This window comes from Rhodovulum euryhalinum (genome assembly GCF_004342445.1).
Lineage (GTDB): Bacteria > Pseudomonadota > Alphaproteobacteria > Rhodobacterales > Rhodobacteraceae > Rhodovulum > Rhodovulum euryhalinum.
This window is the reverse complement of the sequence record NZ_SLWW01000010.1, coordinates 1-54734: the sequence shown is the minus strand read 5'-3', so window position 1 is coordinate 54734 and position 54734 is coordinate 1. Positions and strand designations below refer to the sequence as shown.

Genomic DNA, 54734 nt, shown 5'->3' with positions numbered 1-54734 from the left:
TCAAGATCGTACAGGAGATGATCTCGGGGCTCGGCGACTGGATGGACCGCAAGGGGTTCTCAACCCTGTCGGACTTTACCGGGCGGGCGGTTCCGAACGTAACCGACTGGCAATATCTCAACCTTAACTACGTGACCAAGGCGCAGATCGACCAGGAGGCCTGTATCAAATGCGGACGCTGCTATGCGGCCTGCGAGGATACCAGCCACCAGGCGATCGGGATGACGCCGGACCGGCGGTTCGTGGTGAAGGACGAGGAATGTGTGGCCTGCAACCTGTGCGTGGATGTCTGCCCGGTCGAGGGCTGCATCACGATGCGCCGCCTTGCCCCGGGCGAGGTGGATGCACGCACGGGAAAACCCGTTCCCGCGGAATACGGGAACTGGACGATGCATCCCAACAATCCCGGTACCTGCGCCGCGGAGTGACTCCGCGGCGGGCCTACACTTCGATGTCGAGCTGCCGCGCGGGCGGCTCGGCGCTGGCCGTACCGCTGCGCCACAGCACCGCCGCATCGGTTACGCGGCGTTCCGCCTCGAGTTCGAGCGGCGTGGTGTCAAAGGTCGGCGGCGGGCCTGCGGGTCGGTCGGGATCGGGCGCGGGAAAGGACTGGCGCTGCGTTTGCTGGCCGCGTTCGCCGGTTTCGCTGCGCGTCTGGCCCGCGGAACTCCCTTGCCCGGCAGCCGCGACAATGGCCACCGGTGCGGCGGGACTGACGGCAGTCACCCCGTGATCCTGATATCCGGCCACGGAAAGGGGGCCGATAATCTGCATTGGTCCCAAGCTCCTGCTCAGGCCCCCACCGACTTGGTATTATGCGCCTTTTCCCCGCATGCGAGAAGAGGGTGGCGAGGAAAAACTTGACTCTTGGTTAACCGGCTGAAGGCGCGGTCAGGGCCTGAGCATCCGGGTGAACAGCGTCACCAGATAGCGATCCGCGCCCTCGAACGGATCGCCCCGCCCCGTGCCGAGGACGGCGCGCACCTGTACGTCGAAATCGGCATAATGCTGGGTCAGCGCCCAGATCGAGAAGATCAGGTGATAGGGGTCGATATCGGCGATGCGGCCGGCGGCGGCCCAGCCCGCGATCACCTCGGCCTTCTCGTCCACCAGCGATTTCAGCTCGCCCTCCAGCGCGGGCATGATGCGCGGCGCGCCCTGCAGGATCTCGTTGGCGAACAGCCTGCTTTCGCAGGGAAAATCCCGGCTCATCGCCAGCTTGCGCCGGACATAGCCAAGCAGTTCCTCGACCGGCTCTCCCTCGGCGTCCAGCGCGCGCAGCGGGGCGAGCCATGTCTCGAGAAGCCCCGCCAGAAGGGTTTCGTGGATCGCCTCCTTGGAGGGAAAGTAGTAAAGCAGGTTGGGCTTGGACAGTCCCGCCTCGGCCGCGATCTGGTCAAGCGTCGCGCCGCGGAACCCATGCTGCGAGAATACCGCGAGCGCGGCGTCGAGGATCGCGCGGCGGTTGCGGCGCTGGATGCGGGTGGGTTCGGGGCTCATCGGCAATCGTCGGGTCGAAAAACAAAGGTCATTCAAGGCAATTCGAAAGCCGGTCGCCCATGCGGACGGCGCGGCGTGGCGGCGGTCGGCTTGACTGCCCCGGGCCCTCTGCTAGCGTGATCCCGACCACATGGTCAAACATTTTGGCCGCCTGCCGCCCGGGCGGCCCTGCCGCATGGAGATCAGTCATGGCGCTCGACCGCAACCCCGGACCCAACGACCTGTCCGCCTTCTGGATGCCGTTCACGGCAAACCGCCAGTTCAAGAAGGCGCCGCGGATGTTCGTCGGGGCCAGCGGCATGTATTACAAGACGGCGGACGGGCGCGACGTGCTGGACGGCACCGCGGGGCTGTGGTGCTGCAACGCGGGCCATTGCCGGCCGAAGATCACCGAGGCGATCCAGAAACAGGCGGCGGAACTGGACTATGCGCCGGCCTTCCAGATGGGCCACCCCAAGGCGTTCGAACTGGCCAGCGCGCTGCGGGACATGGCGCCCGAGGGGATGGACCACGTGTTCTTCACCAATTCCGGCTCCGAAGCGGTCGAGACCGCGCTGAAGATTGCGATCGCCTATCACCGCGCCCGGGGCGAGGGCGCGCGGACCCGCCTGATCGGGCGCGAGCGGGGCTATCACGGGGTCAATTTCGGCGGCATTTCGGTTGGCGGCATCGTCAACAACCGCAAGATGTTCGGCACCCTGCTGGCCGGTGTCGATCACCTGCCGCACACCCATCTGCCCGACCAGAACGCCTTTACCCGCGGCCAGCCGGAACATGGCGCGTATCTGGCCGATGACCTGGAACGGATCGTGGCGCTGCACGGCGCGGAAACCATCGCGGCGGTGATCGTCGAACCCATGGCGGGCTCCACCGGCGTTCTGATGCCGCCGAAGGGGTATCTGGAAAAGCTGCGCGCGATCTGCACGAAACACGGCATCCTGCTGATCTTCGACGAGGTCATCACCGGCTTCGGGCGGCTGGGCAGCGCCTTTGCCGCCGATCATTTCGGCGTGCAACCCGACATGATGACCGTGGCCAAGGGCCTGACCAACGGTGTGATTCCGATGGGCGCGGTGCTGGCGGCCGGGGCGATCCACGACGCCTTCATGCAAGGCCCCGAACATGTGATCGAACTGTTCCATGGCTACACCTATTCGGGCAACCCGATCGCGTCCGCGGCCGGCATCGCCACGTTGCAGACCTATCGCGAGGAGGGATTGTTCGAGAATGCCGCGGCGCTGGCGCCCTATTGGGAGGACGCGCTCCATTCGCTGAAGGGCCTGCCCCATGTCATCGACATCCGCAACATGGGTCTGATCGGCGCGGTGGAACTGGAACCGATCGCGGGCGAGCCGACCAAGCGCGCCTTCACGGCCTTCCTGAATGCCTATGAAAAGGGTCTCCTGATCCGCACCACCGGCGACATCATCGCGATGAGCCCGCCGCTGATGATCGACAAGGCGCAGATCGACGAAGTGTTCGGCAAGCTCTCTGCGGTGCTCAAGTCGCTGGCTTGAGGCATGGGGCGCCCGCCCCGGTCCGGGCGGGCGCCTCTGGTTCAGCTTCCGCAGGTGTAGCCGAGACTTGCCTGATTGCCCTCGATCCCGCCAAGCGTGACGGTGCAGCCATCGCCCGCCTCGACGGACTCGCCGACGGCGAGGGTGGTCGTGGCGATCCCGTTCACGGCAATGCGTGCAGCATCCGCCTCGGCATCGACGCGCGACAGGAACACCCGCACCGAGCCATCGCCGAACACGGCCGTTTGTCCGATCGCCAAAAGCGTGCCTGCGTCGCTGGCCGCCGCGGGGGCCGCCTCCGGCTCGGCTGCCGCGGCGGCGGTTTCGGCGGCAGGCGCGGCCGCGTCCTGACCGGCGGCGTCGCCCATCGCGCCCAGCCCCTGCACCGTCTCGGCCAGGCGGCTGCCCAGCGTCGCGCCTTCGGCGATCGCGGCGGCCTGGGCATCGGCGCGTTCGGTGACCTCGGCCAGCGCGGTTTCCAGGTCGCTGATCCGGTCGGTCAGCGTGGCCACCTGGCCTTCCAGCGCGGTCTCTTGCGACCCCGACTTGTTCTGCGACACAAGGAACCCGAAGGCCGCGACCACCACGACGCCCCCGATCAGTACCGTTTTCCCGTCCATATCTGCTTGTCCTCCCTTATCTTCGGTCCGAAACGCCTGCCTGCCCCCTCGTCTCGTTGATCCCGGCACGCCGGAACGGCGCCACTTTAACCGCAAGCGGCGGCGAATCGGGAAATTTTCTCGGCGGCGGCGGCGCGCCGCTTGAACTCGGCCCGGGGCGGCGCAAGACTGGCACCGGAAGGCGCCCGGCAAGCGGCGCCCGGGCCGCGAAACACGACAGGACAGGTAAGGACGACAGGACCATGACAGCCCCCGCAGAGAATCTGAAGATCAACGGCGAACGGCTGTGGGACAGCTTGATGGAGATGGCGCAGATCGGCCCCGGCATCGCGGGCGGCAACAACCGCCAGACGCTCACCGACGCCGATGCCGAGGGCCGCGCGCTGTTCCGCCGCTGGTGTCAGGAGGCGGGTTGCACCCTGGGCGTGGACGAGATGGGCACCATGTTCGCGATGCGACCGGGCACGGACCCGGATGCGCTGCCGGTCTATGTGGGCTCGCATCTCGACACCCAGCCGACGGGCGGCAAGTATGACGGGGTGCTGGGGGTGCTGGGGGGCCTTGAGATCATCCGCACGCTGAACGATCTGGGCATCCGCACGAAGCACCCGATCGTCGTCACCAACTGGACCAACGAGGAGGGCACGCGCTTTGCCCCCGCCATGCTGGCCTCGGGCGTCTTCGCCGGCGTGCTGGAGCGGGACTGGGCCTATGACCGGCGCGATGCCAGGGGGCTGCGCTTCGGCGACGAGCTGGAGCGGATCGGCTGGAAGGGTGACGAACCCGTGGGTGCGCGCAAGATGCATGCCTTCTTCGAGTTGCATATCGAGCAGGGCCCGATCCTCGAGGCCGAGGGCAAGGAGATCGGCGTCGTCACCCACGGCCAGGGCCTGCGCTGGATCGAATGTACCGTGACCGGCAAGGGCCAGCATACGGGCTCGACGCCGATGTACCTGCGCCGGAACGCGGGCCGCGGGATGGCGCGGGTGATCGAACTGGTCCACGAGATCGCCATCGCCCGCCAGCCGAATGCGGTGGGGGCGGTGGGGCATGTCGACGTCTACCCCAACAGCCGCAACATCATCCCCGAGAAGGTCGTCTTCACCGTCGATTTCCGCAGCCACATCCTGGACACGCTGGAGGGGATGGTGGCCGAGTTCCTCGCCCGCGCGCCGGGGCTCTGCGCCGATATCGGGGTCAAGTTCTCGTCCGATCTGGTGGGCTTCTTCGACCCGCCCGCCTTCGATCCGGTGCTGGTGGGCCGCGTGCGCGACGCCGCCGAACGGCTGGGCTATTCCCACATGGACATCGTCTCGGGCGCGGGCCACGACGCCTGCTGGATCAACCGCGTGGCGCCCACGACGATGGTGATGTGCCCCTGCGTGGACGGGCTGAGCCACAACGAGGCCGAGGAGATCACCCCCGACTGGGCCGAGAAGGGCGCGAACGTCCTGTTCCACGCGGTGGTCGAGACGGCGGAGATCGTGGGGTGAAATGTTTAAGGGAATAAAGAATACCTATCAGAAGAGCCTAGGGGCGGTTGTAGCTCAGAACCTGCTAGAAATGCATGCGCGTAGGTTCTACCTACAGATTGACGCGCAAATGGTCGCTAATCGACTAGTCGAAGCAGCATGGTCTGAGAATGAACATCTCTTTGATGGACGTTATGGGCAACGCCCGTTCAAATCGTCTATCGCTGCTGCCGCATTTGGAAAAGCCCTGCGGGACAGGTCAGAAGATTTCGAGCAATTGTGCCTCTACGGTATGTGCTTGGGAACAATACTTCAGGAGATCGAAGTCAACGGGCATAGATATCCGTTGAACGGGATAGATTTGGAAATCCTCGAAAAGAACGCAGAAGTTCTCCGTTTCTTTTCCGAGGATCTCGAAAATTCTCAATTTGGCCAAGAGATTGGCAGAATTCTGAATGCGCCGGATAAGGGGGAACACCAATGACCACCATCATCAAGAACGGCACCATCGTCACCGCCGACCTGACCTACAAGGCTGATGTGGCCGTCGAGAACGGCCGGATCTCCGCGATCGGGCCGGACCTGAAGGGCGACGAGACGCTGGATGCGACCGGCTGCTACGTCATGCCTGGGGGCATCGACCCGCATACGCATCTGGAGATGCCCTTCATGGGCACCTATTCGGCGGACGATTTCGAATCCGGCACCCGCGCGGCGCTGTCGGGCGGCACGACCATGGTGGTGGATTTCGCGCTGCCGAGCCCCGGACAGGGGCTGCTCGACGCGCTTCAGATGTGGGACAACAAGTCGACGCGGGCGCATTGTGATTATTCCTTCCACATGGCGGTCACCTGGTGGTCGGAGCAGGTCTTCAACGAGATGGAGGCCGTCGTCCGCCAGAAGGGCATCACCACCTTCAAGCATTTCATGGCCTACAAGGGCGCCTTGATGGTGAACGACGACGAGATGTATGCCTCGTTCCGCCGCTGCGCCGAACTGGGGGCCATCCCGCTTGTCCATGCCGAGAACGGCGACGTGGTTGCCGAATTGCAGCGCCGCCTGCTGGACGAGGGCAACAACGGCCCCGAGGCGCATGCCTATTCCCGCCCCCCCGAGGTCGAGGGCGAGGCCACCAACCGCGCGATCATGATCGCCGACATGGCGGGCGTGCCCTTGTATGTCGTCCACGTCTCCTGCGAGGACGCGCACGAGGCGATAAGGCGCGCGCGGATGCTGGGCAAGCGGGTCTGGGGCGAGCCGCTGATCCAGCACCTGACGCTGGACGAGAGCGAATACGCCCATCCCGACTGGGACCATGCCGCGCGGCGCGTGATGTCGCCGCCCTTCCGCGACAAGCGCCACCAGGACAGCCTGTGGGCGGGGCTGGCCTCGGGCTCGCTGTCGGTCGTGGCGACCGACCACTGCGCCTTTACCACCGCGCAGAAACGCTTTGGCGTGGGGGATTTCACCAAGATCCCGAACGGCACGGGGGGGCTCGAGGACCGGCTGCCGATGCTCTGGACCCACGGGGTCGCGACCGGGCGGCTGACGCCGAACGAGTTCGTGGCGGTGACGTCCACCAACATCGCCAAGATCCTGAACTGCTATCCGAAGAAGGGTGCGGTGCTGGTGGGCGCGGATGCCGACCTGATCGTCTGGGACCCCGAGAAGGAAAAGACGATTCAAGCGGCCAACCAGCAATCCTCCATCGACTACAACGTGTTCGAGGGCCACAAGGTCAAGGGGCTGCCGCGCTTCACCCTGACCCGGGGGCGGGTGGCCGTGAACGACGGGGACTTCGTCGGGCAGGAAGGGCATGGGCAATTCGTCCGGCGCGAGCCGAACGGGGCGGTGAACAAGGCGCTGTCGTCCTGGAAGGACCTGACCGCGCCGCGCAAGGTGGAACGGACGGGCATCCCGGCAAGCGGGGTCTGAGGCGAACGTGACGGCGCGTGTCCCGCGGGCGCGCGGCCGGGAAGGGTGACAGTGTGAAGACCCCCGTGATCAAGGCGGATCACCTCGATCTGGTGTTCCAGACAAACGACGGCCCCGTCCATGCCCTCAGCGACGTGTCGCTGGGCATCGGCAAGGGCGAGTTCGTCAGCTTCATCGGCCCCTCGGGCTGCGGCAAGACCACCTTCCTGCGCTGCGTGGCGGCGCTGGAACATCCCACGGGCGGCAGCCTGACGGTGAACGGCATGACGCCCGACGCCGCCCGGCAGGCGCGCAGCTATGGCTATGTGTTCCAGGCGGCGGGGCTGTATCCATGGCGGACGATCGCGGGGAACATCCGCCTGCCGCTGGAGATCATGGGGTTTCCGAAGGCCGAGCAGGAGGAACGTGTCGCGCGTGTGCTGGACCTTGTCGACCTCAAGGGCTTCGGCCGGAAATACCCCTGGCAGTTGTCGGGGGGGATGCAGCAGCGGGCCAGCATCGCGCGGGCGCTGGCCTTCGATGCCGACATCCTGCTGATGGACGAACCCTTCGGCGCGCTGGACGAGATCGTGCGCGACCACCTGAACGAACAGTTGCTGGCGCTGTGGGCGCGGACGGGCAAGACCTGCCTGTTCGTCACCCACTCGATCCCCGAGGCGGTGTATCTGTCCACCCGGATCGTGGTGATGAGCCCGCGGCCCGGCCGGATCACCGACGTGATCGACAGCCCGCTGCCGCGCGACCGTCCGCTCGACATCCGCGATACGGCCGCGTTTCTGGAAATCGCCCACCGCGTGCGCGAGGGGCTGAGGGCGGGGCATGCCTATGACGACTAGACGCTGGGTCCAGGTCGGGCTGACCGTGGTCTGGCTGGCGGTGGTGCTGGCCTGGGTGTTCGATCTCTGGGTCAGAACGCATCCGCTGATCGGCTGGATCGCCTTTCTGGTCACCGTCGCGCCGGCTGTTCTGCTGTTGCATCTGGCGGGCAAGCGGTTCGGCGCCAAGCGCAGTCCGCGGAGGCGGGACGATGCGTAGCCTGCTGCCGGTCCTGACGGTGGTGATGGCGATCCTTGCGCTGTGGTATGGGGCGGCGGTGATGCTGAACCGGCAATGGACGCTGGATCAGGCCACGCGCGCCGGGCAGGACCTGACGCTGGCCCAGATCGTCGCCGACACGATGGCGCAGGACCGCCCCAAACTGCCCGCGCCGCACCAGGTGGGCGCGGAGCTGTGGAACACAACCGGTGCGATGGTGCTGGAGGGCCGCGCGCTTTCGAAACGCAGCCTGATCTGGCACGGCTGGGTCACGCTGTCGGCCACGCTTCTGGGTTTTGCCATCGGCACCGGGGCAGGGATCCTGCTGGCCATCGGCATCCTGCACAACCGCGCGATGGACATGAGCGTGATGCCCTGGGCGATTGCGTCGCAGACCATCCCGATCCTCGCCATCGCGCCGATGATCATCGTGGTGCTGAACTCGGTCGGGGTCAGCGGGCTGGTGCCCAAGGCGATCATCTCGGCCTATCTGTCGTTCTTCCCGGTGGTCGTCGGCATGGTGGCGGGCTTCCGCAGCCCCGACCGGATGCAGCTCGACCTGATGAACACCTGGTCGGCGAGCCCCGCGCAGGTGTTCTGGAAACTGCGCTGGCCCGCCTCGATGCCCTATCTCTTCACCTCGCTCAAGGTCGCGATGGCGGCGAGCCTCGTCGGCGCCATCGTGGGCGAGTTGCCCACGGGCGCGGTGCGCGGCCTTGGCGCGCGGTTGCTCGCGGGCAGCTATTACGGCCAGACCGTTCAGATCTGGGCCGCGCTCTTCGCCGCGGCGATCCTGGCCGCCTCGCTGGTGGGGCTGATCGGGCTGGTCCAGCGGATCACGCTGAAACGCATGGGGATGGCGCGATGACTTGGGCGCTGGGCACGGGCCTGTTCTGGGCGGCTGCGGTTGCGCTGAACGTCTGGCTGTCCAACTCGCCCTGGCGGCGGACATGGGCCGTGCGGCTGGCGGTGCCCGCGATCTTCGGCCTCACGATCCTTGTGGTGTGGGAGGGGCTGGTGCGCGGGCTGGGGGTGCCGGGCGTGATCCTGCCGCCCCCCACGGCGATTGCCGCGCGGATCGCCTCCAGCACCGATATCCTCTGGGTCGATTTCGTGCAGACCTTCGTCAAGGGCGCGCTGTCGGGCTATGTGATGGGCTGCGGTGCGGCGGTGCTGACGGCGATCCTGATCGACCGCTCGCCCTTCCTGCAACGGGGCCTGTTACCGGTGGGCAATTTCATCGCGGCGCTGCCGATCATCGGCACCGCGCCGATCCTTGTGATGTGGTTCGGATTCGACTGGCAGTCGAAGGCGGCGGTCGTGGTGGCCATGGTGTTCTTCCCCGTGCTGGTGAACACGGTGCAGGGGCTGGCGGCCAGCGAGGCGATGCAACGCGACCTGATGCGGACCTGGTCGGCCAGCTACGGCCAGACGCTGATGAAGCTGCGCCTGCCCGCGGCAATGCCGTTCATCTTCAACGGTCTCAAGATCGCGACGACGCTTGCGCTGATCGGGGCGATCGTGGCCGAGTTCTTTGGCAGCCCCATCCGGGGCATGGGATTTCGCATCTCGACCGAGGTTGGGCGGCTTGCGCTCGACATGGTCTGGGCGGAAATTGCCGTGGCGGCGCTGGCCGGCTCGGTATTCTACGGCCTCGTTGCACTGGCCGAACGGGCGGTGACCTTCTGGCACCCCTCGCAACGGGGCAGATAACACGGGCAACTTGGAGGTTGAGATGAGACTGAAGATGACGACGGCGGCGATGGCGCTGGCCTTCGGAACCGGCGCGGCGCAGGCGGCGGACGACCTGACGCTGCAACTGAAATGGGTGACGCAGGCTCAGTTTGCGGGCTATTACGTCGCCCTCGACCAGGGCTTCTACGAGGAAGAGGGGCTGGAGGTCACGATCAAGCCGGGCGGTCCCGACATCGCGCCGGTACAGGTGCTGCTGGGGGGCGGGGCCGACGTGATGGTCGACTGGATGCCCTCGGCGCTGGCCGCGCGCGAGGCCGGCGCGCCCATCGTCAACATCGCCCAGCCGTTCAAGTCCTCGGGCATGATGCTGACCTGCCTCAAGGAGACCGGGGTCGCGGCGCCCGCCGATTTCCCCGGCCGCACGCTGGGTGTCTGGTTCTTCGGCAACGAATACCCCTTCCTCAGCTGGATGAGCCAGCTTGGCATCCCGACCGATGGCTCAGCGGGTGGCGTAACGGTGCTGAAGCAGGGCTTCAACGTCGATCCGCTGTTGCAGAAGCAGGCCGACTGCATCTCGACCATGACCTATAACGAATACTGGCAGGTGATCGATGCGGGGATTTCCGCCGACGAACTGGTGACCTTCAAGTACGAGGACCAGGGTGTCGCCACGCTGGAAGACGGCCTGTACGTGATGGAGGACAAGCTGGCCGATCCCGCCGAGGTGGACAAGCTGGTGCGCTTCGTCCGGGCGTCGATGAAGGGCTGGAAATGGGCCGAGCAGAACCCCGACGCGGCGGCGATGATCGTTCTGGACAATGACGAGACCGGCGCCCAGACCGAGACCCACCAGAAGCGGATGATGGGCGAGGTGGCCAAGCTGACCGCCGGATCGAACGGCGCGCTGGACCCGGCGGATTACGACCGCACGGTGGCCTCGCTGATGTCGGGCGGGTCGGATCCGGTCATCACCAAGGAGCCCGAGGGCGCCTGGACCCACGCGATCACCGATCAGGCGCTGCAATAATGCGCCCCGGCCCGGTCTCCGCCAAGGGGGCCGGGTCTAGCGGGTCAGGACGGTCGCCAGACCGTCCAGCATCGTGAGGCATTGGCCAAGCTGGTCCAGCGTGACGAATTCGTCGGGTTTGTGCGCCTGGGCGATCGCGCCCGGCCCGCAGACGGCCGCCGCGCAGCCGATCGACTGGAACAGCCCCGCCTCGGTCGAGAACGGCACGGTTTCAGCGCGGGCCTCGCCGGTCAGTTCCATCAGCAGGCGGCGGGCGGCGCTGTCCTCCATCGGCTCCAGCCCGGCGACCTCGCCCACGGTCCGGGTAAGGATGGCGGCGGCGGGCTCGACCGCGCGCATGCCTGGCAGCAGCACCTCGTCCACATGGCGGGCCATCGCACCCTTGACGAACGCCATGTCGGAGGATTGGACGGGGCGCATTTCCCAATCGACCTCGGCGCGGCCGGGGATCACGTTGTGCGCATGCCCCCCCGCGATCCGGCCTATGTTGATCGTGGTCCAGGGCGGGGTGAACGGGCTGTTATGCGGGGCGCGCGCCTTCAGCACCTCGGCCAGGTCCATCAGGCGGGCGACATAGCGCACCGCGGCCTCGGCCGCGTTCACGCCCGCGTCGGGGTTGGAGCCGTGGCCTTCCAGCCCGTGAAACGCCACGCTGTATTCGCAACAGCCCTTGTGCGCCTCGACGATGCGCATTTCGGTCGGTTCGCCGATGATCGCGACCTCGGGGCGGAGACCGCGGGCGGACAGTTCGGCCACCAGCGCCTGCCCGCCGAGGCAGCCCACCTCCTCGTCATGGGTAAAGGCGAAATGCAGCGGGCGTTTCAGGTCCAGCGCCGCCCAGACCGGCGCCATGGCCAGTGTCGCCGCGATGAAGCCCTTCATGTCGCAGGTGCCGCGCCCGTAGAGCCGCCCGTCGGCCTCGTGCAGCGTGAAGGGGTCGGTGGACCAGTCCTGGTCGGTCACCGGCACCACGTCGGTATGGCCCGACAGCACGATGCCGCCGCCCGCCGCGCGGGGCCCGAGCGTGGCAAACAGGTTCGCCTTGTGCCCGGTCGCGTCGTGGAACAGGTCGACATGCGCGCCAAGCTCGCCCAGCATCGCGGCGATATGGACGATCATCTCAAGGTTCGAGTCCGACGACACGGTGGGAAACGCCACCAGGTCGGCGAGGATTGCGCGGGTATCGGCCAGCCGGTCGGTCATGGCTTGACGAACAACTGGCGCGGGCGGTTGCAGAAGGTCTCGGCCGGGCCGGTCTCGCGGATCAGGATGGATTCGGTGATCTCCAGCCCCCAGGTCTCCATCCAGAGGCCGGGCATGAAATGGAAGGTCATGCCGGGTTCCAGCACGGTCTCGTCCTCTGGCCGAAGGGAAATCGTCCGCTCGCCCCAATCGGGCGGGTAGCTGAGGCCGATCGGATAGCCGCAGCGCGCCCCCCGGTCGATGCCCGCCCGCGCCAGCGCCGCGTTCAGCGCGTTGGCGATGTCGCAGGCGCGGTTGCCGGCGCGCGCGGCGTCGAGCCCGGCCTCAATCCCCTCGACCAGCGCGGCCTCGGCCTCGCGCATGTAGTCGGGCGGCGCGCCCAGGAACACCGTCCGGCAGAACGGCGCATGATAGCGCCGGTAGCAGCCCGAGATCTCGAAGAACGTGGCCTCGCCCTCGGCAAAGGGCCGCCCGTCCCAGGTCAGGTGCGAGGCCGAGGCGTCCATCCCCGAGGGCAGCAGCGGCACGATGGCCGGGTAATCCCCCCAGTCGCCATCGAGCCCGGTCAGCGCATCGCGGTAGATCTCGGCCACCAGTTCGTTCTTGGGCAGGCCGGGTTCGATCCGCTCGACCACGCCGTCGATGATCTTTTCCGAGATCCGCGCGGCGCGGCGCATGAAGGCCAGTTCCTCGTCGGACTTGACCGTGCGCTGGCGGTTGACCAGCGCGGTCGCGTCCACCAGGTCGGCGTCGGGCAGGGACTCGCGCAGCGTCAGATAGGCCTTGGCCGAGAAGTAATAGTTCTCCATCTCGACCCCGATCCGCTTGGCGCCATAGCCGAGGTCGTGGATGATGCTGGCCAGTTGCTGCATCGGGTGGCGCGTCGTCGACTGCACGTAATCGTCGGAATAATGCGTGATGTGGACGCCCGCCATCCAGACGGTCCTGACCGCCCCGTTTGCGTCCATCTGCCGGCCCCACCACATCGGGTCGGCATCGTGGAACACCAGCACCCCTTGGTGGACGTAGAAGGACCAGCCGTCATAGCCCGTCAGCCAGGCCATGTTCGACGGATCCTCGACGAACAGAAGGTCGAGCCCCTGCGCCTCCATCGCGCGGCGGACAAGGCCGAGGCGGCGTTCATACTCGCCCAGGCTGAACGGCGCGCGGCCCTCGGTGGCATAGCCGAACTGGACGATTTCCTCGTTCATGGCGAACATGGCTCCTGCTGGCACGCGTCGGGCGTGCTTGACTTCGGGCGGACCCGCGTGGTGGGTTGGGGGGCGCGGACGGGCGTGGGCCCGGGCGTCACGGTCATCTGACGGTATGGCGCGGGCGCGCGTCAAGGTCTGTCCCGGGGCGACGCGTATGTGCCGGTTAGCGACAGGGGGAAGGCGATGCGCCGGGGTCCGGCCGAGATCATGCCAGCCAGCGCCCGGGCGCCGGAGGGCGGCCGATGATCCGGCTCGACGACCGCGACCTTGAAATCCTGCGCATCCTGTCCGCCGAGGCCCGTATCACCAAGGCCGATCTGGCGCGGCGGATCAACCTGTCCGCCACCCCCGCCTGGGAACGGCTGAAGCGGCTGGAAAAGGCCGGGCTGATCGCGGGCTACCGCGCCGAGATCTCGCTCAAGGCGCTGGGGCCCCATGTCACCGTCTTTGTTGCGGTGGAACTGGCGGGCCACATGGTCGAGGACTTCACCCGCTTCGAGGGGGCGCTGGCGGACTATCCCGAGGTGACGGCCTGCTGGGCGCTGGGCGGCGGGTTCGACTACCTGATGCAGGTGGTGACGCGCGACATCGACAGCTATCAGCGGCTGGTCGACCGGATGCTGGAGGCCCGGATCGGGCTCGCGCGCTATTACACCTACGTGGTGACGAAGCCCGTCAAGGGGCCGGGGCTGCCACCGCTGGGTCTGCTGGCGGGTTTGCAGAAGGATTGACTGGCCAGGGCGGGGGTTGCCAGGCGGATCGTCTGCCGGGCGGCCGGGCTTTGGTCCCCCTCTCTGCGTGGAAAGTGGCATCGTCTGCCCGGACCGCGCCGCGAACCCGGCGCGAGGCCCGAGCATGGAGGAAACGCCCATGAGCCTGCACCAGAGCCACCAGACCGCGCCGCTGGCCGACCTTGCGGATCCGCGCCTTGTGCGCAGCTTCGCCTATGTGAACGGCAAGTGGACCGGCGGGACCGGCGGCGCGGGCTTCGCCGTGACCGACCCCGCGACCGGCGACTGGCTGGGCGAGGTGGCCGCGCTGACCGCCGCCGACAGCGCCGCCGCGGCGGAGGCCGCCCACGCGGCCTTTCCGGTCTGGGCGGGGCTGTTGCCGCAGGACCGGTCGGCCCTGCTGCGCCGCTGGTTCCGGCTGATGCAGGACAACCGCGAGGATCTGGCCCGGCTGATGGTTCTGGAACAGGGCAAGCCGATTTCGGAGGCGCGCGGCGAGATCGACTATGCCGCCTCGTTCCTGGAATTCTACGCCGAAGAGGCCAAGCGCCCGAACATCGAGGGCGTCACCAGCCACCTGGCAGACGCCGAGATGGAGCTGTGGCGCGAACCGGTCGGCGTTGCGGCCTGCATCACGCCGTGGAACTTCCCCTCGGCGATGCTGACCCGCAAGGCGGGCGCGGCGCTGGCGGCGGGCTGCACGGTGCTGGCCCATCCTTCGCACGAGACGCCGTTTTCGGCGCTGGCGCTGGCGGAACTGGCCGAACGCGCGGGGCTGCCGCCGGGGGTGTTCAACGTGGTCACGGGCGACGCGGCCACCGTGGTCGCCCCCTGGACCGAGGATCCGCGGGTGCGCGCGCTGTCCTTCACCGGCTCGACCGAGGTCGGGCGGCTCTTGTACCGGCAGTCGGCTCAGACCGTGAAGCGGCTGGTCCTCGAACTGGGCGGCCATGCGCCCTTCATCGTCTTCGCCGATGCGGATCTGGACGAGGCGGTGGCTGAGGCGGTCAAGGCCAAGTTCGCCACCTCCGGGCAGGACTGTCTGGGCGCCAACCGGTTCTACGTGGAAACCCCCGTCTACGACGCCTTCTGCGCCCGCTTTGCCGAGGCGACGGCGCGGCTGTCCGTGGGCCGGGGGCTGGACGACGCCGATATCGGCCCGCTGATCAACGAAAGGGCCGTCGCCAAGCAGGAAGACCATGTGGCCGACGCGCTGGCGGCAGGCGCGCGGCTTCTGACCGGGGGCACGCGGCACGAGGCGGGGCCGCTGTTCTACCGCCCGACCGTGCTGGCCGATGTGCCGGACGGTGCGCGGATCATGGCCGAGGAAACCTTTGGCCCCGTCGCCGCGATCACCCGCTTCGAGACCGAGGCCGAGGTGGTCGGCCGCGCGAACGCCACCGAATTCGGGCTGGTCGCCTATCTGCACACCCGCGCGCCGCGGCGCATCTATCGCGTGGCCCGCGCCCTGCAATTCGGCATGGTGGCGGTCAACCGCACCAAGGTGACCGGCGCGCCGATCCCGTTCGGCGGCTACAAGCAGTCGGGGCTGGGCCGCGAAGGCGCAAGACTGGGCATGGAGGCCTTTACCGAGGTCAAGTATGTCTGCCGCGACTGGGCGTGAGCGGGGCCGGCGCCTGCGGCGCCGGTGCCTTCGGCGAGGATATTTAGGGCCAGAAGAAGGGTGGGCTGCGGCCCTGCCCTGTGTGAAAGGACGGGTTCGATGCTGAGAAACGACATGCTGGAACAGTGGGACCGCGAGAACCTGTTCCATCCCTCGACCCATCTGGGCCAGTTCGCCCGCGGCGAGGCTCCGGAACGGGTAATGCGGGGCGGGGCGGGCTGCTTTGTCGAGGATCGCGACGGCAACCGTTTCCTCGACGCCTTTGCCGGGCTTTACTGCGTGAACGTGGGCTATGGCCGGGCCGAGATCGCCGAGGCGATTGCCGCGCAGGCAAGGGAACTGGCCTATTACCATGCCTATGTGGGGCATGGCACCGAGGCCGCGATCACCCTGGCGAAGATGGTGATGGACCGCGCGCCCGGGCACATGTCGAAGGTCTATTTCGGGTTGTCGGGGTCGGACGCGAACGAGACCAACGTGAAGCTGGTCTGGTATTACAACAACATCCTCGGCCGCCCCGAAAAGAAGAAGATCATCAGCCGCTGGCGCGGGTATCACGGCTCGGGGCTGGTGACGGGCTCGATGACCGGGCTGACGGTCTTCCACAACAAGTTCGACCTGCCGCTGGACCGCATCCTGCATACCGAGCCCGCCTATTACTATCGCCGCCCCGATCTGGACATGAGCGAGGCGGATTTCGTGGCCTTCTGCGCGGCCGAGCTGGAGGCGCTGATCGAACGCGAGGGCGCGGAGACCATCGCCGCCTTCATCGGCGAGCCGGTGATGGGCACGGGCGGCATTGTGCCCCCGCCCGAGGGCTATTGGGCGGCGATCACGCCGATCCTTGAAAAGCATGACATCCTGCTGATCGCCGACGAGGTGGTGACGGGGTTCGGCCGGCTGGGGACGATGTTCGGGTCGGATCATTACGGGCTGAAACCCGACCTGATCACGGTGGCCAAGGGCCTGACCTCGGCCTATGCGCCGCTGTCGGGGTCGATCCTGTCCGAGCGGATGTGGAAGGTGCTGGAGCAGGGGACCGATCAGTTCGGCCCGATCGGCCATGGCTGGACCTATTCGGCGCATCCGATCGGCGCGGCGGCCGGCGTTGCGAACCTCAAGCTGATCGACGATCTGGGGCTGGTGGCGAACGCCGCCGAGGTGGGCGGCTATTTCGTGTCGGCCATGCGCGCGGCGCTGATCGAGCATGCGCATGTCGGCGAGGTGCGCGGCGAGGGGATGCTGTGCGCCGTGGAACTGGTCGAGGACAAGGGTGCGCGGACCTTCTACGACCCGGCGGGCAAGGTAGCGGGCGCCGTGGTGGCCGAGATGGCGAAACAGGGCGTCATCGCCCGGGCCATGCCCCAGGGCGATATCCTGGGCTTTGCGCCGCCGCTCTGCCTGACACGGGAAGAGGCCGACCAGGTGGTGGCGGCGACAGCCAAGGCGGTGAATTCGGTGCTGGGGTAGGGCGTGCACCCGGCAGGCTGCGCGAGATGGATGGCTTGATGACGGGGCCATGATCGCGGGATCGGGCGAAGGCCATGATTTCGTGCCCTGTGGTGGAGCCGCTCCATTTTCGCGAGAGCGCCCGGCGCAGGTCGTTCGACGGCCGCGCTGACCTCGAACGGGACGGGGTGGCCCGTCTTGCCCTGGATGACCGAGGCCTGCTGTTTCAGTCGGTCCGCCGCACGGGTTCCGACCACCTTGAGGCGAGCGAACGCGCAACTGCGCAGGGGCGGAATTCACGGTGATTTCACGATCGGCACCCGCGCGCTTCGCACCGCGTTCCGGGATCATCTGGCCTACTCCTCCTGCGGCACCCGAACGGGGTCGCATCCGACCAGGGAAACCAAGAAGGGGAGAAGATTGCCATGAAACGCATTTTCACAGCAACGGCCGCGATGGTCGCGCTTGTTGCAGGTGCCGTGCAGGCACAATCGGTGACTGGCGGGGCCTACCAGCTCGCCAAGAGCCTCGGCGTCGCGCCCGGGGACCATTCGGTGGCGCAACTGACGCAGATGCGAAGCGCGTTGGAGGATGGCGACATGACCACGTTCCGCTACATCCGTGACAATCTCAGGATCGGCGGCTTCAGCACGAAGGCGCAACCGAGCGCAGGGCGGATCGCGTTCGCCGAGAAGATCGAGGTCGATCCGACCTCGATGAGCTTTGCCGACATGTATCGCCTGAGCCTTGCCACGAGCACGGCACAGCCCGGTCCGGTCGCGGCGTTCTGGAAGAACCGCGATCCGTCGAACCCGTCGCGCCGCGCAAGCTACGTGTCGCAGGGCGAGGCGCAGATTGCCGCCGGTCTCGGCGTCGATCCGGCCGATTACACCTTGGCCGAGCTGACCCGGATGAAGGCGGCGGCCGACTCGGACTGAGCCGTGAAAAATCCGGCGACCGGCAGGGCAGCGTGCCGTGTCCCTGCCGGTTCCGGCACCGAGTTTCCTTTTGGAACAACGATATCGGCCCCGGCCATCGGTCTTCGGCGTGCCTTGAAGGTGGATGGTTTGCGCGTGAACGGGGCGTGAATTGCATGCCCCGTTCACGCAGCGTCGTTGATTTGATGGCCGAAACATGGAACATTTCCAGATTAATTTCGGAAACGCGGGGGGCGAAAGATGCAATTTCGCCTGTCACTTCTCGGGGCACTGACGCTTGTTGCTCCGGATGGATCGATTGCAACGCCGCGCATGGCGAAGACCCAGGCGCTTTTGGCCTTTCTTGCGCTGGCGGATGGACGTGCGGTCAATCGAGCCGCATTGCAGGACCTGCTCTGGAGCGATCGCGGTCAGAAACAGGGGCGCGACAGCCTGCGCAAGGCGCTGGCCGAGCTGCGGCTTTGCCTGTCGGCCGTCGAGCCCAATCCCCTGGAAACGACAGGCGGGCCGGTGCGGTTGCGCCCCGAGGCCTTCGATATCGATCTCTTCTCGCAAGGCGCGCGGTGCGGCGTGGAAAGCGGCCTTTACCAGCCTGCTTTCCTGGAAGGGATCGACATTCCCGACGACGAATTCAACCGCTGGCTCTGCAGAATTCGCCTGGAGCTGGACGCGCAAGGCATGTCGCGGACAACGCCGGTGCGCCAGGTGTCGTCCACCCCCTGCACGCTTCTGCCGGCGCGTCCACTGTTCGAGGTCGGCATCCTGCCGGTCGACTCCGCGGCCGGAGACGGGCTTGCCGACAGGATCGCCAACCTTCTGCTCAACGACCTGATCACGCTGTTCGACCAGAGTTCCCTGATCGTGCCTTATGATTTTCGGCATATGGCCGGCGCACCCCCGGGGATTGGCCCCGACGTCATGCTGAGCCTTCAGGTGTCCGGGCTGGGGGACACGTTCATCCTTGCCGCACGGGCCAGCCATGTCGGGTCCGCCCGGGTGCTCTGGTCCGCCGTCGACCATGTCGCGCGCGCCGATCTCGGGCAGGAATGGGTCAATGGCTGGACCGCGGCGACGTTCGACAAGCTCATCGAACGGCTTGCCGCCTTCGACGGCTTTGATGCGGCCGAGCACCATGCCGCGCGCATGGTGGTCTCGGCGGTCGACCGCATCTTCCGCCTGACGCCCGGCGAACTCGGCGAGGCCGGACGCCTTCTGGACGAGGCCTGCGACTTGGTGGAGGCGTCGACGGTCTTTGGCTGGAACGCCTTTCTCACGGCATTCCGTGCCGAGAAGGAGGGGCGCGAGCGCAACCACGAGATGCTCGAACGCGCAGAATGGTGCGCCGCGCGCGCCACCGAGCTTGACCGTCACAATCCGCTGACCGTCGCGCTTGTGGCCCATGTCTACAGCTTTGTTCTGCGCGACCTCGACCGGGCGGCGGAGATCCTCGCGCCCGTGCGCGACGCGTCCAGCCGGTCGCCGTTCCTCGCCGACACGCTGTCGATGCTGCATTTCTATCTCGGCGACTACAAGCTGGCCCATCGCTTTGCCCGCGAGGCCGTGAACACGGGCCGGTTCAGCCCGTTTCGCTTCAGCTTTACCACGTCGCTTGCGATGAGCGAGCTGATGCTCGGGCAGACAGAGGACGCCGCGCGCCACTGCAAGGCGGCGCTTGCCCAGCACCGGGTGCGCAACGGCCATCTCTACGAGCCCACGCTTCGGACGCTTGCCGCGGCCGCCGGCCATGCCGGCCTGCGCGACGAGGGCCGCGCGGCGCTGGACATCCTGGGCCGCCAGGGCGGGTACGACCCGCTCGAACGGCTGAAATCGGGCGACACGCCCTATCCCAACCCCGACGTCCTGAAGGTTGTCCGCCAAGGAATGGAGCGCCTGAATGTCCAGTGAAACATCCGATCCGATCGTCATTCCCGAGGCCATCGCGAACCTGCGCATCACCCGCGATGGCGAACTCTTCCCGTCCAGATCGGCCGTGCTGCTGATCGCCGAGGTGGCCGCGGGGGGCGGACCTCGGGTCTCGGGCGGCAGCGTCGCCTTTTCGGGCACGTTTTCAAAGTCCAAGTCGAAGTCCAAATCCAAATCAAAGAGCAAGTCGAAGTCCAAATCCAAGTCGAAATCGCTGCGCATGGCTGGTCTGGGCGAGGATGCCGACATCCTCTCGGCACCCTGGGAAGAGCTGCGTGAGCTGTTCCTCACGCTGTTCCCGGCCAACCGCAAGCACGCACAGCCCTGGGAAAACCTGCCGCTTCCGGCGCCGCCCGACCCTGACTTCACCCGAAGGGAGGTCACGGCGCTGTTGCGGATGGAGGAGGAGCTTGTCGACCGGGATCTCCGCCAGCGCGAGATCCTTTCTCAGGTGGCCGCCAACGAACTTCTGGAGGTACTGAAACCGCTCTCGATCGACGAGGACGGATATCCCGCGACGGTGGGCCTGATCCGCACCGTGCTCGATCTGACCGAACGGGTGGGCTACGTCTACAAGCGCAAGATCGGCCGGCTGCGCCCCAATCAGGTCGCGCCCGTGCTGCGCCCCTTCCTCGGCAACCCGCCGCACGAGTCCTATCCCTCGAACCATTCCTTCCAGCTCTACTCGGTGGCCGAGGTGATGGCCCGCCTGCTGCCCGAGAACCCTGCGACGACCGAGCTGTTCTACGTGGCCCAGCGCGTGGCCGAGAACCGGGAATATGCGGGCATCCACTATCCTTCCGACAGTTATGCGGGCCGTGAACTGGCTCGGCTGTTCTCGCCCTATCTCTTCGTCGCCTGCCGCCGGCAGATGCGCGACGCCCTGAAGGAGTGGCTGTGATGACCGCAAACACCATCTATTCCGACAAGACCAACCCGCCGGAGGATTTCTACCTGTGGCATCTCGTGGAATTGGGGCTTCTTGCCGTTGTGATCGACGGGATGGAAACCCGGGCAGAGGGCGCGACCTCGCCTGTCGGCGCGCCGGCGGCCGCGCACGAGGCGGATCAGGACGGCAAGAGGATCGCGTACGTGCCCACGCCGCTCTGGGAACGGGCGGCCAAAGCGGCAGAGGAACGCAAGAAGAATGGCAGGACACCTGTCACCGTGGCCCTGATCGACACGGGGGTGGATACGGGCCACCCCAATCTCGAACGAAACTGCATCGAGCAGGTCGATTTCGGACCCGACGTGAACGGCGTGACCTATTCACCGCCGACCGCGGCGCTGGACGCGTTGCGCCGCTGCCATGAGGCGGGGGAGTACGGCGCGGATTGGGCTGAGCTTGCGAGAAGGGCGCTCGACGAGGTGTTCGATCTTTACGGAAGACAGGGGGTCGATGCCCAGGGTGCGATCTTTGCATCCTTCGAGTTGCAGAAGATTGGCCCGACCGGCGCACCGCCCGACAAGGGCCTTGTCGAAAAGCTGCTGGGATTGCCGAAAGCGCCCGTGACGCAGGCGCGCCCGAATGACGGCCAGATCAACGAGATCCGGGACATGCTTGCCGGGCTGGATCTGACTGATATTCCCGACCGGTATCAGATGGCTGTTGTCATGACTGAACGGGATCGGCTGGTCGCAGACATGCGCCCGGCCACAGAACTGAAGCTGCCCGATCCCTCCCGCTATTTCGGCAGCCACGGTACCGCCTGCGCGGGGCTTGTCGCCGGGCACCCGCCCGCCGATGTCGATCCCGTCACGCCGGGCCCGATCCCGTATTTCGGGGTCAATCCGTTCTGCAAGATCCGGTCCTACGCCACCCCCTACAGCCACGAATTGCTGCCCGTGATCCGGGCGCTGATCGCGGCCTATGTCTCGAAGGCAGAGGTGATCTACATTCCGCGCGGCCTGCCCGATCCCGCCGCGCGGGCCGAGATGGTCGAGATCTCGGGGAACGGCACGCGGATCGACCGGCCGCTTGTGACGGCACCGGATGAGGTGTTTGTCCAGGACAAGGACCAGGCGCTGCTGTCGCGGCTGATGGCGCAGAAGGCGATCTTCGAGGCGCTTCTGAAGATGATTTCGAGCAAGCGCCTTGTCATCCTCGCGGCGGGGAATGACGGTCTGGCCAACGACTTGTCCTACCCCGCGCGTCTGATCAACGAAGACGGGTTCGGCAATCTCGTGGTCGTCGGCGCAAGGAACCGCAGCGGTCGTTTCGCGGCCTACACGAACGGCGATGGCGATGGTCTCAAGGACAAGATCTTCTGGATGCTGAGCGACGATGGCGAGGCCCTGGACCAGCGGCACTACAGCATCGACCGCCGGGGCTTTTACGGGACCGATTTCGACTACGACACCATCGCGCCGGGGCGGGACAACACCTTCAATCCGTGGAGCCTGCTGTCGCTGGACGTGCGCGGCAGCTATGGGCGCGCCGCCACGCCGGGGCCGGAAGAGCCGGTGGGCGGGAAGGGCACCGAACTCTCGGAGATCTACACGCTCTTCTCGGGCACGTCGGCTGCAAGTGCGCTGGTGGCCGGACTGGCGTCGCTTGCGATCCTTCTCGACAAGGTTCGCGCGGACAAGCCCGATCCGGCCAGCCTTCGCGACTATATCCGGCAGCATCACTACACCCATGTCGGCGGAACATCCTAGGACAGCCCGGAACGGAAATCCTCGACGGCCGCCGTATCGGGCTGGCAGGTCAGCATATCCGGCCGGATCAGGCGCTCAGGCTTCGCCCGTTCGCGCGTGGCATCGCGTGTCAGTGCGTGGCCGAGATCGGACCCGGCGGGACTTCCGGCCATGTCCTTCCGGCGAGGCCGGTCCGGCCCTTTCGTCTCCCGGAACAGCGGCATCTGCGCGGCAGTGTGGTGCGACGCGTGGCCGGCAGGCGCAAGCCATGGGTGCCCGAATTGGGCGAGGTGTCGCCGGATCAGTCTTGCGGCACCATCTTCAGGATGACCTCGACATCGGCAGGATCGCCCCACTGCAGGACGCGGGTGATCGTGTCGGGGGTGAACATGAGCTGTCCGCCGCGGCGGATCGTGCCGCGCAGGGTGTAGATGCCGCGCGGATCCAGCGCCACCCGGTCGTCGTCGAGGGCGAAGCCGATGGGCGGCTGGCCCGGGGTGTCGATCACGGTCCGGGCGATCCGGGTCAGGACAAGCCAGGCCGCCGCCAGCAACAGCCCCGCTACCGGCAGGCCCACCGCGGCCCATTGCGCAAAGCCCTCAGAAATCGTGCCAGCCATCCCCGTTGGCGACCCGTTTCTGCGCTTTCGCCCCATGATGGTCGCCGGTGATGGCGCCTTTTGCTTTGCTTGCCGAGACCGGGGTCACATGCCCGAAGCCGCCTTCAGTGTCTCGCAGCGTGAACCGTCCGACCTGGTGCTCAAGCGCGGTTGCCTCCTGAAAAAGGGTAGCCGCGGCGGCGGAGGTCTCCTCGACCATGGCCGCGTTCTGTTGTGTCACCTTGTCAAGCTCCGTCGCACCCACATTGATCTCTCCGAGGCCGACGGATTGTTCCTGCGCTCCGGTGGCGATCTCGGACATCTGATCGGCCACCCTTGCCACGCGCTCGACGATGCCCGTCAGGGACTCACCGGCGCGGTTCACAAGACCGACGCCCGTCTCGACCTGGACGGAACTGGCGTCGATCAGTTGCTTGATGTCCTTCGCCGCGTCCGAGGACCGTTGCGCCAGCGCGCGGACCTCGGAGGCCACGACGGCGAAGCCGCGACCGGATTCACCCGCGCGCGCCGCCTCGACGCCGGCGTTCAGCGCCAGCAGGTTGGTCTGGAACGCGATGTCGTCGATCACCCCGATGATCTGCGTGATCTGGTCGGAGGACTTCTTGATTTCCGACATGGCACTGACGGCATCGCGCACGATCTCCCCGGAGGTCTGCGCATCGCTGCGCGTTGCGGCCATCGAACGCTCGACGTTTGCCGCTGCATCCGCCGCCGAGCGAACCGAGGATGTCAGTTCGTCCAGCGCCGCGACGGTCTCTTCGAGCGTTGCCGCCTGGGTTTCGGTGCGCCGCGAAAGCTCGTCCGAGCCCGCGCTGATCTCGTCGGACCGCGCCCGGATCTCGCGGATGCTGTCGGACAGGGACGCCATGATTTCGTTCAACGTGTCGATCGTCGCGTTGAAGTCCAGGCGCAGGGCTTCGTAGGCACCCGAGAACCTCTCATTGATCGTCCGCGACAGATCCCCCGCGGCCAGGGCCTTCAGGCTGGATGCCAGGATCTCGACGACCTGCGCCTGTTCTTCCTGGAGGTGCTCCTGCCGCTTCTCAAGTTCGTTCTTCTGGAGCAGACCTTCCCGCAGGGCTTCGACCGATGTGGCCATGGTCCCCACGTCGTCGTTTCTTTCGATCCCGGGCACCGGGTCGCCGTACTTGCCTGCGGCAAGCTCGTTGACGGCCTCCAGCATGCCCCGAAGCGGTCGGGCGACCAGAGAGGTGGCGGTCAGGTAGATGGTGGCAAGTGTCATGATCAGGATCAGCACACCGCCAGCGATCGCTTCGGCGACCGCATCGAACACCGGCGCGCTGAACACGGCGCCGGGCACGTCCAGGATCGTGGCCCAGGTCGTGTTCATCCCCGGGGCGGTGAACGGATAGACAAGCCGCGTCGCACCGTCCGGCAGACCCTCGATCACCCGCGGGTTTCCGTCCGACAGCGCCGCCATGATCAGGTCGGCGCCGACTTCGTCATAGGGTTTGGTCAGATCGTTCGCGTCCGGATTGGCCAGCCATTTGCCGCCTTGGTCGACCAGCATGACGCGCCCGCCCTCGAACGTCTCGAGCCTGCCCAGCATTGCGGTCAGATCGGTGAGGACGATGTCGACGCCGACCACGCCGACGGTTTGCCCCGCGACCACCACCGGAACGGCGACCGATGTCAGCAGGCGTTTTTCGTCGGAAAGATAGGGTTCCGTGATGACGCTCTTGCCGGTCTTGATGGGGACCGAGAACCACTGCGCCTCCTGGTCGATCCCGAAGGTCGAGAAATCCAGCCCCCCCGCCTTCGCCTTGGTCCAGTAAGGTGTGAACACGCCGTCGCCGTTCCGTCCCTCGTTCCCGGCAACGACGTCGTCGGTCGGGCCACCGGGCACCCCGGCCATCCAGGCGGAGAAGATCGTTTCGTATTGAGTGGGTACGCCCTTCAGGATCTCGATGACGTCGGATGCCGTCGCATGACCCGTCGCCATGTAGCCGGCCAACCCGCCACTCAGCGCGGCCCCCGCGGATGTCGCCTCGGTCACCGGAACGGCGATCGTCATTGCGATCTCGCCCGCCTTCTCCGTGGCCAGTTCCATCACCTGCTGCCCGGCCCGCTGCGACGCCCGCCAGCCGCTGTATCCGATGTATCCTGCCAGGATAACCGTGATCGCAATCCCGGCCGCAAGTACGAGCTTCCCGGAAACGGTCTTCAGAAGGTCTTTCATGGTCGGTGCCTCTTGCAGTGCCGGTTTCTCTTGCGCGTGTCGCAAAGGTTCGTGACCATCGGTTTAATGGACGTCCGGAAGATGCCTACAATGCAGTGCAAACCGAGTATGTCGGCGAACAGGGAACAGGGGGGTGATAGAGGGGCAGGAGCGGGACTTGAGGGCTGCCGGGTGCGAACGGCTGTTCGTGGAACAGGTCTCATCGGTGGGCGTGAAGGAGCGGGCGAGGCTGGCCGAGGCGCTGGCTTAGGTCCGCGAGGACGACACGCTGGTTGTCACCAAGCTGGACCGGCTGGCCCGGTCTGTGGCCCACCTTCTGGACATCCTCGACATGCTGACGGAACGCGGCGCGGCGCTGCGGGTGCTGGACCTGAACCTAGACACCGGAACACCCACGGGACGGCTGCTTCTCACCGTCCTCGGCGGCATCGCTCAGTTTGAACGGGAGATCAAGCGTCTCGGGGTCTTGGCGGTAGCGGCTGGCGATGTGGTCAATGATCGCCTCACGGGTGATCCAAGCGGTTCCCTCCGGGGCCAACTCGGCGGCACGGGCAAGGGCGACCCGATACGCCTCCCGCTCTGTCGCCTCGCCTCGGTCGGCTGCCTCACCGTGCTCGACCTGTTGCAGGGCCGTGGCAATCTCCCGCGCCACCTCGGCGTGGAACCTCAGATAGGCGACATTGACCTTGACGTCGTGGCCTGCCTCTGCGTGCCGCTTTGGGCACTGCCCGCCGATCAACGCGCGACCGTCGCCGCCCTCTGCGAACACCCCTGACAACCAATCCCTAGTGCCAAGGGCAACTAGCCCCGGTTTGCGTTCACCGTCGCAGCCGGGGCTTCCTTTTGTCACGGGTTCACGTCGTAGTAGTTGCTTTCGCCACGCGGGCAGTTTTCCCGCAGTAGATAAGCGCACCGTTTCAACGACGGTTCGTCGGTACCGAAGCTTTCTTCGGAATGCCCGCACTTGGTGCAAGTGACTTCGACCCCTTCAACGGTGCCGTAGTCGCCGTCTAGGTCAACATAGTCGGTTGTCGTGGAAACGTAGCCCATGCTGCAAACTCCTACGTGTCGTTGGGGTTTGGCGCTTGCGGAACCCTATGGCACCAATACGGTGCGTCCTTGGCGTCGGCTTCGCCCGGTTCATACCATTTGTGCCCCGTCCACATCCAAACTTCCCAATCTTTGCCGGGCTGCGTGACAACGTAGAAATAGCCCGGTCGGTCGTCGTGCGTGTCTTGGGCCATGCAACGAACTCCTGGCTGCAAAGGAAGCGATCCGCGTATATAGTCGCAGCACAACGAAGCAGCGCAACCGATTGTGGCGCAGCATACACCGGGCAGGGACGCGAAGGAACTGTGCATGGCACTCAAACCGCTAATCTGGAACGGCTACGCCTACACACTTTCCATTCGGCGGCACTGGAACACGTTTTTCGGGCTGGCAACCATCTGCGAAGTCAAAGCCCCGAACATGACGAAGTTTCTGCCCGAAGTTGCGGGCTATCACATCACCGGGCTTCACGAACTTGTCGTTGGGGCGAAAGACTACTTCGACACGTCCGACAACTGGTGGTCGTATTCGTGTCGGCTGTGCGATCAATATTGCGACTTCTACGTGATGGAACGCCCGCGCGAAGGCAACACGTTCGCCGAATTCCACAGCACCTACATCAACGACCGAACCGCCGTCCAAGACTTCGCCAAGGCGTCACGCGGCTACATCGGGCCGGATCAATGGAAGCTGACGTAGCCCCGCGCTATCACGCTTTCGTGAGCGTTCGGCGGGCTGGAAGGGCGCGAACAACCCACGCGAAAGCAAGAGTAGGTTGTTAGTAGAATTCGTGTCGCGCCAATTTCCCAATGAAACCAAGGGTGATTGGCTCCGGCGGTAGGGATCGAACCTACGACCAATTGATTAACAGTCAACTGCTCTACCGCTGAGCTACGCCGGAACGTGGGGCGCGATATAGCAAGACGAGTCAGCCCCGTCCAGAGGGTTATCGCAGAAAAAGGAACACGGGGTTCAAAGTCGGTGCCAGCGGGCGTCGGCGCCCATCTCGGCGTCGGCGGCAGCAAGGAAGTTGTCTGCGAGTTCAATGAGATGGGCGAGGACGTTTCGGGTGGCGGCGGGCAGCAGCGCCGGTGGCGTGTCGGTGTAGATCGCCTGTGCGATCTCGGCGGGCGTGGCCGGGCCCGCGGCCAGCGCATCCAGGACCTGGACACGCCGTGCGCGGCGGTGGGCGGCCAGTTCGGCGAGGCGGGCGGGGCCGTCGGCCACCGGTGCGCCGTGGCCGGGATAGAGCACCTGCTCGGGCCGCGCCGCCAAGCGGTCGAGCGAGGCCATGAAGGCGCCGAGATCGCCGTCGGGCGGCGAGACCATCGAACTTGCCCAGCCCATCACGTGATCGCCGGTGAACAGCGCGTCCTCCCAGGCGAAGCTCAGGTGGTTGCCCATGTGCCCGGGTGTATGGATCGCCACGACCCGCCAGCCGTCGCCGGCAACCGCTTCGCCATCGGCCAGACGCAGGTCGGGCGCGAATCCCGTGTCCACGCCCTCGCCGCCGCCGAGCCCGGCAAGCCCGGCGAGGTCGGCCCGCCGCCCCGCGCGGCTGTCGCCGAAGGCCAGCACGGGCGCGCCGGTCGCCTGTGACAGCGGGCGGGCCAGCGGCGAATGGTCCACGTGGGAATGGGTTACAAGGATATGGCTCACCGTCTCGCCGGGGGCGAGCGCGGCCAGCAGCGCATCGAGATGGGCGGGCAGCGCGGGGCCGGGGTCGATCACGGCGACGCGGCCCTCGCCCAGGATGTAGCTGTTCGTGCCCCGGAAGGTCATCGGCGAGGGGTTCGGTGCCAGAACCCGGCGCAGGCCGGGGCGCAGGCGCGCGCAGGCGCCGGGCACGGGGTCGAAGGCTGTGTCCATCTGTGAAGGCTTCCTAAGCAAGCGCGGGACCGATATGGCTTTAGCATGCGGTCGGGATGGATCAAACGGATGCTGCCGCGGGGGCTTTTCGGCCGGGCCGCGCTTATCTTGCTGGTGCCGGTGGTGACCCTGCAGCTGGTCGTGTCGGTCGTCTTCATCCAGCGCCATTTCGAGGATGTGACCCGGCAGATGACGCAGGCCATCGTGCTGGAGCTGGACTATCTGGTGCGTCTGGTCGAGGGGGCGCCGGACCGTGCCGCCGCCGAAGCACAGGCGCGCGCGGTGGCCCGGCCGCTGGCGCTGGGGGTCGCGCTGACCGAGGCTGCGCCGCGCGGCGAGATGCGGGTGTTCTACGACCTGTCCGGCCGGGTGGTGACCGGAACGCTGGCCGATGGGCTGCCCGAGTTCCGCGGCATCGACCTTGGCGCCGCCTCGCGGATCGTGCGGGTCGGGCTCGACACGGCGCAGGGGCCCATGGAGGTCAGCTTTGACCGGCGGCGGGTCTCGGCCTCGAACCCGCACCAGTTGCTGGTGCTGATGGTGGTCACCGGCCTGCTGATGACGGTGATCGCCTATCTCTTCCTGCGCAACCAGTTGCGGCCGATCACCCGGCTTGCCGCCGCGGCCGAGGCGTTCGGCAAGGGGCGCCTGGTGCCCTACAAGCTGTCGGGTGCGACCGAGGTGCGGGCGGCGGGGCGCGCGTTTCTCGATATGCGCGACCGGATCGAGCGGCAGATCGAGCAGCGCACGCTGATGCTGTCGGGGGTCAGCCACGACCTGCGCACACCGCTGACCCGGCTCAAGCTGGAACTGTCGATGGCCGAGGAAACGCCCGAGACACAGGCGATGCAGCGCGACATCGACGACATGGCGCGGATGATCGACACGTTTCTCGACTTTGCCCGCGCCGACGCGCTGGACGATCCCGAACCCTGCGACCCGGCCGAGGTTCTTGCGCGGGTGGCCGCGCGGGCGCGGACCTCGGGCGGCGCGGTCGAGATCGGCGAACTGCCGCAGGGTACGCACGCCATGCTGCGCCCGCTGGCCGTTGAACGCGCGTTGCAGAACCTCGTCGACAACGCGCTGCGCCATGGCCGCGTCGCCGGGCTGGGGGTCTCGGTCAGCCCCGAGAGCGTGGTCTATACCGTCGAGGATGATGGACCGGGAATCCCCGCGGACCGGCGCGAGCAGGCATTACAGCCGTTCCAGCGGCTCGATGCGGCGCGCGCCCAGGACAAGGGCGGAAGCGTCGGTCTGGGGCTTGCCATCGCGTCGGACATCGCGCGCGGCCATGGCGGCGCACTGCGGCTGGGACAAAGCGCGCGGCTGGGCGGGCTCAAGGCGGAGCTGGTGCTGGCGCGCTAGCTCGGCGTTGCCGGATCAGTGGCAGTGATAGGGCCGAGACCCGGCGTGACAGCATTTGCCCGGGGGCGAGTCCTTGCGGCAGCCGCCGCCATGGGAGACGGTCGCCAGATCGCCTGTCGCCGCCCCGCCCGGTGCGCTGGCGGCGTATGTGGGCCCGGCAAGCCACAAGGGCATCAGGCATAACGCTAAGACGAGTGTCTTCATGGCATTCCCCATCGGCGCGTATTTCCCAGTTAAAAGGTTAACGCGCCTGCGCTCCGAAATCCACGCCCTATTCCGGATGGGTCAGCCCTTGCCGGCGTAGCGCGCCTCCTCGTCGAAATAGGCGTCGAAGCCGATCCGGCGCTTGAGTTCGGCGAATCCCATCAGGCGGTCCTCGTCCGGCGTGTCGGTCCGGAACGCCGCGAGCGTGTCCACCATGGCCTTCATCGCGGCGGCCAGCAGCGTCAGCGGGTAGGCGGCGATCCTGTAGCCCATGGCCTCCAGCTCGGCCGGGGGCAGGGCAGGGGTCAGGCCGCCCTCGACGATATTGGCCATGCAGGGCTTGCCCAGTTCCGCGGGCACGCGCGCCATCTCGGCCGCATCGCGCGGCGCCTCGACGAACAGGATATCGGCGCCAAGCTCGGCAAAGCGGGCGGCGCGCGCGATCGCCTCGTCCAGCCCGTGCTCGTGCCGGGCGTCTGTGCGGGCGAGGATCAGGATATCGGCGCCCTCGGCGCGCGCATCGGCGGCCGCCCGGATGCGGGCATAGGCCTCTTCGCGGTCGACCACCGCCTTGCCCGCGACGTGGCCGCAACGCTTGGGCGAGACCTGATCCTCGATCATCACCGCGGCGAACCCGGCCCGGGCGAAACCCTGCACGGTGCGCTTGACGTTGATCGCGTTGCCATAGCCCGTGTCGCCGTCGCCGATCACCGGGATCGACACCGCGTTGCAGATGTTGCGGCCCTGGTCGACCACCTCGGCATAGGACATGAGCCCCGTGTCGGGCAGCCCCAGCCGCGCGGCCGAGGCCGCGAAGCCCGACATGAAGGTCAGCGGAAAGCCCGCCTGCTCGATCAGCTTCGCCGACAGCGGATCAAAGCAGCAGGGCATGGTGATCAGGCCGGGTTGCGCCAGCAGCGCGCGGAGCGTGTCGGGAGGGGTCATCGGGCCTTCACAGTTTGAACGGGATATAAAGGGCGAGGTCGGGCCAGGCGTAGAGGATCGCCACCAGCACCAGCATCAGAGCCAGGAACGGCATGGTGCCGCGCGAGACATCCATCAGGCTGGACCGCGTGACCGACTGGATGACGTAGAGGTTCAGCCCCACGGGCGGCGTGATAAGGGCACATTCCACCATCACAACCATGAAGATGCCGAACCAGATCGGATCGAACCCCATGGCCATCGCGGCGGGCAGCAGGACAGGGGTCATGATCAGGATCATCGACAGTGCCTCGAACACGAGGCCCATCAGCAGGAGAACTCCGCTGACCAGCACCACCAGCCCCAGCGGCGTCGAGACCGTATCTGCGAGGAAGCCGGATATCTCCTGCGGGATGCGGTAGAGCGTGATCGCCTTGCCGAAGACCTTGGCGCCCGCGATGATCAGCAGGATCGCGACGGTGGTGACCATCGACTCCCAGATGGCTTGCCACAGCGCGCGCAAGGTCAGGCTGCGCAGGATCAGACCGGTGATGATCAGTGCGACGGCGAACCCGATGGCCGCGGCCTCGGTGGGGGTGAAGGCGCCCGTGTAGATGCCCGCCAGAACGACGAGGGCCAGCACCATCGACGGTGCCGCACGCCATGTCGCGATGACCCGCTCGCTCCGGCTGGCACGGGGCACCGGTGCATAGCCGCCGAAGAACCGCGCGTGGATCACCGAATAGACGATGAACAGGCCGATCAGCGCCAGCCCCGGGCCCACCCCTGCCATGAACAGCGCGATCACCGATTCCTCGGTGACGAAGCCGTAGATGATCAGCGGGATCGAGGGCGGGATCAGGATCCCCAGCGTGCCGCCCGCGGCCAGCAGGCCATAGACGAACCGCTTGTCATAGCCGCGAGAAATCATCTCGGGCGCGGCGACGGTGCCGATGGTGGCGGCGGTGGCCACCGAACTGCCCGAGATCGCCGCGAAGATCCCGCATGAGACGATGGTGGCGATCGCGAGGCCCCCGGGCCAGTGCCCGACCCAGGCCTGCACCGCGGCGAACAGATCGCGCCCGACCCCGCCCTTGAGCAGGATGTTCGACATCAGCAGGAACAGCGGCACCGCCAGCAGGATGAAGCCGTCCAGCGTGGACAGCACCGCCTGCGGCGCCATCAGCGGCGAGAAGCCTCCGGCCCAGAGCATCCCGAGCCCCAGCGCGCCAAGGGCGAAGGCCACGGGGATGCCGGCCAGCAACAGCCCGAACAGCAGCGCAAGGATGATTGCGATGGTCATTCCGCAATCTCTCCTTCCTCGGGCAGCGGGCCGGCCGCCGCGCGCCACGCGTTGCCCAGCGCCGAGACCGTCAGTAGCGCAAATCCCGCCGGGATCGCCGCTTCGGGCAGCCAGGCCGGCAGGTCCAGCATGGTGCCGGTGGTCCGCCCGCGTGCCCAGCTGTCATGGAAGATTCCGAAACCGAACCACAGCACGATCAGGCTGAAGCCCGCGACGACCAGCATCGCGGCGATCTCCAGGCCGCGGCGCAGACCCATCGGCAAAAGCTGCGTCACCGCCGTTACCCGGATGTGGCGCCGCGCCGACAGCACCCAGGGTGCGGCCAGCGGGCAGGCCCAGATCAGGCAGAGCTGGCTGAGTTCGGCCGCCCAGATGGTGGGTTTGACGAAGAAATACCGCGCCACGACCTCGTAGGTCAGCATGACGCCCGTCGCGACAAGCAGTATCGCGGCCAGTCGCGCGGCCATCAGTTCCACGGCGTCAAGCAGGCGCATCGGCGGGCTTTCAGGAGGGGAACCGGCCCGCCTGATGGGCGGGCCGGTTCGGGATCAGAAGGACTGGGCCGCTTCGAGCATCGCCTTCCCGGTCTCGCCGGTGGCCGCGATGAAGGCGTCATAGACGGGCTGCGAGGCGGCCTTCCACGTCGCCATTTCCTCGGCCGTGGGCGTGTAGATCGCCATGCCGTTGGCCTCGGCCTCGGCATAGGCAGCGGCCTCGATGCCCGCCATGTCGTCGCGCACCGTCTGCTCGGCCTTCAGCGCAGCGGCCTGGATGATCGCGCGGTGGTCTTCGGGCAGGTTGTTCCAGAAGTCGGTATTGGCAACCACGATGAACTCGATATCGGCATTGTTGGTGATCGTGATCGTGTCCATCACCTCCCACAGCTTGCGCGACTGTACGCCCGAGACGCCGGTCATACCGACATCGACGGTGCCGCGCTGGTAGGCGAGGTATTGCTCGGACCCCGAGACGATCGTGGGCGCGCCGCCCGCGGCCTCGACGAACTCGCCCAGCGTCTTGCCGAAGACGCGGACCTTCTTGCCCTTCAGATCGTCCGGTCCCTTGATCGGCCCGCCGTTCGACAGCATGATCGACCCGCCATAGGCCTGCCACCACAGCACGGTCGAGCCGGTCTCGGCGATGGCCGCGTCGATCGGCGCACGCACCGGGCTGCCGGGGGCGACGGCCTTGCGGACCTTGTCCTCGGTGTCCAGCAGGAAGGGCTGGTAGAAGATGTCGACGATCGGCGCGTCACCGACATAGCGCGTCAGCGAGGCCACGCCCATCTCGATCGAGCCCGAGCCGACCGCCTGGGGCACCTCGTTGTCCTTGTAGAGCTGGGCGGAATCGTAGATCTCGACCGCGATCTCGCCGTTCGAGGCGGCCTCGACCTCGTTCTTGAACAGAACGAGGTTCTGGCCGAGATGGGATTTCAGCGGCAGTTGCAGGGTGATCCTCAGCGTGGTTTCCGCAGCTTCCGCCCCGAAAGCGCCAAGCGCGAGCGCGGCGGCCGAAACGGCGCCGATCAATGTATGTTTCATGGGGGTCCTCCTCCCTGTGTTCTGTCATTTTCGGGGAAGGATGCAGAAAGCGCCGCCGGGCACAAGCGCGAAAGTGCCGCCGCAGGGACTGCGGCGGCACCGGGTGTTGCGATCGGCCGTGGCGTTTCCGCTCAGGCCTTGCGTGCCTTCCTGCCAAAACCCGCCAGCAGCGCGAGGCCCGTGCCGAACAGCCAGACACCGGCCGGCAGCGGCACCGGCGCGACATCATTCAGGCCCGTGGCCTGGGCGATGACCCGGTAGACGGCGGTGTTCTCGATATACGACCCGTCCGCATTGTGACCGGTGAACTGCACGAGCCCCGGGTCCTGACCGACGATCTCGCTCAGGAACAGGTCCGCGCCCGCACCATGCGCCCACATCCGCGTGTTCTCGTTGGTGTGGGTGCCGTAGTGCCACATCACGCCCGGCAGCACGCCCTGGCCGTTGTTCTGGATCGGCTCGAACGCGATCGTGTCCGAGTTCGGGCCCATCGGCATGGCATTGCCGTGGTCGGTGAGGATGACCATCAGGGTCTCGTCCCAGGACGAGTTGGCGTTCACCCAGTCGATCGCCGCGCTGACCGAGTTGTCGAAATCCACCTGCTCCTCGATGATGCGGTCGGTCTGGTTGGCATGCGCCGCCCAGTCGACCGCGCCGCCCTCGATCATCACGAAGAAGCCGTCATCGTCCTTGCCAAGGTGGTTCAGCGCGCCCTTGGTCATGGTCTCGAGCGTCGGGACGTCGGGGTTGTAGGCCACGCCCGAGGGGGTGGCCGCATCGGCGCCCTGGACACCCAGCGTGCGGCCCTGCTGCAGCGTGTCGCCGGTCTGGGCCAGGCCGAACAGGCGGCCGTCGACCGTAAGCGTGCCGTCGGCCAGCGCCTCGAACTCGGCCCTGGTCTCGATCAGCGTCATGCCTGCGGTGCCATCGTTCAGCGCGGTCCACACGCTCTCGGGCGTGTAGCCGCCGCCGCCGCCGGTTTCGTTGGCAAAGCGCGGCGTCGCACGAAGCTCGCCGTTCGAATCATAAAGCGGATGGCCGCCCCCCATGACGAGGTCGACCACGCCTTCGTTCACCATGAAGCTGGCGATCTCGCCATAGTTGTTGCGGTTGATGTTCTGCGCGGCAAAGGTGGCCGGGGTGGCATGGGAGTAGGGCACGCTCGACACGACGCCGACCGCCTTGCCGAGCTCTTCCTTCAGCTGCTCCGAGACATAGGCCAGCGGTGCGCCGAAATCGTCATAGTCGATGGCGCTGTTATAGGTCTTCTCGCCGGTGGCGAGCGCGGTTCCCGCGGCGGCGCTGTCGGTGTAGTCGCGCTTGATGTAGTCGTAGCCCTCGAAATGGCTCGGCCGGCCGCCGTAGTTGCCGGTGCTTGCGGTGGCATCCCAGGCCTTGGCCGGATCGTAGAAGACCTCGGGCACGCCGGTGTTCTTGGGTGTGGTCGACGTGTTCAGCGGCGTCGTCGTCATGCCCAGCTTGATGTCGAAATCGGCATAGCTCTGGCCGTTCTTCTGGCCTGTGGCCCAGTAGCTGGCCATGTCCCAGGTGCCCCACGAGGCGCCGTCCGAAATGAACAGGATCACGTTCTGCGCGCCGCCAAGCGTCGCGGCGGGTGCGGTCAAGGGGGCTGCGATCGCAATCGAGACGGAGGCCGCGAGCAGCGCGCGGCGGGAGATTCTGAACGACATTCTGTCCTCGTCGATTTGTATGACACATGGAAATGCGGTCCGGCCGAGCACGACTCGCCCTTTGCGCGATCAGAAGGTCGTCGGCGCGTGTAAGGCTTTCTTTGCGGTTCCTTGACGGTTCTGCGACATCCATGGCGCGCGGCTTCGCGCCGTGTGAACCGGCGTATCAGCGCTCAAACGGACTGAATCGGAGGTGTGGTAGGCCCGGAGGGACTACCGTAAGCGCCAAAAAAGGCAATGAAAACAAGGACGAGTTGGACCACGAGGGGCGCGAAAACAGCTTATATGGATCAATGGGTTATGGGGCGACTGGACCACGACAATTGTACGAATTCCGACCCTTGAACCCCGCACGATAGCCCATATCTCACGCCGCCCCGCCACCAACCAGCGAGCCCCACATGCCCCACACTCTCCCCAGCGCCCAGATCATCGCCTTTCCTCTCGACCGCGTTCGCCCCGGGCTGCGGCAGATGATGCTCGAGGCCGACAGCCTCATATCGGAAAGCGAGGAGGCCGGCGAATGGACCGCACGGGCGTCGACGATCCCCGATCTCATCCGTTCCTACCTGCCGGAACCGGACGCGATGTTCGAGATGACCGATGCCGAGATCATCAAGCTGGCACAGAAGGCCTCGGCGCTCGCGATCCACGCGCTCGAGTCCGGCTCCTGGCAGGCGCGCGATCACATGCCGTTCTTCGCGGCTCTGCAGGAATACGCGGAGGGTCTGTCCGCCGCGGTCGCGGCGTAGGCGGATGAGGGGGCGAGGCCGGGCCGAAGGGTCCGGCCTTCACCCAAGGAAATCCCGGATCCTCGCTTCGAGCGCCTCCGTATCCCTGATCTGGCACTCCCACACCTCGAGAACCTGCCAGCCATTCAATTCCAGAGCTTCCCGGTTCGCTCGATCTCTGGCGACGTTTCGCTCGAGCTTCGGTTGCCAATACTCGAGTCGGCTCTTCGGGGCGCGCGCGATCTTGCATTCGGGATGGTCGTGCTGGTGCCAGAAGCACCCATGCACCAGGATTACCTTGCGGCGCGGGCCGAACACGAGATCAGGCTTTCCGGGCAGGTCTTTTCGGTGCAGACGATATCGGTAGCCCATTCGATGGACCAGGCGTCGGACTACCATCTCCGGCTTGGTGCCCATTGACCGGATCCGGCGCATGTTCTCGCTGCGGCGATCCCGTGAGATCTTATCTACCATCTCTTGATCAGGGCTTTCCTTTCCGTTTCTCGAAGTCTTTGATCAGCCGCACATGGTCAGGTGGAATATCGCGCCAGTTCTTGAGGGCATAGAACGACTGCACGCCCTTGCGGTCTCTCTTCTTCGATACTTCAATTTCTAGTCCAATCGGATCGTAGCGGAGTTCCCTGAGACGCTTCCGCCAGTCGAGCTGCTGGTCTTTGACGTTCGCCACGAACTCTATCGCGTAGGCGGGCACCGGTTCAGGCATATGAAGCTTCAGGAAGTGCGCGATCCGCTCATGAACGGAGTCGATATTGACAACCTGCTTCATTTCCTCCTGATCGAAGGATGCGAAAAAGTTGCGCTTGCCGCGGTTGCAGGCTTCGCAGATGGCCCACAGGTTCTCCAACGTTGTGGGCCCGCCCCAGCTCTGTGGAATCTTGTGATCGGCCTGAAGCTTGATTCCATCCTCTTTGATTGTCCGGCCACACATTTGGCACCTGCCGTGCGCCATGTGGATCACCGCTGCGCGCAGCTTCTCCGAGACTTGGCCGGCGTCTGCGGCTGGCTCATCCTTGGGGCCACCTAGGATGTAGACATCGACGCCGTCGCGTCTAACTCGGTCGAGGTGGTATAGCTTTCGAATATCGCGCACGCGCCTGTTGAAATGCTCTTGGTTTTCCGCTGTCGCGTCGAGCATTTCCCTCATTGCGGACATGCTGAGACCTTCTGGATACTGCTTAAGCAGCTCCAGGGCTTTTTCCGCCATATGTCCGAGTCGGAACGGCTTTTTCTTCCCTGTCATGAGGGCAGTCTCGGAGCGCGCCGTCACCTAATCAAGGTGAAAAGAAGTCGCTTCATGCCCGTCATTTGGCCCAATCAGGCCGCTTGCTCGCTTCCGTTCTCAGCGTCCGCGGCGTCCATAGCGGCCGCGATCTGGGTTGCCACTGCGGCGGCCACCGGCGGTGGGAATGCGTTCCCTACCTGCCTGTAGGCTGGCGTCTTCCGTCCCGCGAATTTCCAGTCGTCCGGGAATCCCTGCAGCCTTGCGACCATCTCGACAGTGAGGCGCGGCGTTCCCACGAAGTCCCGATCAGGGGGGCTATTGGCGATACCCATTCCGCACACGCCGAGCGTTGCCCATGCGCGCTTCGCCCTGGTTGGGCCAAGGTCCGGCCCTCCGTGCTTCTTCGAGCCCCCAACGATCGTTGGAGCGATGTCGTTTGCCCGCGTCTTCCACTTAGCCGCGCCCTTCCAACCGGATGCCTTCATCATGTCATACAGGGTCTCGCCGACTGTCTTCGGGTTGTCCTGCATGACCTGCGGCCAGCGGAAGTGGTGTCGTTCATGCTCCCTGATGGCAACAATCACGACCCGCGGCCGGAGTTGAGGAACGCCAAAATCGGATGCATTCAACAAGCGAGGCTCCGACCAGTATCCAAGCTCCTGGAAGCGGGCCTTTAGCTTAAGGCGATAGTCCTCGAAGACGGCACCCATGAAGCCACGGACGTTCTCCAACATGACCGCGCGTGGCTGGATCTCTTCAACGAGCCGCAGCGCCTCCGGGAAGAGGTCCCGCTCGTCGTCCGCCCCGAGCTGCTTTCCAGCGACCGAGAATGGCGGGCAAGGAACGCCGCCCGCAAGGAGGTCAGCGCCCTTGAATGGTGTGCCATCGAATTCGCGGAGGTCGCCTTCGACTACGTTCCAGTTCGGACGGTTCAGTCGAAGAGTTTCACATGCCTTGTCATCAATCTCCAGCAGCACATCCGGCTCGAACCCGGCAGCCTCCAAGCCTAAGGCCTGACCGCCGGCCCCGGCGCATATCTCGACGCATGTCCTTGGCACCGCCTGTCTCCCAAGTTCTTGCTTCGTTTTCCCCGAGTAAAGCCAGATATCGGGAGTCGGAGCAAGACACCTGGGGCAAAATATTGCGAGAAATGCGACGGAAAGGCACCAGAGATAGCATCCCTGGTCGCAAGTGTGGGCTCATGTGTCGGCGCGTCTGGCCTTCGCCCTGGGCACAGAAAAGCGACCCCGGATCGCTCCGGGGCCGCCTGTCGCCCTCCTCATGCTATTCCCGGTCGGAGAACCCCGGGCCGCGCCGCATGAGGTTTCACGCCCGGGCCGGGCGCACACACGCGTATCTCGTCAGAACGGAACCTCGTCATCTCCCGCCCCGGCCGGCGCCGGATCGCGCGCAACGCCGGCATCGCCGCCGCGGCCGTCGAGCATCGTCAGCGTGGCGCCGGGGCCCTGCAGCACGACCTCGGTCGTGTAGCGGTCCTGGCCGGACTGGTCCTGCCACTTGCGGGTCCGGAGCTGGCCTTCCAGGTAGACCTTGGAGCCCTTCTTCAGGAACCGTTCGGCAACGCCGGCCAGGCCCTCGCCGAAGATCGCGACCGAGTGCCACTCGGTGCGCTCGCGCTTCTCGCCGGTATTGCGATCCTTCCAGGTCTCGGAAGTCGCGACGCGCAGGTTGCAGACCTTGCCGCCATTGTCGAAGCTGCGGATCTCGGGGTCTGCGCCGAGATTGCCGATCAGAATGACCTTGTTCACTGAGCCTGCCATGCATGGTCCTTTCCGGTTGGGGTCTGCTCGTCGAGCCGTCGCCCGCAGCGGCGGCCGGAGGAGCAGCCGGGCCCTCGGGCCCGGCGGTTGGTGGCTACAGCTCCTCGTCGTCTTCGAGCAGCCCCGCTTCGCGCGCTTCGTCCGTCAGCCACGCCATACGTCGGAGACAGTCGAGCTGCTCCTCGCGCGTCTCGTAGCTCTCCAGAGCCGCACACGTCCGAGCGAGCCGTTCTGTCGCGGCCGCGGTGCGCCGCCGTCCCTCTTCTCTGCGGAGCAAGTCGCACAACGCGCGCACGCGCTCCTCGCCACCCTCCATCGCCGCATCTGCGGCGATGTTCATACCGAGTGCGACAAGCGAAAGCTCGTTGTCGCCGAGCGTCTTGACACGCTTGAGAAAATGGCCTTTTTCGTGAGCTGAAAGCATGTCATGTCCTCCTGGTAGGGGCCGGGCCCGAAGGCCCGGCGGTGAAACTTCGGCTCAGCGGTTCTCGAGCGCGTCGAGCGCTCCGCAGCGCAGCAGGAGCCGCTCCGCGGCGTTCGCGTTGAATTCCGGCGCAGTGCCGTCGTTGAACTCCGCGGCGATCTCGTCATAAAGCTCGTCGAAGCGAGCGCGAGAAAGCCGGACAGAGACCTTCCGCTCAGTGTTGCCGAAGCCGTCCGTCTGACGGACAGTCACGCGCTCAGCGCGCGGTCCGTATTCCGACTCGATGTTGCAGAAAGTGGCGAGATGAGTCTTACGCATAGCGTGCCTCCTGGTTGTTGTCGGCGGCAGCGTCGCCGGGGTGTGTCATGCTGCTAAGGGGGATATCGTTCCCCGAGCACCTCGACCGAAGCGAATTCCGGAACTTTTCTCACGACATCGGAAAAATTGTCAGGATATCCGGGTGAAATTTCTGACGCGGAACCGGCCTGGTCGCGCACACGGGGCAGCGCTTGGAACGGCTGCGGCAGGCGCAGGCGGACCTGGATCAGGCAGCCGCGAACGGTCCGCATCCGGGCATGGGCGAAGGTGCCGAGATGCAGTCCGGCGCGTCGGACTGCATTGAACCGGAACCACGGCCGAACGGTTTCATTGGGATTTCACATGGGGCTATCTGCTGATCAGACCCGGACAACACGAGCCGCATCCCATAATCGTCGTTACCTTCGACGACTGCTTCCGTCTCGCTCCTGACGAGAGGTATGCGCCTGAAGCTGCGGTAGTCGACGTGGTGATGATCTCGATTGAACTTGCGAGATACCCTCGCAACATCTGGGTGCACTCTCGCCAGCATCGCCGACTTTGCCAGCGTGCCCTCGACGGCGTAGAAATCATCTGTGTTGCCGCCCGTAACAACCTGTGTTGCCATCTTCTCCTGGAGGAAGGCGTTAAAGAGTATTGTGCAAAATCCGCCCTTCAGCATGTCCAGTGAAAGAATCGTGTCCTCATTGTATCTGCCGCGCCATCTGAATGGCGAATTGTTCCTGATGAGATTGCAGGAATAGATTCTGGTGTTTAGCGTGAATGGAAGGATATGATCGGAGATAGCGAAGAAAGAGTAATTCGGACCAGCCATCGCTACGTTCTCGTATCGCTGAACAAAATCCTCCATCGCTCGAAATATCGCTCCATCGGAAACTTTTATTCTGGCGCTGAGGTGCAGTCTCCGGAAAGACCGGATGTTGTCATCCATCACCCAGTGCCATTCGTGCCCAGAGGCTACTGAATGATCCCAGGCGAAGTTTCGAGCAGGTCCTGGGCCGGTCGATTTCGAGAGTCCGAGATTATCGCAGAGCTCGTAGCTACTCTTGTAAGCCGGATCCAAGGCGAGAACGTTTGCTCCCAGACCTGCAGCCGCGGTCCGGTAAACACCTGCCTCTTCGGTTTCAACGATCAGGAAATGCGGGATGCCGAGATAGTGGAGCGTGCGCGATGTGATCATGCGATCGGCACGACCCTTGCTCACAACATATATCGGGAACCTATTCCGCATCCTTTGATTTCCATCGCACGCTTTCGAGATGTCGGTGCCTTTTCGGTGGATACCAGATAGATTTCGCTCCGCTCGGGATCTTCTGCTCGATCGCCGCAGCAAAACGCTCTACGTCAGATTCATTGTGGAACCTGACCTTGATTTCTCGAACGCATCGCGGCGGGTTTTCGAAAGCCGGCATCCCTTTCCATTCTCCCCAAGGATCGGTCATGACTCCTTCCTCGTTTCCTCGAAGTGAGAAGGACCCAGGGCGCAGAAATGGACGATCGTGATCATGTCCGGATCGGATGTCCGCCAGGGCGCGATTTTTTGCTCCGCTTCACGCCATTCTTTGATTCCAACCTTCAGCATCTGTGCGTGGTGATACTCTCCTGACAGGATGCTGTCCTTCGAGAAACCGAGATCGCAGAGAGCTTCGAAATCCGCAAGGCACTGACGGAAACGATCAGCATGTATCCATACGGTCATCTCATCGAACTGGACAGGGAAGTGCGTCTGACTTGCCGCAACCTGGGCACGGAATACAGTGTGCTTCTGTCCGCTTGAATTGATTGCCAGGACCCATTTTCCGTACGGAGGATCAAGCAGAATACGGCGTATATCTTTCCTTTTAGGAACGATATACGTGCCATCTTCGGCAATGAGATGAGAGTAGTTATTCCAACCTGCGCCTCCCCAGACCTTAACATCAGTCCCTTTTTGCGCGACCATGCCTTGCCACGCCTTCCCACTCAGAACTGCCGCGCAGCCCTGACAAATTGCGTCGCTATCCATCGCCAGCGCAAAGTCATGACCGGTAAAACCACCGGATAGTGCGGCCGACCGTGGCCAGCCCTTGCCGCAGGTATCGCCGCCGCACATCCAGCATGTTTTTCCAGATGCATATCGCGATGAGTTTTTCTTTTTCGGCAAAGGCGGCTCATGCACAATACCAAGGACCCGCGCGACGAATTGTGTTGTCGTTTCCATTACATACCCTCCAGCTCTGGAAATGCCCTCTTGAAAGCGAGATAACGAACCGGATCACGCTCCTGAATCGCGCTCAGGAATTCGCCGCGGACTTGCTCACGAGGAACCCGCGTTGCAGTCCGTTCGCTGTATCCGTGATCTTTGTAGACGCGCAGGACGGGCAGATCATTCGTCTCGACGATGGACGCGATATCCATGTCTGTCATCCACGCCAGCGGGCACACACGCCACAATCCGGACGCAGCGAGATATAGCTGCCCGTGCCGCCGGAGCGTATTCTTCCTCGCCATGCTTTCCGACGCTCGGAGTCCGACGAAAAACATGTCGTGGTTATCTTGAGATTGAAGCTGCTCCCAGCGGTCAGAGACTTTGTCAAGAAGAGAGGTCCTGGACAGGCGCAAAACCTCTATCCTGGCGCCACGCGCTCGCCACGCGTCGATCACCTCATCGAAGTCTCCGATGAATTTGCTCTCATCCCACAGAATAATCCGCGCGACGGTGTCCGGGGCATGCTTGAGCACCAGGTGCAGCATTGCGGCAGAGTCCTTGCCGCAGCTGAAAGCGACGTATGGGTTTTTCCCAATCGAGATGGCCTCCTTTACCACCGCCTCGGCCTTCTCGACCTTCCGGCGGTGGCTCGCTAGCCTGGCATTCAGTAGCGCCGATTTTCGATCAACGCTCATCGTGACGCTCCTCTGGCATGACGCACTCGACTTGATGCACACGCGCCGGCGGCACCAGACCGTATGGCATCACGACTGCACCTTTCCGCTCCATCAGAGTCGCCGGAAGTGGCCGATGCCCCCTTGCGATCCTCGGATCCCCGTCATCGGTGATTTCCCAACGCAAGACCTCGCCAAAGCCAGATCCGCGCTTTCCGCCGACTTGAGATATCTTTGAGACGCAGCGATCGATTTCAGCGCGATCGCCGATTGCGTGCCACCTTATCGCTCGGCAGATTACGCGGACATCGTAGAGCCTGTATGCCTTGTATGGTCCTTTTGTCGTTTCGACCTTCTTGTCGTGTTCGAGATGGCGCTCGCGATGATCGTCGAAACGGCGGTGAAAATAGCGCCGCTCTTTTCCGACAGCTCCGACAATAATCGGGGAGCTCGCAGCATACCACCACAGTCCTTCATGCTCGATCCTTTCGAATGGCAATCCCTCGACAGGCTTCAAATCGGACGGCGCAGGCGAGCAGAATTCCTTATCTCCGAGACGCTCACGCTGAATAACCGCGCCGACGATCCCGTCGATTGCCGGTGCCCATGGATTGCGGCTGATGAAGCCGTTCTTTAGGTGCGCTGTGATCATGAGGGGCTTCATTACGCAGCCCCCAGAAGCTTGGTGATCTCGGACTTCTCCGCCGCGAGCATTGCGTCATACATCGCGCGGAGATGCTGATCGTAGGCCTCTTTCGCGACCTCGGCAGGCTGAGACATACGCGACACGCCGTCCTGGATAGAGAGGAAGGACTGCGTTTCCCCGTCGAACGTGAGATTGTAGTGGAGATCGACCTGGCCGTAGCCGATGGCGCTTTTCCCACCAATCGCGGGATTTGCCGAGAACCGGTGCAGGCCTGCGACCAGTGCGCCGAGCTCGACCTCCGATGCATCCTCCAGCGTGATCCAGGTATGGAGAGTCACGCCGGGGCTGACGAGCTCCATGCCGATCCGCATCTGATCGGCGACATCGCCCTTGCCTTTCTTCTTGCCGCCATCGCCCTCGAGAAGGAGGCAATCCTCTGCAGCGAGGTGCCGGCGGATGCTGTCGATCTTCGCATCGTCGCGGCGCGAATGCTCCTTCTCCATCGTGCAGCGACCATAGGGAATACCGGCGGCCTGCTCATGAAACGCCGCCGGCAGGACAGGCACGGCCTCGCGGCAGACGGGGTAGCAGTTGCCGACACGCAGCTTGCCCTGCAGGATCTGGTTGCCAACGCCGCCGCCGAACACAGCAACCATCGGGATCGCCGCTCGAATCCGGCGCGCTTGTCCGATATCCGTAATCTGCGTGCCGCCGATGCGGCCGCCCGAGAAAAGCAGGTGGAAGGCATCCATCGGCACCCGAGCGCCGCCGAGGTTGTCCAGCATATAGGACGCGCACAGGTCGCGGAGCTGTCCGCGCCACGCGTTGCCGGAATAGACGAAGACTTCCTCGGTCGTGCCGTCATCCTGGAGGATGGTCTCCTGGACGAGGTAAGATTTGTTCGAGATGCTCTCGCCGATGTGCGATAGCGGCGACTTGAGACGGAAATATCCGTCCAGGCGGTAGGTCTTGGTCATGCGGTTTCCCCTTCGATGACGGTTTCAAGATGCTGCTCGATCGGCTTTTCCCTTTCGAGCCGGTCGCGCACGAGAAGCACGACCCAGGCGGTATTGCGGTATGCGGTGCGGATCACGGCATGCGCGTCGGCGCGCTCGATTACCCGAGTGCCGAACTCGCGGAGTCCGAGATCTCGGTCAGCGCCGAACTGGATGGCCTCGCGGAACGACCCGTCTTCATTGATGACGGTCATCATCGGGATCTCGCCCCTCGTCCCGACCTCCAGATAACGAGGCTGAAGGGTTGGCGCGTTCATACGGCCTGGTCTCTTCAGGGCCTCGATGAAGTCCTGGATCGTCTGTGCTCTCTTCGCAGCGTCTTTCGTGAAGCGCTCGATCTGCCCCCAGACATCCGGGGTAATCTTGAACTTCGCGCGATCTCGGGACCGCCAGCATACGTAGACGATGAGGGCCGCAATCGCGGCGTTCTCGTCGTCGGTTTCAAATCCGTAGATCATGGTTTCTCCTGTGGTTGCGGCCTGGCCCCGAAGGGCCAGGACAAAGAAAGACAGAGAGGATCAGGCGTCTTCGCGGTCAGCTTCGGCGAGGTCATTCACCGTCTCGATCAGCGCGCCAGCGAGCTCGCGGCGGGACATGACGAGAGCGCGGGCGTAGGTCAGGAGTTCACCATGGAACTCGACGACGCCCTGGCTGAAGAGCGTTCCTGCCGGGCAGTCCCCGTGCTCGCCGACGGCGCGGCCGTCCTCCCATTTCACGCCGAACTGGATACCCTCGAGCAGGGCTTCATCATTGCACTCAGCGAGCGTTTCCGCGTGCGAGCGAGCCGCGTCGGCGATGTCGAGAGCAGCGGTCGAAACGCCGCGGAGGTAAGTAGATTTGCGCATTTGCGTCTCCTGGGTTTGGGGAGCGGCGCCCCGGTTGTGTGGATCATTCCCTGCCGCTGAAAGGGAACTAGAAAGGATGTTGGTCCGACAAAAACGATCCGGAGATTTTTTTCGAAAAAAGTTCGAGCGACCGGAAGAAGTCCCCCTTTCCACAGGCGAAATTTCCGGCTACGGGTCAGGCAGGAAACCATGGAGATGACGCATGAAAGAGCTGGAGCAGATGAGTCCCGCGGAGCTGGATGAGCTGATCCGCTCGGCTGAGAAAGCGAAGGCCGATGCGGAGAAGCGGCGGAAAGCCGAGGCTAAGGAAAAGGTCCAGAAAATCCTGGACGAATACGGCTATCGTATCGGTGATCTCTACCCGCGCGCTGCCGGGAAATCGGCACCCGCGGGCGGCACATCGGACGCGAGATACGCGAATCCGGACGATCCGTCGGAGACCTGGGGCGGGCTCGGCAGATACCCGAAGTGGCTCGCGGAGAGGGTTCCCGGGATCGGTGAGATGTCGCCGGCGGAGAAGCGGGCGGCCCTGGAGCGGTTCCGGGTCGAGTGAGAAGAGGAGGGGCTAGCGCCCAGCCCCTTACGGTAAATGTTGAAGCCCGCAAATATTTGCGGGCTTCATGTCTCTATCGAAGTTGGCGGGATTGACGATCAAGCCATGTGCTGCTCCCCCAGCAGTTCATCGAGGCGCTTCGGGTTGTTCGACAGAAGTCGCAAAGCCGTGTCAGCGGCTTTGCTCAACACGACATCCCCTGATTCATATTTCTGAAACGCATTTGGTCCGCCGCCAATGAGGCGACCCGCGTCACGCTGGGAAAGTCTCAGTTTCTTGCGAACCGACCGGACTTGCCCCGGAGTCATCACACCGATCTCTCGAGCCTTCATGGTGTTGATCACGCGATCCGACACCTGCATGTCTTTGGCATCATGGATGCCCTGGTCCGCAGTGGGGTCGTCGGCTGGATACCAACCTGGCAACTCAACCGTCTCGCTTTGAGAGCGAAAAGTAAGCGTGACGGTGCGAACGCCGCGAACGAGCGTCTTGCCAGTCTCCGGATGCACTCTTGTTTCCTCAACTCCAGGCATCTCATTTCTCCTTGAAGGACGTGCAGGTGAACTCAGCGACAGTGTCCTGCACGAACTTGATGTAGATCTCATATCCATCCGCTCGCCCATGATAGACATCCATCCAAACCCTGTGATTCTGGTGTGTGGTCATCGACTTGTAGAAGTCACGAGGGTTTAGGCCCTTGATAACGACAATCATGTCGGAGCGGGTCATTCCCATCTCTGCCGCACCTTGTATGGCGGCGTTCGTGATTCCCATCGTCGAGCCCGCAGACGCTTGAATAGATCCGAGATCGTATGTTGGTTTCTTCTTCTCCATCACATAGCACCATAGTGGTGTATTTGCAAGTGGTCCACTGCCTCCGCCGAGGCATTGACCGGCTTGCGAGGCGGTAACCTCGCCGCTGTCGAAGATATTTTCGAGACGAAACTCACCCGATCTCTCCCTCCGAGAGTGCATCAAGCGTCTTGTTTGAAAGGAAATGTTGGCCACAGAACGGCCAACAGAAGCAATTATTTCAACATTTTCCGTAAGGGGCTGGGGCTAGCGCCCCTCCTTCTCCTTCGGCTTCCACAACTTCGCTCTGCGGCGAAGGTCGGCGCGTTGTTCCGGGGTGAGCGGGGGCAGGATGATCAGGCCCCCGCTCTCACCAGAGATCTCGCGCCAGGTCTGCCGGGACGGCCGGATGTCATGCGGCGCGGCGAGGCGGTCCCTGAGCGACCGCGCGGACGCAAGAGACATGCTGCTCATGCCTCACCCCCGATCTCGTTGTTGAGCGCCTCGACCGCTGCGTTCGGGTCGTTCTCGCGGTGCTCGCGCGCGGCGGTTTCGAGCGCGACGAGCTGGTCATAGAGACCGTCGCCGAGCTCGGACTTCACCGCTTCGGGGACCTTGCTCCACGCTTCATCGACCGTCGGAGCGTCGGAGCTTTCCGCGACCGCGAACAGCCGCTCCCTCCACCTGTCCGACGCTCCGGATTTCGAGACAACGAGCGGCTGGATCGTGACCCCCGCTTTCCGCCCGCGCGTCTTCGTCAGCATGAGCGTCCGCGGCTGAGAAAGCCCCTCCATCGCGCTGACCCGGATCCCGCCGACGGCGACGCCAGCCCACGTGACCGTCTCGTCATTGTAGATGGTGCAGTGCATGCCGACCCAGCGAGACGCGTCAGGCCCCCACACAGCCGCGAGCACGCGCAACGCCGATTTCGCGGGCTTCCACGGCCGCCCCTCGTCGCCGTCGAAAAAGACGGAGACGGGCTGCTCGCCGGAGACGACTTGGACGTCCCGGATCCGGATCGTCCGCGGGCCCGTCAGCAGGTCATCCGCGTTGAGCTGGTCGGATTTCGGCCGGATCGCGGCCGTGATGTCGATGTTCATGAGATGAAGACTCCTTGTTCCTCGGTTGCGTATGCCTCGCGCCGGAGAACCCACTCCGGCAGGCTGATGGGTTGGATCTTGTCGCCGTAGCCGGGCCACTTGTCGGACGAGAGGCAGTCCGCGTAGGTGCGGAGGTCTTTGCGGTATTCGCGGCGGCCGATCTCGAGCATTTCCGGAACCGCGAGGTATGTCGCGGAAGCGTAGGGCTCGACCTTCTCGAGGGCGCCGAACACGAAATGCGCGGGCTCTGGCAACTCCTCGACGCCGTGAAATCCACCCTGCCGGATAGCCTCGCGAATTCCGTCGAGGTAGAAGGCGGCTTGGACATGGTAGCGCCAATCCCAGATGCTTTTCTGGAAGCCGTCGAAAGAGGCGTCGCGGCACGTCTTGAGGTCCGCGATGACGCCGTTGAAGCGCCAAAAGTCTGGGCGGCACCGACACAGGACGCCGGTCTCTTCGTCGACCCAGTAGCAGCTCAGTTCCGCGACACCGGCGCCGGGCGCGAAGAGCTTTCCGGCGGACTCGTTCGCGAAGAACGCGCCGCGCATGGCTTCGACTTTCGCGATCTCGTCAGCCGTCACGATCTCCTGCTCGCCGACCTCGGCGGCGTATTCCGCGCGCGCGTCGTCGAGAAAAACGGCGGACGGGTCTGCGGCGCGGAGACGCTCCGTCAGCTCCCCTTTCGAACCGGAAATTTTCTCTCCAAGCTCACGCAAGCGGGCTTTCATGTCGTCCGTCGTCGCGAGCGCGTTCTCCGGCGCGACGAAGGGCTGCGCGTAGCAGTCCCAGAAGCTTTCCGGCTCGAGAATGAGTGCGTGCGCGAGTGTGCCGAGCCGTTGGTCCGGTGTCGGTTCGCGCCGCTCCGCTGTCCGCGAATGCTGGTAATGCGCTGGCGATTTCCGGATCAGATCAAGGCCAGATTTCGAGATCCCGGGGCCAGCGTGATACGCCGAATTCGAGATGCCGGCATAGACGCCGGGCTTCATGTCGCTCCATTCTGTCATTGGTTGATTCCTGCTCGGATTTCGACGAGCCGCTGAGCTGCCTCAGCGGCGGTGTATTTCGTGGCCGCCTCGAGAAACTGAAGCAGCCTCAGTTCGAGTTCGGAGAACGCTGCAGCCCGGTCGATGACCGCGAGCAGCAGATCTCGATAGTCCCGATTTTCGGGTGCATGCTCGGCGAGCTCGAGTGCCTCCTTCAGTCCTGTCATGCGCCGTTTCATAAGGACCTCCTCCAGTCTTCTAAGAGGATACTAGGGACTGCGTAGGGTCATCCAAAACGCCTGGCGAATTTTTCTATGCGGCGCAGAATTCGCGGCATTTCAGCCGACGTGCCTCGGCGAGAATTCGCTCTGCGAGGAACCTGATATCTGCATCGTCTGCGAAGCTCGGCGGACGGTATTCCGAGACGATATGGTGGATCGCGCACAGGGAGTGTTCAGGATCGTTCGCGTCAAGAGCGGGCGTGTCATCGCTGATCACCTGGCTGCCGTTTTCAGTCGCACCGATCACCATGTGGCCGCAGCAGATGCACGGCCTCGTGTAGATAAAATACTCCTCGCCGTTCTTCCGGAAGAAGAGCTCGTAACCCTCTCCATCGACGAAGCGGAGGTAGTAGCCGTTGGGTTTGGACTCGGTCATTCGGGAACTCCTTGGACTGTGTGTTGAGCCGCCGCAGTCGGCGTGGGAGGGGAGTTGCAACGTGGCGCCAAGATCGTGAGCGGATTCCGGGAACTTTCTTGCCCGACAGAAGCTAAGACATTGATTGGAAGTGAAACTTTCTTCGATCCGGAGGCCCCGCAGGGCGCATGGGGGTCCAGGGGGAGCGGCGATGCTCCCCATGGTGCAGGGTTCATAGGGGCAGGCACACGCCCCTATGCCCGCCGGGAGGCGCGTGGTGGGGTGCTGGGGAGGTCGCAAGAGATCTTCCCGGCGAGTGGTGGGATTGGTCCAGGAAGGGAGGCGGCGCGATAGCCCCTCCCTTATCCTGGCGAACGGGGTGTCCTGAACGAGCCCGCCGCAGGCGGGCGAAGTGCAGGCACCTTAGTGAGTGTTCAACCTGCGAAGCCAGGATTGGGGCCACATTTCCAAGGAAATGGAGGCACCACATGACTGAACAGGAAAAGCACCCGGTTGTCTATCGCGTCGAAGAGATCTGGTCTGCTGAACTCGGGCGCATCGAAATGCACCGAAAAAGGGAAGGTGGAGACCTCTCGCATATCGCGAAGCACAGGACCCAGCTCAACGAATTCCTGATCGGCGACGAGGGATGGAAAGAGCAGCTCGCTAAAGAAATCGACCGAGCGCGAGAGCTGAATTTTCGGTATGCTTATCACGCGCGGCGGTGGGTCCGGAAGCGGAAGAAAGAGGCGGAGAAAATCCGCCGCGCCGGGCCAAAGGATCCGTGGAAATCGGACCGGTCAGAAGGCCCACTTAGGGAGATTGTTCTCACCGCGAACAAGCGTTTTTTTCAGGACGAAATGACCGGCTTCGGCGACGCAGAACGTGAGCGCGTCTTCGAGAAATGCGCGGTGCAATTTCTGAAAAAAGAGTATCGAGGAACCGTCGTCGCCGCATGGGTGGATCGGGATGAGGAGGCCTATCACATCCATGCCGTTGCCGCCCCATGGGTGGAGAAGAGCACGAAAAACGCCGGGCGGCAGCGCATGCTTGTCCCTGGGTCAATTCCGGTCCTTGCGAGCTATGAAAAGGGTCAGGACTTGGTGGCGCAATACTTCGCACCCGCCGGTCTGGTCCGCGGTGAAAGGCGAGCCGCGCGGCGACGCGAGGCGCTCGAAAATGAGCGCGAGGCAGAGCTGCCGCGCGACAATATTCCGTGCCACGTGTGGCGTCAGGAAGAGGCCGTGAAGCTGGACGAGAAGCGGCAGGCCGCCCAGGCTGCGGAGGATCGTGCCCGCCGCTTGGAAGACGAGGCCAGAGCCGCTCGCATGGCCGCCGCGGCGGAGGCCCGGCGCGTGCGTGAAGAGCAGCGGGCCCGGGCGGCGGAGCTCGCGAAAAGGGAAGCTGAAGTCAGTCGCCGAGAACGCATGCTTGTGAAAGCCGTCCACGGTTTTTTCGAGCTTTCGGACGCGGTCCGCGATGCCGCTCGCGCCGTCGGAATGCTCGATCATCCGCTCGTTCGGCGCGCGTCGGATCTCGTCGAAAAAGCGCGGTCCGGACTCGGTCGGATCGGAGGGCATGAGCGCACGCGAGGCTGAGTCCGCAGGATCCGAACCCCACCCATCTATATCCGCCCCGAATGCAGGTTTTGCGCAACGAGCGGCGGGTGGCGGGCGAGGTTTCGAGTATGAGGATCACGCCCAGGCAATATCAGTCCGAAGATCTGTCTGCCCTTCGGATCGCCGCCCGTTCCGGTGCTCGCAGGATCATCTTCGAGGCTTCCGTAGGCTACGGAAAGACGATCATCATGCTGCTGGTCGCGATGGCCTACGTCTCGGTCGGAAAGCGGGTCCTGATCCTTTCCAACAGGACATCTGTCATCGAGATGCTGCGCGACGAGATCGGTGAGAGCGACCTGATCAAGATCATGACGGTGCAGTCAGCCGTGAACCGGCTCGACATCATCGACAAGCCGGCGGTAATCCTGATCGACGAGCTGCATATGGGCGGGGCGGCAGGACAATATCGGAGCGTCTTCGAGGTCTTCGAGAATGCGCTGGTCATCGGATTCACGGGCACACCGAAGGCGGCCCTGTTTGAAGTTTTTGACGCGCATGTTCAGGCGAAGAGCGCGCGCTGGCTCACGGATCACGGCTTCCTGTCTCCACTGAAGTATTTCTGCCCGGAGACGATCGACTTCTCGAGAATCCGGACCGTCGGCAGTGATTTCGACGAGGACGAGCTCGTCGATGCGATGGAGCGCAGCGACATCTGCGGCGATGCAATCGAGAGCTATCGGCAACATTGCGTCGGGAGACCAACCCTCGTCTTCACCGTCAATATCAAGCACGCGAAGGCGGTCCAGGAGGAGTTCCAGGCCGCGGGGATCGAATGCGAGACGCTGACAAGCGAGGACGATGAGGACGAGACCGCCAGGAAGATCGCATTGCTGAAGTCCGGCGGTCTTCTGATCTCTGTCGACCGAGTGAGCGCCGGCTTCAACGTCCCGGCACTGCACGCCATCATTTCCCTACGCCCGACCCGGCAACCCCACCTCTGGGTGCAACAGCTTGGCAGGGTGGCCAGGCTCGCCGAAGAAAAGGTCTGCGGCTGGGTATTCGATCACGCCGGAAACACCCTCCGGAACGGCACGCTGACAGAAGATCGCGACTGGCGAAACGGCGACCAGGTCGACGATGAAAGACAGACAGAAGAGGGCGAGCGGCTTTCCGTGCGGGTCTGCAGCTGCTGCAATTTCGCATGGGAGGGAGCTGCCACATTCTGTCCAGAATGCGGGCATGAGAATGGTCAGGATCGGCGGATCTCGAAGCGGAAGGCAATCCAGCTTCGGGAGCAAGAGGCGGCTGACATCGAGGCGGCGCGCCAGGCTGCCGCAGCCGCTGCACGCCGGGCCCAGGGCAAGGCAAAGACATTCAAGGCGTTGGCGGCGGAGATCGCGAAACGGCCGGGCACGAGGAACATCCACTCAGCGAGGGCCAGCGCATCGAAGATCCTCGCGGCTCGCATGCGGAAAGCCGTGGAGGAGGGCCGCACAGAAGAAGCCGAGGCCATTCATGCCGACCTCGCTGCCAACGGCCACCGGAAGGTCGCCGACGAAACACTGGCGGACATCGAGGCTGCAGTATGAGCAGGCGCGGGCAGAATCCTGAAACGCCGCTCATGAAGCAGATCGGACTGGCGGCGAAACGGCGATGGCATCCGGTCGGCATGGTCTACCGGATCAACCCCGGCCTTGGCACGCCGCCCGGGTCAGCGCACCTGATGCGATACGCACCCGAGGGATGGCCGGACCAGGTCCTCCTTCTCAGGGGACGGCTGGCGGCGCTCGAGGCGAAGACTAAGCGAGGGCGACCAGAGGAAAGCCAGCTCCGCATGGCCAGGCAATGGTGGCTTGCCGGAGTGCCTTACTTCTTCCCGACATCGCCGGAGCACATGTTCGAGCTCGTGGAGCGGCATTTCCCAGCCGAGGTGTGGGCGGACCCGACGCCGGAGGAGCGGGCCCGGTTTCGAGAGGCGTTCGCAGATGCGGAAGACCCGCGGCCATGGCTCGAAGCTAACGGATACATGTGATCACGCCGCACCCACAAGCGCGAAATCGTCGAACCGCAATCCGCGCCGGCGGAGTTCAGTCTCCATCTTTCCCAGTGCCTCGCGCTGGATCTGGCGGATCCGCTCGAGCGAAACGCCGTAGTCCCGCGCGATCTCCTCCAGCGTCTCGCCATCGACCGCCAGAATCCGCCGCGCAACGATATCCCGCTCGCGATCGTTCAGGACATCGAACGCCGACAGCAGCACGGCCCTGGTGCGATCCTGGTCGTTCATTCCAGGATCACAAGCCATCTCGATATCATGGACATCGACATAGCCGGCTGATACCTGCTGTAGGATATCCTTGGCGGTCCCGGCCGAGATCCCGTAGTAGCTGGACGCCTCGGCAAACGCCTCGTCCTCGGTCATCCCGTTGGCGATATTTCCGGCCGCGCGCTTCGGGATCTGGTTGACCGCCTTGATTGGAACCTGGCTCGCGCCGATCGAGGTCTGGAACCGCGCTTTCGTGGCCGCGACGCTGAATTCGCGACGGATGCAGGCGGCCATGTATGACGAAAACGGCCTTCCAGACTCCGGGTCGAATTCATCGGCGGCCCTGAGGATCCCCTCAGCCCCCATCGACACGATCTCGCCCGTCGAGAACCCCGCCCAGGAGAATTTCCGTGCGAGGAAATGGATGAGACCCAAATTCTCGAGCACGAGCCGGTCCCGGTATTCCTGATCGCCGGTCTGTCTGTATTTCCGGATGAGGTCCTCGTTCGTCATGTCAGGGCCTCGTCGATCTCGCTCACGGCGCGATTGACGATCCGGCTCGCCTGTCCGACGGAGATCCCGACGTCGTCCGCGGCCGCCTGCATCGTCTTCTGTTCGACGAACATCGTCCGCAGAATCCGGCGGGTGCGGGCGGGTTGGGCCGCGATCGCGCGGGCGAGGTCGTCACCGACGGAGCCGTCGAAGTGTTCCGGGGTCAGATCATTGAGCCAGTCGCGCCAGGCTTTTATCCGAGGTTTCCTGCTTCCGGCTCGGACACGCTGCTCGCTCTCGACAACCGAGCGGACATGGCACTCCTTACAGTAAGGCCGCACATAGCCCTCAGCAGCTTTCGGGTGGCGATAATACCCTCCATCAACCGGCTTGATCTTTCCGCACCGTGCGCACCGCTTCACGAGCTGCCCGGCGTCGTTGAGCATCACTCCAGCATGCCGCTTCCGGTGCTCGATTTTGGAGACCAGCTCCAAGTTTTCGATACGCCAGTCGAGCTTGTCTTCGTTTTTGTGATGGATCTCATACCCGGGCGGGATCGCGCCGTGATGCATGCGCCAGATCAGGCGGTGGATCTTCTCGGGTTTTCCGCGATATGAGACCCGCGGATAGCCGTGCTTGTCGATATACATTCGCCCCTCCAGAGCTGTGCTGGAGGGGAACTAGGTCCCGATTTCGAAGTCCGGAAATCGGAGTGACACACATGAAACATTCGCGAAAAGCCCCGGCTAATTGCCGGGGCTCATAATCGCGCGATCGGGTGATTTCTACGAGAGAAACGCCTCGATCTCCGCTGCAGCCTTCGGGTGCAATTCGGCGATGTCTTGGCGAAATACCTCGCCATCACTGTCGAAAATGACGATCTCCGCTCGCCCGCTGTCGCCGCGCTCGACGAAAATCCAGGCTGTATCGGTGTCGAGATACACCCGCGCCTGGCCGAACTGCCTCTCGACATCGCTGTCGAACCACGCATGCGTCGCGATCGCGAAATCTGCGTTCTCGACGGCATCGAGGTAGAGCTCGACAAAACGGCGCGACAGGGTCGATGTCAGTTCGTCAGGGGTCATTTGCTGGCTGGGAATGTTCATGGCTGTTGGCTGTCACTGAGAACTGACCCGGCGTTGTCACCGAGAACTGACCCGCCCGGTCGTTATGTTTGCTACTTCATGCTGGGGTCAATGGTGCC

60 protein-coding genes, 1 tRNA gene and 2 pseudogenes (1 of these 63 running past the window's edge) are annotated in these 54734 nt (G+C 64.6%); 25 read left to right on the top strand and 38 right to left on the bottom strand.

Annotated features, from left to right (window positions below; all coding sequences use genetic code 11):
* Positions 1–428: the end of an NAD-dependent dihydropyrimidine dehydrogenase subunit PreA gene (gene preA, locus EV655_RS12970; protein ID WP_132545517.1), read on the top strand. The gene continues 877 nt to the left of window position 1, outside the view; 428 of the gene's 1305 nt are visible here — the last part of the coding sequence; its start codon lies off the left edge, out of view; its stop codon occupies positions 426–428.
* A gap of 13 nt (positions 429–441) precedes the next feature.
* Here preA and EV655_RS12965 read toward each other — a convergent pair whose 3' ends face one another.
* A complete protein-coding gene (locus EV655_RS12965; protein WP_132545515.1) occupies positions 442–774 on the bottom strand; it encodes a hypothetical protein in 333 nt (110 codons plus the stop codon).
* 117 nt (positions 775–891) lie between these two features.
* A complete protein-coding gene (locus EV655_RS12960) occupies positions 892–1500 on the bottom strand; it encodes a TetR family transcriptional regulator C-terminal domain-containing protein (RefSeq protein ID WP_132545513.1) in 609 nt (202 codons plus the stop codon).
* A 188-nt stretch (positions 1501–1688) separates the two neighbouring features.
* Between EV655_RS12960 and aptA the strand changes: the two genes are divergently transcribed.
* Positions 1689–3017: an omega-aminotransferase AptA gene (gene aptA / locus EV655_RS12955; RefSeq protein ID WP_132545511.1), complete on the top strand. Its 1329-nt coding sequence runs from the start codon at positions 1689–1691 to the stop codon at positions 3015–3017.
* Between the two features lie 41 nt (positions 3018–3058).
* Here aptA and EV655_RS12950 read toward each other — a convergent pair whose 3' ends face one another.
* Positions 3059–3637, bottom strand: a complete 579-nt coding sequence (locus EV655_RS12950; protein WP_132545509.1) for a hypothetical protein — start codon at positions 3635–3637, stop codon at positions 3059–3061.
* Between the two features lie 242 nt (positions 3638–3879).
* Between EV655_RS12950 and EV655_RS12945 the strand changes: the two genes are divergently transcribed.
* The 8 genes from EV655_RS12945 (at position 3880) to EV655_RS12910 (ending at position 10801) form a co-directional block, all read left to right on the top strand.
* On the top strand, positions 3880–5130 hold the full coding sequence (locus EV655_RS12945; RefSeq protein ID WP_132545507.1) for a Zn-dependent hydrolase: 1251 nt from the start codon (positions 3880–3882) through the stop codon (positions 5128–5130).
* 1 nt (position 5131) lies between these two features.
* Positions 5132–5593, top strand: coding sequence for a hypothetical protein (locus tag EV655_RS12940; RefSeq protein WP_165905346.1), 462 nt, complete (start codon positions 5132–5134; stop codon positions 5591–5593).
* On the top strand, positions 5590–7044 hold the full coding sequence (gene hydA / locus EV655_RS12935) for a dihydropyrimidinase (RefSeq protein ID WP_132545503.1): 1455 nt from the start codon (positions 5590–5592) through the stop codon (positions 7042–7044). Before EV655_RS12940 ends, hydA begins: the two co-directional genes overlap by 4 nt.
* Positions 7045–7109: 65 nt before the next feature.
* On the top strand, positions 7110–7880 hold the full coding sequence (locus tag EV655_RS12930; protein ID WP_132545674.1) for an ABC transporter ATP-binding protein: 771 nt from the start codon (positions 7110–7112) through the stop codon (positions 7878–7880).
* Positions 7870–8079, top strand: a complete 210-nt coding sequence (locus tag EV655_RS12925; protein WP_132545501.1) for a hypothetical protein — start codon at positions 7870–7872, stop codon at positions 8077–8079. Before EV655_RS12930 ends, EV655_RS12925 begins: the two co-directional genes overlap by 11 nt.
* Positions 8072–8947, top strand: a complete 876-nt coding sequence (locus EV655_RS12920; RefSeq protein ID WP_132545499.1) for an ABC transporter permease — start codon at positions 8072–8074, stop codon at positions 8945–8947. Before EV655_RS12925 ends, EV655_RS12920 begins: the two co-directional genes overlap by 8 nt.
* Positions 8944–9792, top strand: coding sequence for an ABC transporter permease (locus tag EV655_RS12915; protein ID WP_132545497.1), 849 nt, complete (start codon positions 8944–8946; stop codon positions 9790–9792). The genes EV655_RS12920 and EV655_RS12915 overlap by 4 nt, the downstream gene beginning before the upstream one ends.
* A gap of 22 nt (positions 9793–9814) precedes the next feature.
* Positions 9815–10801 carry an ABC transporter substrate-binding protein gene (locus tag EV655_RS12910; protein ID WP_132545495.1) on the top strand — a complete coding sequence of 329 codons (987 nt, stop codon included), beginning with the start codon at positions 9815–9817 and terminating at the stop codon, positions 10799–10801.
* A 36-nt stretch (positions 10802–10837) separates the two neighbouring features.
* On the opposite strand, the gene argE is transcribed toward EV655_RS12910, so the two are convergent.
* On the bottom strand, positions 10838–12004 hold the full coding sequence (gene argE, locus EV655_RS12905; protein WP_132545493.1) for an acetylornithine deacetylase: 1167 nt from the start codon (positions 12002–12004) through the stop codon (positions 10838–10840).
* Positions 12001–13215 (bottom strand): M24 family metallopeptidase, encoded by a 1215-nt coding sequence (locus EV655_RS12900; RefSeq protein ID WP_132545491.1) that lies wholly within the window; start codon positions 13213–13215, stop codon positions 12001–12003. Before EV655_RS12900 ends, argE begins: the two co-directional genes overlap by 4 nt.
* Positions 13216–13463: 248 nt before the next feature.
* Here EV655_RS12900 and EV655_RS12895 point away from each other — a divergent pair, with 248 nt between their 5' ends.
* The 7 genes from EV655_RS12895 (at position 13464) to EV655_RS12865 (ending at position 22541) form a co-directional block, all read left to right on the top strand.
* Positions 13464–13949, top strand: coding sequence for an Lrp/AsnC family transcriptional regulator (locus EV655_RS12895; protein WP_132545672.1), 486 nt, complete (start codon positions 13464–13466; stop codon positions 13947–13949).
* 139 nt (positions 13950–14088) lie between these two features.
* A complete protein-coding gene (locus EV655_RS12890) occupies positions 14089–15573 on the top strand; it encodes an NAD-dependent succinate-semialdehyde dehydrogenase (RefSeq protein ID WP_132545489.1) in 1485 nt (494 codons plus the stop codon).
* A 99-nt stretch (positions 15574–15672) separates the two neighbouring features.
* Positions 15673–17043, top strand: a complete 1371-nt coding sequence (locus EV655_RS12885; protein WP_132545487.1) for an aminotransferase — start codon at positions 15673–15675, stop codon at positions 17041–17043.
* Positions 17044–17447: 404 nt separating this feature from the next.
* Complete coding sequence (locus EV655_RS12880) at positions 17448–17960, top strand: hypothetical protein (RefSeq protein WP_132545485.1); 513 nt, start codon at positions 17448–17450, stop codon at positions 17958–17960.
* A gap of 312 nt (positions 17961–18272) precedes the next feature.
* Positions 18273–19865: a hypothetical protein gene (locus EV655_RS12875; protein ID WP_132545483.1), complete on the top strand. Its 1593-nt coding sequence runs from the start codon at positions 18273–18275 to the stop codon at positions 19863–19865.
* Positions 19855–20784, top strand: coding sequence for a phosphatase PAP2 family protein (locus tag EV655_RS12870; protein ID WP_132545481.1), 930 nt, complete (start codon positions 19855–19857; stop codon positions 20782–20784). Before EV655_RS12875 ends, EV655_RS12870 begins: the two co-directional genes overlap by 11 nt.
* The gene (locus tag EV655_RS12865; protein ID WP_132545480.1) at positions 20784–22541 is read left to right on the top strand and encodes a S8 family serine peptidase; all 1758 of its coding nucleotides are present in this window, start codon (positions 20784–20786) and stop codon (positions 22539–22541) included. Before EV655_RS12870 ends, EV655_RS12865 begins: the two co-directional genes overlap by 1 nt.
* On the opposite strand, the gene EV655_RS18700 is transcribed toward EV655_RS12865, so the two are convergent.
* From EV655_RS18700 to EV655_RS12855, 3 genes are all read right to left on the bottom strand, one after another.
* Positions 22538–22693, bottom strand: a complete 156-nt coding sequence (locus EV655_RS18700; protein WP_165905345.1) for a hypothetical protein — start codon at positions 22691–22693, stop codon at positions 22538–22540. The two genes, EV655_RS12865 and EV655_RS18700, sit on opposite strands and share 4 nt — an antisense overlap.
* Positions 22694–22821: 128 nt before the next feature.
* A complete protein-coding gene (locus EV655_RS12860) occupies positions 22822–23139 on the bottom strand; it encodes a YbaY family lipoprotein (RefSeq protein ID WP_165905344.1) in 318 nt (105 codons plus the stop codon).
* Positions 23120–25339, bottom strand: a complete 2220-nt coding sequence (locus EV655_RS12855) for a methyl-accepting chemotaxis protein (protein WP_132545476.1) — start codon at positions 25337–25339, stop codon at positions 23120–23122. The genes EV655_RS12860 and EV655_RS12855 overlap by 20 nt, the downstream gene beginning before the upstream one ends.
* Positions 25340–25604: 265 nt before the next feature.
* On the opposite strand from EV655_RS12855, the pseudogene EV655_RS19095 reads away from it, so the two are divergent.
* Positions 25605–26114, top strand: a pseudogene (locus EV655_RS19095) (recombinase family protein); the annotation flags it as partial.
* Between the two features lie 71 nt (positions 26115–26185).
* Here EV655_RS19095 and EV655_RS12845 read toward each other — a convergent pair.
* Positions 26186–26389, bottom strand: coding sequence for a hypothetical protein (locus tag EV655_RS12845; RefSeq protein ID WP_132545474.1), 204 nt, complete (start codon positions 26387–26389; stop codon positions 26186–26188).
* 309 nt (positions 26390–26698) lie between these two features.
* Between EV655_RS12845 and EV655_RS12840 the strand changes: the two genes are divergently transcribed.
* Entirely contained in the window at positions 26699–27088 is a 390-nt protein-coding gene (locus tag EV655_RS12840; RefSeq protein ID WP_132545472.1) for a hypothetical protein, read from the top strand.
* A gap of 127 nt (positions 27089–27215) precedes the next feature.
* Here the strand turns inward: EV655_RS12840 and EV655_RS12835 are convergent.
* Positions 27216–27290 (bottom strand) — tRNA-Asn (locus EV655_RS12835).
* Positions 27291–27361: 71 nt separating this feature from the next.
* Complete coding sequence (locus tag EV655_RS12830; protein WP_132545470.1) at positions 27362–28258, bottom strand: MBL fold metallo-hydrolase; 897 nt, start codon at positions 28256–28258, stop codon at positions 27362–27364.
* Between the two features lie 69 nt (positions 28259–28327).
* Between EV655_RS12830 and EV655_RS12825 the strand changes: the two genes are divergently transcribed.
* Positions 28328–29623, top strand: coding sequence for an ATP-binding protein (locus tag EV655_RS12825; protein ID WP_243645075.1), 1296 nt, complete (start codon positions 28328–28330; stop codon positions 29621–29623).
* Positions 29624–29908: 285 nt separating this feature from the next.
* On the opposite strand, the gene EV655_RS12815 is transcribed toward EV655_RS12825, so the two are convergent.
* From EV655_RS12815 to EV655_RS12795, 5 genes are all read right to left on the bottom strand, one after another.
* Positions 29909–30772: an isocitrate lyase/PEP mutase family protein gene (locus EV655_RS12815; protein WP_132545464.1), complete on the bottom strand. Its 864-nt coding sequence runs from the start codon at positions 30770–30772 to the stop codon at positions 29909–29911.
* Between the two features lie 7 nt (positions 30773–30779).
* Entirely contained in the window at positions 30780–32054 is a 1275-nt protein-coding gene (locus EV655_RS12810) for a TRAP transporter large permease (protein ID WP_132545463.1), read from the bottom strand.
* Complete coding sequence (locus EV655_RS12805) at positions 32051–32548, bottom strand: TRAP transporter small permease (RefSeq protein WP_132545461.1); 498 nt, start codon at positions 32546–32548, stop codon at positions 32051–32053. Before EV655_RS12805 ends, EV655_RS12810 begins: the two co-directional genes overlap by 4 nt.
* Before the next feature lie 54 nt (positions 32549–32602).
* Positions 32603–33595 (bottom strand): TRAP transporter substrate-binding protein, encoded by a 993-nt coding sequence (locus EV655_RS12800; protein ID WP_132545459.1) that lies wholly within the window; start codon positions 33593–33595, stop codon positions 32603–32605.
* 131 nt (positions 33596–33726) lie between these two features.
* On the bottom strand, positions 33727–35286 hold the full coding sequence (locus EV655_RS12795) for an alkaline phosphatase (protein ID WP_132545457.1): 1560 nt from the start codon (positions 35284–35286) through the stop codon (positions 33727–33729).
* 473 nt (positions 35287–35759) lie between these two features.
* Here EV655_RS12795 and EV655_RS12790 point away from each other — a divergent pair, with 473 nt between their 5' ends.
* Positions 35760–36038: a hypothetical protein gene (locus EV655_RS12790; RefSeq protein WP_132545455.1), complete on the top strand. Its 279-nt coding sequence runs from the start codon at positions 35760–35762 to the stop codon at positions 36036–36038.
* 39 nt (positions 36039–36077) lie between these two features.
* Here EV655_RS12790 and EV655_RS12785 read toward each other — a convergent pair whose 3' ends face one another.
* From EV655_RS12785 to EV655_RS12725, 13 genes and pseudogenes are all read right to left on the bottom strand, one after another.
* A complete protein-coding gene (locus EV655_RS12785; RefSeq protein ID WP_132545453.1) occupies positions 36078–36491 on the bottom strand; it encodes a very short patch repair endonuclease in 414 nt (137 codons plus the stop codon).
* 7 nt (positions 36492–36498) lie between these two features.
* Entirely contained in the window at positions 36499–37278 is a 780-nt protein-coding gene (locus EV655_RS12780; protein WP_132545451.1) for an HNH endonuclease, read from the bottom strand.
* 74 nt (positions 37279–37352) lie between these two features.
* The gene (locus EV655_RS12775; protein ID WP_132545449.1) at positions 37353–38318 is read right to left on the bottom strand and encodes a DNA cytosine methyltransferase; all 966 of its coding nucleotides are present in this window, start codon (positions 38316–38318) and stop codon (positions 37353–37355) included.
* A gap of 321 nt (positions 38319–38639) precedes the next feature.
* Positions 38640–39041: pseudogene (gene ssb / locus EV655_RS12770) on the bottom strand (single-stranded DNA-binding protein); the annotation flags it as partial.
* A gap of 94 nt (positions 39042–39135) precedes the next feature.
* Positions 39136–39465: a hypothetical protein gene (locus tag EV655_RS12765; RefSeq protein WP_132545445.1), complete on the bottom strand. Its 330-nt coding sequence runs from the start codon at positions 39463–39465 to the stop codon at positions 39136–39138.
* 54 nt (positions 39466–39519) lie between these two features.
* Complete coding sequence (locus EV655_RS12760) at positions 39520–39783, bottom strand: hypothetical protein (protein WP_132545443.1); 264 nt, start codon at positions 39781–39783, stop codon at positions 39520–39522.
* A 226-nt stretch (positions 39784–40009) separates the two neighbouring features.
* Positions 40010–41014, bottom strand: coding sequence for a GREB1-related protein (locus EV655_RS12755; protein ID WP_341540303.1), 1005 nt, complete (start codon positions 41012–41014; stop codon positions 40010–40012).
* A gap of 207 nt (positions 41015–41221) precedes the next feature.
* Positions 41222–41983 carry a hypothetical protein gene (locus EV655_RS12750; RefSeq protein ID WP_132545441.1) on the bottom strand — a complete coding sequence of 254 codons (762 nt, stop codon included), beginning with the start codon at positions 41981–41983 and terminating at the stop codon, positions 41222–41224.
* A complete protein-coding gene (locus EV655_RS12745; RefSeq protein WP_132545439.1) occupies positions 41983–42666 on the bottom strand; it encodes a phosphoadenosine phosphosulfate reductase domain-containing protein in 684 nt (227 codons plus the stop codon). The genes EV655_RS12750 and EV655_RS12745 overlap by 1 nt, the downstream gene beginning before the upstream one ends.
* Positions 42656–43297: a hypothetical protein gene (locus tag EV655_RS12740; protein WP_132545437.1), complete on the bottom strand. Its 642-nt coding sequence runs from the start codon at positions 43295–43297 to the stop codon at positions 42656–42658. The genes EV655_RS12745 and EV655_RS12740 overlap by 11 nt, the downstream gene beginning before the upstream one ends.
* Before the next feature lie 11 nt (positions 43298–43308).
* Complete coding sequence (locus EV655_RS12735; RefSeq protein WP_132545435.1) at positions 43309–44268, bottom strand: hypothetical protein; 960 nt, start codon at positions 44266–44268, stop codon at positions 43309–43311.
* Entirely contained in the window at positions 44265–44765 is a 501-nt protein-coding gene (locus EV655_RS12730) for a hypothetical protein (RefSeq protein WP_132545433.1), read from the bottom strand. The genes EV655_RS12735 and EV655_RS12730 overlap by 4 nt, the downstream gene beginning before the upstream one ends.
* 60 nt (positions 44766–44825) lie before the next feature.
* Entirely contained in the window at positions 44826–45152 is a 327-nt protein-coding gene (locus EV655_RS12725) for a hypothetical protein (RefSeq protein ID WP_132545431.1), read from the bottom strand.
* Positions 45153–45354: 202 nt separating this feature from the next.
* On the opposite strand from EV655_RS12725, the gene EV655_RS12720 reads away from it, so the two are divergent.
* Positions 45355–45705, top strand: coding sequence for an H-NS histone family protein (locus tag EV655_RS12720; RefSeq protein WP_132545429.1), 351 nt, complete (start codon positions 45355–45357; stop codon positions 45703–45705).
* Between the two features lie 98 nt (positions 45706–45803).
* On the opposite strand, the gene EV655_RS12715 is transcribed toward EV655_RS12720, so the two are convergent.
* From EV655_RS12715 to EV655_RS12690, 6 genes are all read right to left on the bottom strand, one after another.
* Positions 45804–46238: a type II toxin-antitoxin system MqsA family antitoxin gene (locus EV655_RS12715; protein ID WP_132545427.1), complete on the bottom strand. Its 435-nt coding sequence runs from the start codon at positions 46236–46238 to the stop codon at positions 45804–45806.
* 1 nt (position 46239) lies between these two features.
* Positions 46240–46539 (bottom strand): type II toxin-antitoxin system MqsR family toxin, encoded by a 300-nt coding sequence (locus EV655_RS12710; protein ID WP_132545425.1) that lies wholly within the window; start codon positions 46537–46539, stop codon positions 46240–46242.
* 428 nt (positions 46540–46967) lie between these two features.
* Positions 46968–47597: a hypothetical protein gene (locus EV655_RS12705; RefSeq protein ID WP_132545423.1), complete on the bottom strand. Its 630-nt coding sequence runs from the start codon at positions 47595–47597 to the stop codon at positions 46968–46970.
* Entirely contained in the window at positions 47594–48601 is a 1008-nt protein-coding gene (locus EV655_RS12700; protein WP_132545421.1) for a PD-(D/E)XK nuclease-like domain-containing protein, read from the bottom strand. The genes EV655_RS12705 and EV655_RS12700 overlap by 4 nt, the downstream gene beginning before the upstream one ends.
* Positions 48598–48819, bottom strand: coding sequence for a hypothetical protein (locus tag EV655_RS12695; protein WP_132545419.1), 222 nt, complete (start codon positions 48817–48819; stop codon positions 48598–48600). The genes EV655_RS12700 and EV655_RS12695 overlap by 4 nt, the downstream gene beginning before the upstream one ends.
* A 73-nt stretch (positions 48820–48892) precedes the next feature.
* Positions 48893–49237 carry a hypothetical protein gene (locus tag EV655_RS12690; RefSeq protein WP_132545417.1) on the bottom strand — a complete coding sequence of 115 codons (345 nt, stop codon included), beginning with the start codon at positions 49235–49237 and terminating at the stop codon, positions 48893–48895.
* A 467-nt stretch (positions 49238–49704) separates the two neighbouring features.
* On the opposite strand from EV655_RS12690, the gene EV655_RS12685 reads away from it, so the two are divergent.
* The 3 genes from EV655_RS12685 to EV655_RS12675 are packed head-to-tail and all read left to right on the top strand — an operon-like array spanning position 49705 to position 52807.
* Positions 49705–50814 (top strand): plasmid recombination protein, encoded by a 1110-nt coding sequence (locus EV655_RS12685; RefSeq protein WP_132545415.1) that lies wholly within the window; start codon positions 49705–49707, stop codon positions 50812–50814.
* Between the two features lie 41 nt (positions 50815–50855).
* Positions 50856–52364 carry a DEAD/DEAH box helicase gene (locus EV655_RS12680; protein ID WP_132545413.1) on the top strand — a complete coding sequence of 503 codons (1509 nt, stop codon included), beginning with the start codon at positions 50856–50858 and terminating at the stop codon, positions 52362–52364.
* Between the two features lie 32 nt (positions 52365–52396).
* Positions 52397–52807 carry a hypothetical protein gene (locus EV655_RS12675; protein ID WP_132545411.1) on the top strand — a complete coding sequence of 137 codons (411 nt, stop codon included), beginning with the start codon at positions 52397–52399 and terminating at the stop codon, positions 52805–52807.
* Here the strand turns inward: EV655_RS12675 and EV655_RS12670 are convergent, their stop codons facing one another.
* From EV655_RS12670 to EV655_RS12660, 3 genes are all read right to left on the bottom strand, one after another.
* Positions 52808–53551 carry a sigma-70 family RNA polymerase sigma factor gene (locus EV655_RS12670; RefSeq protein WP_132545409.1) on the bottom strand — a complete coding sequence of 248 codons (744 nt, stop codon included), beginning with the start codon at positions 53549–53551 and terminating at the stop codon, positions 52808–52810.
* A complete protein-coding gene (locus EV655_RS12665; protein ID WP_132545407.1) occupies positions 53548–54180 on the bottom strand; it encodes an HNH endonuclease signature motif containing protein in 633 nt (210 codons plus the stop codon). Before EV655_RS12665 ends, EV655_RS12670 begins: the two co-directional genes overlap by 4 nt.
* Before the next feature lie 135 nt (positions 54181–54315).
* Positions 54316–54636, bottom strand: coding sequence for a hypothetical protein (locus EV655_RS12660; RefSeq protein ID WP_165905343.1), 321 nt, complete (start codon positions 54634–54636; stop codon positions 54316–54318).
* Positions 54637–54734 lie beyond the last annotated feature (98 nt).

Coding starts and splice junctions, on each gene's coding strand:
- EV655_RS12965 (WP_132545515.1), bottom strand. CDS start 774: ATGCAGATTATCGGCCCCCTTTCCGTGGCCGGATATCAGGATCACGGG.
- EV655_RS12960 (WP_132545513.1), bottom strand. CDS start 1,500: ATGAGCCCCGAACCCACCCGCATCCAGCGCCGCAACCGCCGCGCGATC.
- aptA (WP_132545511.1), top strand. CDS start 1,689: ATGGCGCTCGACCGCAACCCCGGACCCAACGACCTGTCCGCCTTCTGG.
- EV655_RS12950 (WP_132545509.1), bottom strand. CDS start 3,637: ATGGACGGGAAAACGGTACTGATCGGGGGCGTCGTGGTGGTCGCGGCC.
- EV655_RS12945 (WP_132545507.1), top strand. CDS start 3,880: ATGACAGCCCCCGCAGAGAATCTGAAGATCAACGGCGAACGGCTGTGG.
- EV655_RS12940 (WP_165905346.1), top strand. CDS start 5,132: ATGTTTAAGGGAATAAAGAATACCTATCAGAAGAGCCTAGGGGCGGTT.
- hydA (WP_132545503.1), top strand. CDS start 5,590: ATGACCACCATCATCAAGAACGGCACCATCGTCACCGCCGACCTGACC.
- EV655_RS12925 (WP_132545501.1), top strand. CDS start 7,870: ATGACGACTAGACGCTGGGTCCAGGTCGGGCTGACCGTGGTCTGGCTG.
- EV655_RS12920 (WP_132545499.1), top strand. CDS start 8,072: ATGCGTAGCCTGCTGCCGGTCCTGACGGTGGTGATGGCGATCCTTGCG.
- EV655_RS12915 (WP_132545497.1), top strand. CDS start 8,944: ATGACTTGGGCGCTGGGCACGGGCCTGTTCTGGGCGGCTGCGGTTGCG.
- EV655_RS12910 (WP_132545495.1), top strand. CDS start 9,815: ATGAGACTGAAGATGACGACGGCGGCGATGGCGCTGGCCTTCGGAACC.
- argE (WP_132545493.1), bottom strand. CDS start 12,004: ATGACCGACCGGCTGGCCGATACCCGCGCAATCCTCGCCGACCTGGTG.
- EV655_RS12900 (WP_132545491.1), bottom strand. CDS start 13,215: ATGAACGAGGAAATCGTCCAGTTCGGCTATGCCACCGAGGGCCGCGCG.
- EV655_RS12890 (WP_132545489.1), top strand. CDS start 14,089: ATGAGCCTGCACCAGAGCCACCAGACCGCGCCGCTGGCCGACCTTGCG.
- EV655_RS12885 (WP_132545487.1), top strand. CDS start 15,673: ATGCTGAGAAACGACATGCTGGAACAGTGGGACCGCGAGAACCTGTTC.
- EV655_RS12880 (WP_132545485.1), top strand. CDS start 17,448: ATGAAACGCATTTTCACAGCAACGGCCGCGATGGTCGCGCTTGTTGCA.
- EV655_RS12875 (WP_132545483.1), top strand. CDS start 18,273: ATGGCGAAGACCCAGGCGCTTTTGGCCTTTCTTGCGCTGGCGGATGGA.
- EV655_RS12870 (WP_132545481.1), top strand. CDS start 19,855: ATGTCCAGTGAAACATCCGATCCGATCGTCATTCCCGAGGCCATCGCG.
- EV655_RS12865 (WP_132545480.1), top strand. CDS start 20,784: ATGACCGCAAACACCATCTATTCCGACAAGACCAACCCGCCGGAGGAT.
- EV655_RS18700 (WP_165905345.1), bottom strand. CDS start 22,693: ATGGCCGGAAGTCCCGCCGGGTCCGATCTCGGCCACGCACTGACACGC.
- EV655_RS12860 (WP_165905344.1), bottom strand. CDS start 23,139: ATGGCTGGCACGATTTCTGAGGGCTTTGCGCAATGGGCCGCGGTGGGC.
- EV655_RS12855 (WP_132545476.1), bottom strand. CDS start 25,339: ATGAAAGACCTTCTGAAGACCGTTTCCGGGAAGCTCGTACTTGCGGCC.
- EV655_RS12845 (WP_132545474.1), bottom strand. CDS start 26,389: ATGGGCTACGTTTCCACGACAACCGACTATGTTGACCTAGACGGCGAC.
- EV655_RS12840 (WP_132545472.1), top strand. CDS start 26,699: ATGGCACTCAAACCGCTAATCTGGAACGGCTACGCCTACACACTTTCC.
- EV655_RS12830 (WP_132545470.1), bottom strand. CDS start 28,258: ATGGACACAGCCTTCGACCCCGTGCCCGGCGCCTGCGCGCGCCTGCGC.
- EV655_RS12825 (WP_243645075.1), top strand. CDS start 28,328: ATGCTGCCGCGGGGGCTTTTCGGCCGGGCCGCGCTTATCTTGCTGGTG.
- EV655_RS12815 (WP_132545464.1), bottom strand. CDS start 30,772: ATGACCCCTCCCGACACGCTCCGCGCGCTGCTGGCGCAACCCGGCCTG.
- EV655_RS12810 (WP_132545463.1), bottom strand. CDS start 32,054: ATGACCATCGCAATCATCCTTGCGCTGCTGTTCGGGCTGTTGCTGGCC.
- EV655_RS12805 (WP_132545461.1), bottom strand. CDS start 32,548: ATGCGCCTGCTTGACGCCGTGGAACTGATGGCCGCGCGACTGGCCGCG.
- EV655_RS12800 (WP_132545459.1), bottom strand. CDS start 33,595: ATGAAACATACATTGATCGGCGCCGTTTCGGCCGCCGCGCTCGCGCTT.
- EV655_RS12795 (WP_132545457.1), bottom strand. CDS start 35,286: ATGTCGTTCAGAATCTCCCGCCGCGCGCTGCTCGCGGCCTCCGTCTCG.
- EV655_RS12790 (WP_132545455.1), top strand. CDS start 35,760: ATGATGCTCGAGGCCGACAGCCTCATATCGGAAAGCGAGGAGGCCGGC.
- EV655_RS12785 (WP_132545453.1), bottom strand. CDS start 36,491: ATGGTAGATAAGATCTCACGGGATCGCCGCAGCGAGAACATGCGCCGG.
- EV655_RS12780 (WP_132545451.1), bottom strand. CDS start 37,278: ATGACAGGGAAGAAAAAGCCGTTCCGACTCGGACATATGGCGGAAAAA.
- EV655_RS12765 (WP_132545445.1), bottom strand. CDS start 39,465: ATGCTTTCAGCTCACGAAAAAGGCCATTTTCTCAAGCGTGTCAAGACG.
- EV655_RS12760 (WP_132545443.1), bottom strand. CDS start 39,783: ATGCGTAAGACTCATCTCGCCACTTTCTGCAACATCGAGTCGGAATAC.
- EV655_RS12755 (WP_341540303.1), bottom strand. CDS start 41,014: ATGCGGAATAGGTTCCCGATATATGTTGTGAGCAAGGGTCGTGCCGAT.
- EV655_RS12750 (WP_132545441.1), bottom strand. CDS start 41,983: ATGGAAACGACAACACAATTCGTCGCGCGGGTCCTTGGTATTGTGCAT.
- EV655_RS12745 (WP_132545439.1), bottom strand. CDS start 42,666: ATGAGCGTTGATCGAAAATCGGCGCTACTGAATGCCAGGCTAGCGAGC.
- EV655_RS12740 (WP_132545437.1), bottom strand. CDS start 43,297: ATGATCACAGCGCACCTAAAGAACGGCTTCATCAGCCGCAATCCATGG.
- EV655_RS12735 (WP_132545435.1), bottom strand. CDS start 44,268: ATGACCAAGACCTACCGCCTGGACGGATATTTCCGTCTCAAGTCGCCG.
- EV655_RS12730 (WP_132545433.1), bottom strand. CDS start 44,765: ATGATCTACGGATTTGAAACCGACGACGAGAACGCCGCGATTGCGGCC.
- EV655_RS12725 (WP_132545431.1), bottom strand. CDS start 45,152: ATGCGCAAATCTACTTACCTCCGCGGCGTTTCGACCGCTGCTCTCGAC.
- EV655_RS12720 (WP_132545429.1), top strand. CDS start 45,355: ATGAAAGAGCTGGAGCAGATGAGTCCCGCGGAGCTGGATGAGCTGATC.
- EV655_RS12715 (WP_132545427.1), bottom strand. CDS start 46,238: ATGCCTGGAGTTGAGGAAACAAGAGTGCATCCGGAGACTGGCAAGACG.
- EV655_RS12710 (WP_132545425.1), bottom strand. CDS start 46,539: ATGGAGAAGAAGAAACCAACATACGATCTCGGATCTATTCAAGCGTCT.
- EV655_RS12705 (WP_132545423.1), bottom strand. CDS start 47,597: ATGAACATCGACATCACGGCCGCGATCCGGCCGAAATCCGACCAGCTC.
- EV655_RS12700 (WP_132545421.1), bottom strand. CDS start 48,601: ATGACAGAATGGAGCGACATGAAGCCCGGCGTCTATGCCGGCATCTCG.
- EV655_RS12695 (WP_132545419.1), bottom strand. CDS start 48,819: ATGAAACGGCGCATGACAGGACTGAAGGAGGCACTCGAGCTCGCCGAG.
- EV655_RS12690 (WP_132545417.1), bottom strand. CDS start 49,237: ATGACCGAGTCCAAACCCAACGGCTACTACCTCCGCTTCGTCGATGGA.
- EV655_RS12685 (WP_132545415.1), top strand. CDS start 49,705: ATGACTGAACAGGAAAAGCACCCGGTTGTCTATCGCGTCGAAGAGATC.
- EV655_RS12680 (WP_132545413.1), top strand. CDS start 50,856: ATGCAGGTTTTGCGCAACGAGCGGCGGGTGGCGGGCGAGGTTTCGAGT.
- EV655_RS12675 (WP_132545411.1), top strand. CDS start 52,397: ATGAAGCAGATCGGACTGGCGGCGAAACGGCGATGGCATCCGGTCGGC.
- EV655_RS12670 (WP_132545409.1), bottom strand. CDS start 53,551: ATGACGAACGAGGACCTCATCCGGAAATACAGACAGACCGGCGATCAG.
- EV655_RS12665 (WP_132545407.1), bottom strand. CDS start 54,180: ATGTATATCGACAAGCACGGCTATCCGCGGGTCTCATATCGCGGAAAA.
- EV655_RS12660 (WP_165905343.1), bottom strand. CDS start 54,636: ATGAACATTCCCAGCCAGCAAATGACCCCTGACGAACTGACATCGACC.